General features: G+C 51.9%; 47 protein-coding genes and 4 pseudogenes. 35 read left to right on the top strand and 16 right to left on the bottom strand.

All coding sequences use genetic code 11. The features are described 5' to 3' along the window. Positions 1-104 precede the first annotated feature (104 nt). The 16 genes from ACX9GT_RS03250 (at position 105) to ACX9GT_RS03175 (ending at position 17,878) form a co-directional block, all read left to right on the top strand. Positions 105-632, top strand: coding sequence for a fimbrial protein (locus ACX9GT_RS03250; RefSeq protein ID WP_473189789.1), 528 nt, complete (start codon positions 105-107; stop codon positions 630-632). Positions 633-754: 122 nt separating this feature from the next. Next, positions 755-1,459 carry a helix-turn-helix transcriptional regulator gene (locus ACX9GT_RS03245; protein WP_473189788.1) on the top strand — a complete coding sequence of 235 codons (705 nt, stop codon included), beginning with the start codon at positions 755-757 and terminating at the stop codon, positions 1,457-1,459. Between the two features lie 308 nt (positions 1,460-1,767). Beyond that, on the top strand, positions 1,768-2,439 hold the full coding sequence (locus ACX9GT_RS03240; RefSeq protein WP_473189787.1) for a fimbrial biogenesis chaperone: 672 nt from the start codon (positions 1,768-1,770) through the stop codon (positions 2,437-2,439). A gap of 60 nt (positions 2,440-2,499) precedes the next feature. Next, positions 2,500-5,055, top strand: a complete 2,556-nt coding sequence (locus ACX9GT_RS03235; protein WP_473191495.1) for a fimbria/pilus outer membrane usher protein — start codon at positions 2,500-2,502, stop codon at positions 5,053-5,055. A 10-nt stretch (positions 5,056-5,065) separates the two neighbouring features. Continuing rightward, positions 5,066-6,016, top strand: a complete 951-nt coding sequence (locus ACX9GT_RS03230; RefSeq protein ID WP_473189786.1) for a fimbrial protein — start codon at positions 5,066-5,068, stop codon at positions 6,014-6,016. Between the two features lie 164 nt (positions 6,017-6,180). Further along, entirely contained in the window at positions 6,181-6,693 is a 513-nt protein-coding gene (locus tag ACX9GT_RS03225; RefSeq protein ID WP_473189785.1) for a fimbrial protein, read from the top strand. Positions 6,694-6,777: 84 nt separating this feature from the next. Beyond that, positions 6,778-7,290: a fimbrial protein gene (locus ACX9GT_RS03220; RefSeq protein ID WP_473189784.1), complete on the top strand. Its 513-nt coding sequence runs from the start codon at positions 6,778-6,780 to the stop codon at positions 7,288-7,290. A 423-nt stretch (positions 7,291-7,713) separates the two neighbouring features. Continuing rightward, a complete protein-coding gene (locus ACX9GT_RS03215; RefSeq protein ID WP_473189783.1) occupies positions 7,714-8,667 on the top strand; it encodes a fimbrial protein in 954 nt (317 codons plus the stop codon). 218 nt (positions 8,668-8,885) lie between these two features. Beyond that, complete coding sequence (locus ACX9GT_RS03210) at positions 8,886-9,398, top strand: fimbrial protein (RefSeq protein ID WP_473189782.1); 513 nt, start codon at positions 8,886-8,888, stop codon at positions 9,396-9,398. A gap of 188 nt (positions 9,399-9,586) precedes the next feature. After that, on the top strand, positions 9,587-10,000 hold the full coding sequence (locus tag ACX9GT_RS03205; protein WP_473189781.1) for a fimbrial protein: 414 nt from the start codon (positions 9,587-9,589) through the stop codon (positions 9,998-10,000). 318 nt (positions 10,001-10,318) lie between these two features. Continuing rightward, positions 10,319-10,990 (top strand): fimbrial biogenesis chaperone, encoded by a 672-nt coding sequence (locus ACX9GT_RS03200; RefSeq protein WP_473189780.1) that lies wholly within the window; start codon positions 10,319-10,321, stop codon positions 10,988-10,990. A 165-nt stretch (positions 10,991-11,155) separates the two neighbouring features. Further along, complete coding sequence (locus ACX9GT_RS03195) at positions 11,156-13,660, top strand: fimbria/pilus outer membrane usher protein (protein WP_473189779.1); 2,505 nt, start codon at positions 11,156-11,158, stop codon at positions 13,658-13,660. Between the two features lie 309 nt (positions 13,661-13,969). Further along, the gene (locus tag ACX9GT_RS03190) at positions 13,970-14,497 is read left to right on the top strand and encodes a fimbrial protein (RefSeq protein WP_473189778.1); all 528 of its coding nucleotides are present in this window, start codon (positions 13,970-13,972) and stop codon (positions 14,495-14,497) included. A gap of 597 nt (positions 14,498-15,094) precedes the next feature. Beyond that, positions 15,095-15,814, top strand: a complete 720-nt coding sequence (locus ACX9GT_RS03185) for a winged helix-turn-helix domain-containing protein (RefSeq protein WP_473189777.1) — start codon at positions 15,095-15,097, stop codon at positions 15,812-15,814. 21 nt (positions 15,815-15,835) lie between these two features. Continuing rightward, positions 15,836-17,179 carry an ATP-binding protein gene (locus tag ACX9GT_RS03180; RefSeq protein WP_473189776.1) on the top strand — a complete coding sequence of 448 codons (1,344 nt, stop codon included), beginning with the start codon at positions 15,836-15,838 and terminating at the stop codon, positions 17,177-17,179. A gap of 147 nt (positions 17,180-17,326) precedes the next feature. Continuing rightward, positions 17,327-17,878 carry a tyrosine-type DNA invertase gene (locus ACX9GT_RS03175; RefSeq protein WP_473189775.1) on the top strand — a complete coding sequence of 184 codons (552 nt, stop codon included), beginning with the start codon at positions 17,327-17,329 and terminating at the stop codon, positions 17,876-17,878. A 229-nt stretch (positions 17,879-18,107) separates the two neighbouring features. On the opposite strand, the gene ACX9GT_RS03170 is transcribed toward ACX9GT_RS03175, so the two are convergent. Continuing rightward, complete coding sequence (locus ACX9GT_RS03170; RefSeq protein WP_473189774.1) at positions 18,108-18,635, bottom strand: LysR substrate-binding domain-containing protein; 528 nt, start codon at positions 18,633-18,635, stop codon at positions 18,108-18,110. A 1,400-nt stretch (positions 18,636-20,035) separates the two neighbouring features. On the opposite strand from ACX9GT_RS03170, the gene ACX9GT_RS03165 reads away from it, so the two are divergent. Further along, entirely contained in the window at positions 20,036-21,562 is a 1,527-nt protein-coding gene (locus ACX9GT_RS03165) for an MFS transporter (RefSeq protein WP_473189773.1), read from the top strand. A gap of 137 nt (positions 21,563-21,699) precedes the next feature. After that, complete coding sequence (locus tag ACX9GT_RS03160; protein ID WP_473189772.1) at positions 21,700-22,320, top strand: DUF2913 family protein; 621 nt, start codon at positions 21,700-21,702, stop codon at positions 22,318-22,320. Between the two features lie 49 nt (positions 22,321-22,369). Here ACX9GT_RS03160 and ACX9GT_RS03155 read toward each other — a convergent pair whose 3' ends face one another. Further along, a complete protein-coding gene (locus ACX9GT_RS03155; protein WP_473189771.1) occupies positions 22,370-23,800 on the bottom strand; it encodes an EmmdR/YeeO family multidrug/toxin efflux MATE transporter in 1,431 nt (476 codons plus the stop codon). Positions 23,801-24,029: 229 nt separating this feature from the next. Next, on the bottom strand, positions 24,030-25,118 hold the full coding sequence (locus ACX9GT_RS03150) for a type I restriction endonuclease (protein WP_473189770.1): 1,089 nt from the start codon (positions 25,116-25,118) through the stop codon (positions 24,030-24,032). 224 nt (positions 25,119-25,342) lie between these two features. Between ACX9GT_RS03150 and ACX9GT_RS03145 the strand changes: the two are divergent. The 5 genes and pseudogenes from ACX9GT_RS03145 to yfcF form a co-directional block, all read left to right on the top strand. Next, a pseudogene (locus ACX9GT_RS03145) lies at positions 25,343-25,561 on the top strand (IS4-like element ISAs18 family transposase); the annotation flags it as partial. Between the two features lie 55 nt (positions 25,562-25,616). Beyond that, a protein-coding gene (locus ACX9GT_RS03140; RefSeq protein WP_473188083.1) for an IS5 family transposase occupies positions 25,617-26,458 on the top strand; the annotation gives its coding sequence in 2 pieces (ribosomal slippage) (positions 25,617-25,959 and positions 25,959-26,458; 843 coding nt in all). 3 nt (positions 26,459-26,461) lie between these two features. Then, positions 26,462-27,400 (top strand): annotated as a pseudogene (locus ACX9GT_RS03135) (IS4 family transposase); the annotation flags it as partial. Between the two features lie 313 nt (positions 27,401-27,713). After that, positions 27,714-28,367 carry a Qnr family pentapeptide repeat protein gene (locus ACX9GT_RS03130; RefSeq protein WP_473191494.1) on the top strand — a complete coding sequence of 218 codons (654 nt, stop codon included), beginning with the start codon at positions 27,714-27,716 and terminating at the stop codon, positions 28,365-28,367. Between the two features lie 114 nt (positions 28,368-28,481). Then, positions 28,482-29,117, top strand: coding sequence for a glutathione transferase (yfcF, locus tag ACX9GT_RS03125; RefSeq protein WP_473189769.1), 636 nt, complete (start codon positions 28,482-28,484; stop codon positions 29,115-29,117). Between the two features lie 107 nt (positions 29,118-29,224). Here yfcF and ACX9GT_RS03120 read toward each other — a convergent pair whose 3' ends face one another. The 4 genes from ACX9GT_RS03120 to ACX9GT_RS03105 all read right to left on the bottom strand — a co-directional run bounded on the left by ACX9GT_RS03120 (position 29,225) and on the right by ACX9GT_RS03105 (position 34,096). Then, positions 29,225-29,752 carry a GNAT family N-acetyltransferase gene (locus ACX9GT_RS03120; protein ID WP_473189768.1) on the bottom strand — a complete coding sequence of 176 codons (528 nt, stop codon included), beginning with the start codon at positions 29,750-29,752 and terminating at the stop codon, positions 29,225-29,227. A 308-nt stretch (positions 29,753-30,060) separates the two neighbouring features. Then, positions 30,061-31,305, bottom strand: a complete 1,245-nt coding sequence (locus ACX9GT_RS03115) for an aromatic amino acid transport family protein (RefSeq protein WP_473189767.1) — start codon at positions 31,303-31,305, stop codon at positions 30,061-30,063. 58 nt (positions 31,306-31,363) lie between these two features. After that, on the bottom strand, positions 31,364-32,818 hold the full coding sequence (locus ACX9GT_RS03110; protein ID WP_473189766.1) for an NAD-dependent succinate-semialdehyde dehydrogenase: 1,455 nt from the start codon (positions 32,816-32,818) through the stop codon (positions 31,364-31,366). A gap of 12 nt (positions 32,819-32,830) precedes the next feature. Then, positions 32,831-34,096, bottom strand: coding sequence for a 4-aminobutyrate--2-oxoglutarate transaminase (locus ACX9GT_RS03105; RefSeq protein WP_473189765.1), 1,266 nt, complete (start codon positions 34,094-34,096; stop codon positions 32,831-32,833). A 121-nt stretch (positions 34,097-34,217) separates the two neighbouring features. Here ACX9GT_RS03105 and pdxR point away from each other — a divergent pair, with 121 nt between their 5' ends. Further along, complete coding sequence (gene pdxR, locus ACX9GT_RS03100) at positions 34,218-35,693, top strand: MocR-like pyridoxine biosynthesis transcription factor PdxR (RefSeq protein WP_473189764.1); 1,476 nt, start codon at positions 34,218-34,220, stop codon at positions 35,691-35,693. A gap of 53 nt (positions 35,694-35,746) precedes the next feature. Here the strand turns inward: pdxR and darG are convergent, their stop codons facing one another. The 5 genes and pseudogenes from darG to ACX9GT_RS03075 all read right to left on the bottom strand — a co-directional run bounded on the left by darG (position 35,747) and on the right by ACX9GT_RS03075 (position 41,026). Next, on the bottom strand, positions 35,747-36,814 hold the full coding sequence (gene darG, locus ACX9GT_RS03095; protein WP_473189763.1) for a type II toxin-antitoxin system antitoxin DNA ADP-ribosyl glycohydrolase DarG: 1,068 nt from the start codon (positions 36,812-36,814) through the stop codon (positions 35,747-35,749). Further along, positions 36,811-37,467 (bottom strand): annotated as a pseudogene (gene darT / locus ACX9GT_RS03090) (type II toxin-antitoxin system toxin DNA ADP-ribosyl transferase DarT). The gene darG and the pseudogene darT overlap by 4 nt, the downstream one beginning before the upstream one ends. Before the next feature lie 44 nt (positions 37,468-37,511). Next, positions 37,512-37,731, bottom strand: a pseudogene (locus ACX9GT_RS03085) (plasmid stabilization protein). Between the two features lie 60 nt (positions 37,732-37,791). Next, positions 37,792-39,135 (bottom strand): APC family permease, encoded by a 1,344-nt coding sequence (locus ACX9GT_RS03080; protein WP_473189762.1) that lies wholly within the window; start codon positions 39,133-39,135, stop codon positions 37,792-37,794. A gap of 181 nt (positions 39,136-39,316) precedes the next feature. Next, complete coding sequence (locus tag ACX9GT_RS03075) at positions 39,317-41,026, bottom strand: amidohydrolase (RefSeq protein ID WP_473189761.1); 1,710 nt, start codon at positions 41,024-41,026, stop codon at positions 39,317-39,319. A 235-nt stretch (positions 41,027-41,261) separates the two neighbouring features. Between ACX9GT_RS03075 and ACX9GT_RS03070 the strand changes: the two genes are divergently transcribed. Then, the gene (locus tag ACX9GT_RS03070; RefSeq protein WP_473189760.1) at positions 41,262-43,283 is read left to right on the top strand and encodes an oxidoreductase; all 2,022 of its coding nucleotides are present in this window, start codon (positions 41,262-41,264) and stop codon (positions 43,281-43,283) included. A gap of 36 nt (positions 43,284-43,319) precedes the next feature. On the opposite strand, the gene rlmG is transcribed toward ACX9GT_RS03070, so the two are convergent. Beyond that, on the bottom strand, positions 43,320-44,459 hold the full coding sequence (gene rlmG, locus ACX9GT_RS03065) for a 23S rRNA (guanine(1835)-N(2))-methyltransferase RlmG (RefSeq protein WP_473189759.1): 1,140 nt from the start codon (positions 44,457-44,459) through the stop codon (positions 43,320-43,322). Positions 44,460-44,609: 150 nt separating this feature from the next. Between rlmG and ACX9GT_RS03060 the strand changes: the two genes are divergently transcribed. From ACX9GT_RS03060 to sstT, 5 genes are all read left to right on the top strand, one after another. After that, on the top strand, positions 44,610-45,116 hold the full coding sequence (locus ACX9GT_RS03060; protein WP_473189758.1) for a M48 metallopeptidase family protein: 507 nt from the start codon (positions 44,610-44,612) through the stop codon (positions 45,114-45,116). Between the two features lie 77 nt (positions 45,117-45,193). After that, positions 45,194-46,174, top strand: coding sequence for a Gfo/Idh/MocA family protein (locus ACX9GT_RS03055; RefSeq protein ID WP_473189757.1), 981 nt, complete (start codon positions 45,194-45,196; stop codon positions 46,172-46,174). A 1-nt stretch (position 46,175) separates the two neighbouring features. Then, positions 46,176-46,907, top strand: a complete 732-nt coding sequence (locus tag ACX9GT_RS03050; RefSeq protein WP_473189756.1) for a glutamine amidotransferase — start codon at positions 46,176-46,178, stop codon at positions 46,905-46,907. Between the two features lie 254 nt (positions 46,908-47,161). After that, a complete protein-coding gene (locus ACX9GT_RS03045; protein ID WP_473189755.1) occupies positions 47,162-48,136 on the top strand; it encodes a TerC family protein in 975 nt (324 codons plus the stop codon). Positions 48,137-48,414: 278 nt separating this feature from the next. Next, complete coding sequence (gene sstT / locus ACX9GT_RS03040; RefSeq protein WP_473189754.1) at positions 48,415-49,653, top strand: serine/threonine transporter SstT; 1,239 nt, start codon at positions 48,415-48,417, stop codon at positions 49,651-49,653. Here sstT and ACX9GT_RS03035 read toward each other — a convergent pair whose 3' ends face one another. The 3 genes from ACX9GT_RS03035 to uxaC form a co-directional block, all read right to left on the bottom strand. Continuing rightward, positions 49,654-50,211: a YgjV family protein gene (locus ACX9GT_RS03035; RefSeq protein ID WP_459400142.1), complete on the bottom strand. Its 558-nt coding sequence runs from the start codon at positions 50,209-50,211 to the stop codon at positions 49,654-49,656. 74 nt (positions 50,212-50,285) lie between these two features. Next, positions 50,286-51,776 carry a UxaA family hydrolase gene (locus tag ACX9GT_RS03030; RefSeq protein WP_473189753.1) on the bottom strand — a complete coding sequence of 497 codons (1,491 nt, stop codon included), beginning with the start codon at positions 51,774-51,776 and terminating at the stop codon, positions 50,286-50,288. Positions 51,777-51,784: 8 nt separating this feature from the next. Further along, positions 51,785-53,197, bottom strand: a complete 1,413-nt coding sequence (gene uxaC / locus ACX9GT_RS03025) for a glucuronate isomerase (protein WP_473189752.1) — start codon at positions 53,195-53,197, stop codon at positions 51,785-51,787. 408 nt (positions 53,198-53,605) lie between these two features. Here uxaC and ACX9GT_RS03020 point away from each other — a divergent pair, with 408 nt between their 5' ends. The 5 genes from ACX9GT_RS03020 (at position 53,606) to mzrA (ending at position 57,609) form a co-directional block, all read left to right on the top strand. Next, positions 53,606-54,904 carry an MFS transporter gene (locus ACX9GT_RS03020; RefSeq protein ID WP_473189751.1) on the top strand — a complete coding sequence of 433 codons (1,299 nt, stop codon included), beginning with the start codon at positions 53,606-53,608 and terminating at the stop codon, positions 54,902-54,904. 117 nt (positions 54,905-55,021) lie between these two features. Then, complete coding sequence (gene exuR / locus ACX9GT_RS03015; RefSeq protein ID WP_473189750.1) at positions 55,022-55,798, top strand: transcriptional regulator ExuR; 777 nt, start codon at positions 55,022-55,024, stop codon at positions 55,796-55,798. A 205-nt stretch (positions 55,799-56,003) separates the two neighbouring features. After that, on the top strand, positions 56,004-56,429 hold the full coding sequence (locus ACX9GT_RS03010; RefSeq protein WP_473189749.1) for a hypothetical protein: 426 nt from the start codon (positions 56,004-56,006) through the stop codon (positions 56,427-56,429). A gap of 128 nt (positions 56,430-56,557) precedes the next feature. After that, positions 56,558-57,238: a DedA family protein gene (locus tag ACX9GT_RS03005; RefSeq protein ID WP_473189748.1), complete on the top strand. Its 681-nt coding sequence runs from the start codon at positions 56,558-56,560 to the stop codon at positions 57,236-57,238. Continuing rightward, positions 57,238-57,609 carry an EnvZ/OmpR regulon moderator MzrA gene (mzrA, locus tag ACX9GT_RS03000; protein ID WP_473191493.1) on the top strand — a complete coding sequence of 124 codons (372 nt, stop codon included), beginning with the start codon at positions 57,238-57,240 and terminating at the stop codon, positions 57,607-57,609. Before ACX9GT_RS03005 ends, mzrA begins: the two co-directional genes overlap by 1 nt. Positions 57,610-57,671: the final 62 nt, after the last annotated feature.

Here is a 57,671-nt window from a genome sequence, read left to right as displayed (position 1 = left end):
AGTCTTTTTGATCAAGATGCTAATCAAGGGATAAATAGAATGCAATCGCATCATCGGGTGCCATTGCACGACATTATGATGTGTTAGTTAAAAGGACTGTTTTCATGAACCGAAAAATTATCGCTACAGCATTCTTGGCTTCCGTTATGTCTGCCCCTGCCGTATTGGCAGCAAACGGTACCATTAACTTTGTTGGGGAAGTTCTTCCTGAAGCATGTGTGGTAGATACCAATTCTCAAAACCTGACTGTAACGCTGGGCAAAGTATTCTCTTCAGCCTTTACCGGTACAGGTTCTACCGCAGCACCAACAAAATTCCAACTGATCCTGAAAGATTGCCCAGTAACCGCCAACAAAGCTGTCGTTAAATTCGACGGTATCAGTGTTGCAGGCGATAACAGCATGCTCGCTTTAACCAAAGGCGCAAACACCGCTCAAGGTGTGGCAATCCAGTTGTCTGATGCCACTCAGCAGGTTGTTAATCTGTTCGAAAGCTCACAGCCTTACACATTAGTGACCGGCTTGGGTACAACAAACAAACTGGACTTCGTTGCTCGCTATAGAGCGATCGCAGACGACGTGACGCCAGGCGCAGCTAACGCGACCTCTCAGTTTACGATCGTCTACCAGTAAGTTTAGTTAGCCGTTTACGGTAATACATATTAACCAAGGCCGTAATTAATGAGCGGCCTTTTTTAATATGAATAAATTTCATAAGAGGACCTGTGCTAAAAAACAAGACGAAAGGGGCATGTGTGGAAAAAAGCGCTGTATTTCAAATCGCATTAATTGATGATTGTACAATGTCAAAGGTGGGCTTTGAGTCTTTGTTATCCTACATACCGATGACCTGTAATCTTCATCGCGCCAATAATTTAACCGAGTTAAAAGGCGTTCTGATTAAAGAAGATATACAGATTGTTGTGATAGAACCTTTCAGTGCAGACAAAGCATTATTTCAGGTTATTGATTTTATTCATTGGGTAAAAAACACCCTACCTGAAGTGAAAATTGTAGTATTAACACGGATTCAGGATAAAACAACGCTACGTTCTCTCCACCATATCGATGTTCATGCGCTTATCTCTAAAAACGAACGCCTTGGTGAAATATCGAACCTGATTATTCAGGTGATGGAGAACAACAATGTCTGTAGTCAACACATTAGCAGGCTATTAAATAGCAGAGCAAAACCAGCACACCCATTTTTGACGGAGGCCGAGCTTACTGTTTTGAACTATTTCTTACGTGGTATTACACAGAAAAAAATCGCTGACCTCACGAATAGAAGTGCAAAAACCATCAGTTGTCACAAACGTAATGCCATGCGAAAGCTGGGGGTCAAGGGGAATACCGGCTTGGTTGCCTTTGCCAAAACAGCATCAGGCAATAGCCTGCTTAACTATCAGGGCAGTGAAATGTACGTGAAAGATTTTGAATACTGCGGGCCTGCTGCATGATAGTAAAAAGATGAATAGAAAGGGTTGAAGGATATCGCTCAGGCTCGTGATGCAATAAAACGCTCCTTTGGCTCACGGTGAGCCTACATTTTTACAATTAGAAATGGAATGTACAAAACATAACATCAGCATAACCAAAGTTATTATCACGGCAGATTAAAAATGGGCAATATAACGCCCAATGGGGTAATTCCCTCAGAGGCGTTATTTCACATAACAATAAACCTCAGATTGTAGGATCTGCACGGAATAATAAAGCTGCTGTTAGTTTTCTACTTTTTCGCTCACAGAATATAGGAAATTCTATTATGAAATTATGGCATAAAGCATTGCTCGGCGGGTTACTGCTGAGCGCACTGAGCGCATCAGCAGGCGTCATCGTTGGCGGTACCCGAGTGATCTATGACGGCGGTAAAAAAGAGACCGCTCTCAGCGTGAAGAACCCCGATAAAGTGCCTTATCTCATCCAATCCTGGGTTGATACCCAGGAAGGTGGGCAAACCAAAGCACCTTTTATTATTACCCCACCACTGTTCAGGCTGAATGCAGAGCAGAATAACGTGCTGCGCATTGTTCGCGCCGGGGGCAACCTGCCAGAAGATAAAGAATCCCTGTTCTGGCTGAATATCAAGTCTATTCCTTCCGCAGAGAGAGTGGATAACACCCTGCAGATCGCGGTCAAGACCCGCATCAAGCTGATTTATCGCCCGGCTGGCGTAAAAGGCACGTTGGATGACGCGGCGCAAAACCTCAAATGGCAACGCAGCGGCAATACATTACAGGCAACCAACAGCTCCCCTTACTACCTGAGCTTCTACTCCATCTCCATCGGCGGTAAAGAACTGCCCGAAGTGACCATGGTGGCCCCGCACACCACGGCGAGCTATACGCTGCCCGCAGGCGTGGCAGGCAATACGGTCAGTTGGAAGATCATCAATGACTACGGCGGCACCAGCGATGCCTTCCAGTCTCCTCTGTAACACAGGTAACCAGAAAACATCAGGGTTTCACCCGTGAACAGGAATCTGAGCATGATCTATATGCCAAGCAATTACCGCACTAAAAAGAAGATGCAGCATTTCAAGCTATTGCCGTTGGCTTGCCTGATTGGCTTGATGGTGGCCGATCTACGCGTAGCCCAGGCACGTGAATATTTTAATCCGGAACTGCTGCAAATCGATAACCCGGCACAAGCGGGGGCCGACCTGTCGGTATTTGAAGAAGGCGATAGTCAAGCTCCTGGGACTTATCGTGTAGACGTCTTATTAAATGGCCAGGTAGTCAACTCACGTGAAGTGGAGTTTGTCCAGCATCGCGACAAGACAGGAAAGACCAGCCTGCAACCCTGCCTGAGCACCAGCGATCTGGCCGCTCTCGGGGTCAATACCGCCGCATTCAGCGCCTTGAAAGCGGACAACAAGTGCGTTGATTTGCCAACGGCGATCCCCAACGCCTATACCGAATTCCAGTTTAGCAACCAGCAGTTGAACCTGAGCATTCCGCAAGCCGCGCTGAAAAACGAGGCCCGTGGCTATGTGGCACCGGAAAAATGGCAGCAGGGGATCCCGGCGCTGTTGGCCAACTACAGCTTCAGCGGCTCCAACTCTCGTGCCAGCGATCATACGGCAGCCAGCAACAGTTATTACCTGAACCTGCGCAGCGGCCTGAACGTCGGCCCTTGGCGCCTGCGTAACTATTCTGTCTGGAACCGGGAAAGTGGCAGCGATCAAGGCAATAGCCACTGGCAGTCGATCAATACCTATCTGCAGCGCGATATCCTCTTTTTGAAGAGCCAGTTGACGCTGGGAGATACCAACTCCTCCAGCGAAATCTTTGACAGCGTACCGCTACGCGGTGGTCAGTTGATGTCGGATGAAGAGATGCTGCCGGAAAGCCTGCGCGGCTATTCACCGGTGGTACGTGGCATCGCCAGAACCAACGCACAGGTCACCATTCGCCAGAATGGCTACGTGATTTATCAGAGCTATGTGTCTGCCGGGGCGTTTGTCATCAACGATCTCTACCCCACCGCGGGCAGTGGCGATCTGAACGTGACTATTACCGAAGCCGACGGCAGTGAACAGCGCCTGGTGGTGCCTTTCGCCTCGGTTCCGGTGTTACAACGCGAAGGACAACTGAAATACAGCCTCGCCGGTGGTCGTTACCGCCCGGCAGATAATAATGTGGACGAAGCCACCTTTGCTCAAGGCAGCATCATTTACGGTTTGCCTTGGGGGATGACAGCCTACAGCGGCGTACAGTTAGCCACCCACTATGAAGCACTCGCGCTAGGGCTCGGCAAGAATATGGGGCCGATCGGTGCGTTGTCTGCCGATGTCACCCAAGCCCATGCCACATTGGCTGAAGCTGACGAGAACAGCAGCAGCGGCCAGTCACTGCGCCTGCGTTACGGCAAGAGCTTTGCCGATAGCGGAACCAACGTCAGCCTGGCAGGGTATCGCTACTCCACCAAAGGGTTCTACACGTTGCAGGAAACGCTGGATACCTACACCCGGTCAACCAGGTTGCAGTCAGATTACCTGCAACATAAACGCAGCCGAGTGGAGTTGACGGTTAACCAGAATCTGGGGCAACAGGCAGGTTCTCTGTCGCTGAGCCTGGTGGATGAAGGTTACTGGAATGGGCAGAAAACCCGCTCCACCAGCGTGGGCTATAACAATAGCTGGCGCAGCATCAGCTATGGCATCAACTACAGCTACAACAAGAATGCCATCGGTAGCAACGGCAACGATCATCTGCTGGCATTGAACGTGAATATCCCGCTGTCCGGTTGGCTCAATAACTCCTGGGCCAGTTACAGCATGAACAGCAGTAACCAGGGGCGAGTCAGCCACAACCTGGGGCTTAGCGGCACCGCGCTGGAGCGAAACAATCTGAACTGGTCCGTGGCGCAGGGCTACAGCAGCCAACAAAACGGCAGTAATGGCAACCTGTCAACCAGCTATCAGGGCGGCAGCGGCCAGGTCAACGCGGGCTACAGCTATGGCAGCCAGCAGCAGCGGCTCAACTACGGGGTTCAGGGCGGTATTCTGGTGCATGAAAACGGCGTCACCTTGTCACAATCGCTGGGTGAAACGGTGGCATTAGTGAAAGCGCCGGGTGCCAAAGGGGTCAGCGTGGCCAACAATATCGGGGTGAAAACCGACTGGCGTGGCTATGCCGTGGTGCCTTACATCACACCGTACCGTAATAACGCGCTCGGGCTGGATACCGCGACTCTGCCCGACGATGTCGAGCTGGAACTGACCTCAAAAACGGTGACGCCAACGCGCGGTGCGGTGGTGGTGGCCGATTATCAAACCCGTATCGGCCAGCGAGTCATGATGACGCTGCTGCGTGCCAACGGCCAGCCAGTGCCGTTTGGCGCCACGGTGACCGACCTTGCCAGCGCAGGTGAAAGCGGCAGCATCGTCGGCGATGGTGGTGAAGTCTACTTAACCGGTATGGCCGAAAAAGGAACGCTGCAGGTGCAGTGGGGAAAAACCCACGAACAACAGTGCCAGGTAAGCTATCGCCTGTCACCACGCGGTGAGAAGGCAACGGGTCTGCAGATAATTAACGGCCAGTGTCAATAAGGATGAAACTGTGAAATTACTTTCGATAGGAAAAACCGTCTTTGTGCTGGCAACCCTGATGGTTTCCAGCCTGGCGCAGGCGGCTTGTCGCTTTGGCGAGGCGGGCTCCGCCCAAACCGGCACGCTCAATTTTGGGAGTGTCATTGTACAGCGTGACTCCCCCGTCGGCACGGTATTGGCCACCGCAACAACAGGGGCCGTTGGCGAAGGCGCGACGTTATTTGGCTGTGATACTGCATGGACATCCAACCTGGCCCTGACAAGATTTACCACGCTCTCCAGCATCAGCGATGTCTACCAAACCAACCTGAGCGGCGTGGGGATAAAAATCACCACGGGAGGAGGCCGGGTATTCCCCAGCACGGTGGATTGGGTGGCGAATACCTTTCCCACGGTTGCAGCACCGGGGATCACCGCTTATCTGGTGAAAACCAGCGTAGGCGGGGTTCAAGGGGGGAGTATTACCCCAGGTAACGCCGCGAAGTTTGTCGCGGTGGGAAACACGCAATATTACACTGACTTCAATATCGGCACTTCCACCATCGTCCCGGTGGCCTGTTCTGTACAGACACCCAGCATCACCGTGCCCTTGGGGGACGTACAGGCCACCCTGTTTACCGGCGTGAACAGCACCCTGGCAACCAAGAGTTTTAACCTGGGCCTGAATTGCGATGCCGGTGCCAAAGTTAATGTCTCGATGTCCGGCACCCAGAATACCGATACAGCCAATACCAGCGTCTTGGCACTCAGTGGCGCAGGCAATGCCGACGTAGCTAAAGGCGTGGGAGCCCAGATCCTCTATAACGGTACGCCAATGACCATTGGTCAAAATCTGCTGTTGAAAACCTCAACAGGCGGTGTTGAAGCCTTCGGCTTCCAGGCTCGCTATTTCCAGACTCTGGCCACGGTGATACCGGGTAAAGCCAATGCTACCGCTACGCTGAATATTACCTATCAATAATAAACGGGCAATAGGGGCCCCATCCAGTGGCCTGAAATAACCATAATCTCAGATTGCCATTTAAAGCGGGAATATTGAGCCATTAAATATATAGTTCTTTTTATTTAGAGAATGATAATGGCTGCCTACAGAAAAACAGACATATTTTATTCATCGAGGTTTAAATGGAAAAGATCAGGACGATAATTTCTGTTGGTCTGTTACTGCAAGGTTTTCTATTTAACGCTAACGCTGCGGATATTAACGTCAGCGGCCAGGTCGTTGCCTCTCCTTGCATTATAGATGTCGGCACAGTTAATCAATCGGTTGATTTCGGCAAATTGCAGTTGCGTGATTTGTCCGCAACTGGCAGCACCAGTGATTGGATACCCATCACCCTAAAGTTGACCGCTTGCCCGGTATCAACCAGCAAAGTGATCGCCAATTTCAGCGGTACTGCCAGTGGTGATGACAATACGCTTTATGCCAATACGGGTACGGCAAGGAATATCGCTATTCATCTGGCTGATGTCACGCGCGCACAGAAGTTGGGAACGGGGAGCAGCTTGACCGTTGCGGTGGATTCCGCATCAAGAACCGCCACAGTTCCCCTTGCTAGCCGATTGTTGAGCGTTAACGGTATGAGTGAAGGTGGAACCATTGCAGGTGTAGTGCAGGTTAATTTTACTTACCAGTAAATAGCCTGCTGTATGGCTATAAAAAATATAAAGCGTTTTCTCACTGAGAAATACACCATCAAATATCAATATTGGGATTATAGAATGAAAAAGTCATTTAAATTGGCATACTGCGGTTTAGCGTTATTAGTTGCACACAGCATGGCCGTTAACGCAGCTGATATCAGTACCATCAACATTACGGGGAATGTTGTTGCCTCTCCTTGCGTGATTGACGCCAGCAACGCCACTGTCAATATTGACCTAGGGGATATTCAGGCCTCCACTCTGCTAACGTCGGGATTGGGTAGCCCTTGGAAAGCCTTTAATATCGTCCTGAAAAGCTGCCCGGTTTCAACCACCAAGGTAAACGTGGTATTTAGCGGCACGCCAGATACCGGGGATGCCACCCGCTATAAAAGCACCGGTACGGCAACCAACCTCTCTGTTGAGTTAACCGACAGCACTGGCGTCAACTTTGGTAATACCAAAGGGACCACCATCAACGTGGCAGCCAATACCGCCACCTTCGCACTGAGGACTCGTGCTTATTCAAAAGGCACGGTGATGCCAGGCACCATTAATGCCACCGTGGTTGCCTCGTTTACCTATAATTAATGCATTTCCCGTAATTTAAGGGGCTAGATTCGGTTTTACCGCGCTTTATATCTCTCTCTTCAAATTTCATAAGGGGTTGGTTATCCTTCCCCCTTATTTACTGTGTATTTTCATGCACGAAGATCACCCAATCCCCCCCTTCAAGCTCGGCAATCACATTCGGCTGGATTGCTGAATAACGCTGTTGCGTGCAAGCGCTAAACCTTAAGGCTGAGCGCAGTATTGCCAACGCTAGCGCCCAGTTCCAATGATCTATCACTAAGCCCCTCGACGCAGAATAAGTTCGCACAAAGTGTCTGGTATTTAAATCTATACTTACAGATACCCATGCGGCCAGTACCAGATGAACCTGACTTCGCCGTCATGCCGTCAACAGACGGTGGTTTTGCACATAACTAACAGACTTGGTCTGTAAGGAAGAAAATGGTGAAATTGCTTTCGCTAGGAAAAATCACATTTGCGTTGGCAGCATTGATGGTTTCCGGTCTGGCACAAGCGGCTTGTCGCTTTGGCGAGGCGGGTTCCGCCCAAACCGGCACGCTCAATTTTGGGAGTGTCATTGTACAGCGTGACTCCCCCGTCGGCACGGTATTGACCACGGCAACAACAGGGGCCGTTGGCGGAGGTGCAACGTTATTTGGCTGTGATGTTGCATGGACATCCAACCTGGCCCTGACAAGATTTACCACGCTCTCTAGCATCAGCGATGTCTACCAAACCAACCTGAGCGGCGTGGGATTAAAAATCACCACGGGAGGAGGCCGGGTATTCCCCAGCACGGTGGATTGGGCGGCGAATACCTTTCCCACGGTTGCAGCACCGGGGATCACCGCTTATCTGGTAAAAACCAGTGCCACCGGGGTTCAAGGGGGGAGTATTACCCCAGGTAACGCTGCGAAGTTTGTCGCGGTGGGAAACACGCAATATTACACTGACTTCAATATCGGCACTTCCACCATCGTCCCGGTGGCCTGTTCTTTACAGACGCCCAACGTCACCGTGCCATTGGGGGACGTGCAAGCGACCCTGTTTACCGGCGTGGGTAGCACCCTGGCAACCAAGAGTTTCAACCTGGGCCTGAATTGCGATGCCAATACCCGAGTCAATGTCTCGATGACGGGCACCCAGAATGCCGATACGGCCAATACCAGCGTCTTGGCACTCAGTGGTGCTGGCAATACCGACGTTGCCAAAGGCGTGGGAACCCAGATCCTCTATAACAGCACGCCAATAACCATTGGTGCCAATCTGCTGTTGAAAACCTCAACCGGTGGTGTTGAAACCTTCGGCTTCCAGGCTCGCTATTATCAGACCTTGGCCACGGTGATGCCCGGCAAGGCCAATACTACCGCCACGCTGAACATCAACTATCAATAAGTAGGCGAGACGAACGGTATTTACACTTTGTCATAGCTTGTACAAAAAACAACACGGGTATAACCAAAGTCCCCATCAAGGGGCCACAAATCATCGTAATCTAAGCCTGTCATTTAGAACTGGAATATTGCCCCGGATTAAATGTCTAGACAGCTATTTTGAGGGAAAGAAACGGGCTGCCGATAAGAAACAGTCATGGTTTATTCATAGAGGTTTGAATGGGAAAGGTCATAACGATAATTTCGGCCGGGTTATTATGGCCAGGCTTTCTATTTAGCGCTAATGCTTCGGACATTAACATTAGCGGTCAAGTGGTCGCCTCACCTTGTATTATCGATATCGCTACGGCAAATCAAACGGTTGATTTTGGTAAATTACAGCAGCGTGATTTGTCAGTGGCCGGTAGCGCAAGTGAGTGGATACCTCTAGATCTCAAACTGACCGCCTGCCCGATATCAACCAGCAAAGTGATTGCCAACTTTAGCGGTACGGCCAGCAGCGATGACAATACGCTTTATGCCAACTCGGGTACGGCAAGGAATATTGCCATTCATCTGGCTGATGCCACCCGTACACAGAAACTGGGAGCGGGGAGCAGTCTGGCCGTTCTGGTGGACGCAGAATCAAGAACAGCAACAGTACCACTGGCCAGCCGATTATTGAGCGTTAACGGCATGAATGAAGGTGGAACTATTTCAGGTGCAGTGCAAATTAATTTCACCTACCAATAATCCTCTGCGTACCTATAAAAAATATAAAGCGTTTTCCCGTTAAGAAATACAAGGTCAAATATCAAATCTGGAGGGGTAAAATGAAAAAATCAATGAAATTGGGATATTGCGGTTTAACCTTATTCGCCTCATACAGCATGGCTGTTCATTCGGCTGATATCAGTACGATTAATATCACGGGAAATGTCGTGGCATCCCCTTGTGTGGTGGATAGCAGCAACTCCATCATCAACATTGACCTGGGGGAAATTCAGGCTTCTTCTCTGACAGCAGCAGGAGCCGCCGGTGATTGGAAGCCTTTCAGCATTACGCTGACCAGTTGCCCGATCTCAACCACCAAGGTCACCGTTGCCTTTAGCGGTACGCCAGACAGTACCGATGCAACCCGCTATAAGAACCTGGGTACAGCGACCAACCTGAATGTCGAGTTGGCAGGCGCTGCCAGTGGTAATAATCTCGGCAATGGGCAAACAACCTATACCACGGTGAATGGCACATCAAACAATGCAGTGTTCAACCTGAAAACCCGGGCTTATGCCACAGGGACCGTGATGCCAGGTTCAATCAATGCCTCTGTCGTTGCCTCATTTACCTACAACTAATGCTATTCACGCAATGAGAGAGTCTAAAGTCTATTTCACCGTACTTTAGGCTGCCTTGGTACAGATGCCGTAGCGATACAATCAAAAAAACGATTGGTAATAGCCACACAAAACTAACAACAAAAAAAGCCCACACAATGTTCATTGCGTTCATATACTTTCTAAAGGCGTACAAGAATCGCTTTAGAGCGTATGTCGCCCATAAGTAATAAACCGTAATGTCATGTTTTGCCGACGTACACACTCACTTTGCAAACCTTTGGCGATAAATCTACGGGTTTAGTGATTTTCTGATCGCAGATTGCGGGAGATTCCACGATGAAATTATGGCATAAGGCGCTACTCGGCGGATTGTTACTGGCCTCATTGAGCGCCTCAGCAGGCGTGATCGTCGGTGGCACTCGAGTGATCTATGACGGCGGCAAGAAAGAAGCCGCGCTCAGCGTGAAAAACCCAGATAAAACGGCCTATCTTATCCAATCCTGGGTTGATACCCAGGAAGGCGGGCAGGCCAAAGCCCCTTTCGTGATCACTCCACCGCTGTTCAGGCTGAATGCCGGGCAAGATAACGTACTGCGCATCGTCCGCGCCGGGGGCAACCTGCCGGAAGATAAAGAATCCCTGTTCTGGCTGAATATCAAGTCCATTCCTTCTGCGGAGAAGGTGGAGAACACCCTGCAGATCGCGGTCAAGACCCGCATCAAGCTGATTTATCGCCCGGCGGGCGTAAAAGGCTCCCTTAATGACGCGGCGAAAAGCCTCAAATGGCAGCGCAGCGGTAATACATTACAGGCGACCAACAACTCCCCTTATTACCTGAGCTTCTTTTCCATCTCCATCGGCGGTAAAGAACTGCCCGAAGTGACCATGGTGGCACCGAATGCCACAGTGAGCTATACGCTGCCCGCAGGCATGACGGGTAATGCGGTCAGTTGGAAGATCATCAATGACTATGGCGGCACCAGCGATGCCTTCCAGTTTTCCTTATAACGCTGGCGACCATAATGAGCGTTAGCCACGATTAACGTGCGCACTCATGCGGCCGTGTTAAATCAATCCAGGGCTAAACCTGTGAATTGCAATCTACAAGTGGGCTATATCTCTGACACATACACACCTGAAAAAAACAGGCTCCACTGCCGCCTGATTCCCTGGATGTGTCTGCTTGGCTTGCTGGTGCTCGACCTGCACGTGGCCCAGGCGCGTGAATATTTTAACCCGGAACTGCTGCAAATCGATAACCCGGCACAGGCAGGGGCCGACCTGTCGGTGTTTGAAGAGGGGGGTACCCAGGCTCCTGGTTTATACCGGATCGACTTGCTGCTGAATAACCAGGCCATGGATTCGCGCGAGATGGAGTTTGTCCAGCGTCAGGATGATGCAGGTAATAGCAGCCTGCAACCCTGCCTGAGTACCCGCGATCTGGCCACACTCGGGGTGAACGTCGCGGCGTTCAATGCCTTGACGGAAAACAACCGCTGTGTCGATCTGCCGATCGCGATCCCTGGTGCCTATACCGAGTTCTATTTCAACAACCAGCAGTTGAACCTGAGCATTCCACAGGCGGCACTAAAGAGCGAAGCCCGTGGCTACGTGGCACCCGATCAATGGCAGCAAGGCGTTACAGCCCTGTTAGCCAACTACAGTTTCAACGGCTCCAACACCCGTGCCGGTGAAAATTCGGCGGCCAGCAACAGCTACTACCTGAATCTGCGCAGCGGCCTGAACGCTGGCCCTTGGCGCCTGCGCAACTATTCCGTCTGGAACCGGGAAAGCGGCAACGACGATCGCCAGCAGCAAAGTCACTGGCAATCCATCAATACCTACCTGCAACGCGATATCACTTTTTTGAAGAGCCAGCTGACGCTGGGAGATACCAACTCCTCCAGCGAAATTTTCGACAGCGTGCCGCTGCGCGGTGGCCAGTTAATGTCGGATGAAGAGATGCTGCCGGAAAGCCTGCGCGGCTATTCACCGGTGGTGCGCGGCATTGCCAGAACCAACGCCCAGGTCACCATTCGCCAGAATGGCTACGTGATTTATCAGAGCTACGTCCCTGCCGGGGCGTTTGTTATCAACGATCTCTACCCCACCGGGGGCAGTGGCGATCTGAACGTCACCATTACCGAAGCCGATGGCAGTGAACAGCATCTGGTGATGCCTTTCGCCTCGGTACCGGTGCTACAACGTGAAGGGCAACTGAAATACAGCCTCGCTGGCGGGCGCTACCGCCCGGCCGATGATCGGGTTGAAAGCGCATCTTTTGTTCAGGCAACCGCGATCTATGGGCTGCCCTGGGGGATCACCTTATACGGCGGTGGGCAAACAGCCACCCACTACAACGCATACACGCTGGGGCTCGGCAAGAATATGGGGCCGATCGGTGCGTTGTCTGCTGATGTCACCCAGGCTCAAGCTACACCAGCAGACAGGCAGCGCAGTAGCGGCCAGTCACTGCGCCTGCGTTACGGCAAGAGCTTTGCCGATACCGGGACCAACGTCAGCCTGGCGAGTTATCGTTACTTCTCCAAAGGGTTTTATACGCTGCAGGAAACGCTGGATACCTACTCTCAGGCAACCGCGCAATCAATCGACGCCCCGCAGCACAGGCGCGGCCGAGTAGAGTTGACGGTTAACCAGAGTCTGGGGCAACAGGCAGGCTCTCTGTCACTGAGCCTGGTGGATGAAAGGGATTGGGACGGGCAGAGAACCCAAACCTTCGGCCTAGGCTATAACAACAGCTGGCACGCCATCAGCTACGGCATCAACTACAGCCAAAGCAAGAACCCCCTTAACAACCGGAGTACCGAACATTTACTGGCCTTGAACATCAGCATTCCGCTGCGCGGCTGGCTCAATAATTCCTGGGCGACCTACAACATGAACAGCAGCAATCAAGGGCGGGTCAGCCACAGCGTGGGGCTCAACGGCACAGCCTTGGAACAAAACAATCTGAGCTGGTCCGTAACACAGGGCTACAGCAGCCAACAAGACGGCAGCAACGGCAACCTGTCGACCAGCTACCGGGGCAACAGTGGCCAAGTCAATGCGGGTTACAGCTACGGGAGTCAGCAGCAACGGCTAAACTACGGTGTCCAAGGCGGTATTTTGGTTCACGCGAATGGCGTCACCTTGTCACAACCACTGGGCGAAACGGTAGCGCTGGTGAAAGCGCCGGGCGCTAAAGGGGTTGGCGTGACCAACAATATCGGAGTGAAAACCGACTGGCGTGGCTATGCCGTGGTGCCTTACGTCACTCCTTACCGCAATAATGCGCTCGGGCTGGATACTGCCACCCTGCCTGACGATGTCGAACTGGAATTGACCTCAAAAACGGTCATCCCAACGCGCGGTGCGGTGGTGGTGGCTGATTATCAACCTCGTATCGGCCAGCGGGTCATGATGACGCTGCTGCGGGCTAACGGAGAGCCGGTGCCATTTGGTGCCACCGTCACCGAAGCGACCAGTACCGAGGTGCATAGCAGCATCGTCGGCGACGGTGGCCAAGTCTATCTAACAGGAATGGAGGCACAAGGCTCTCTGCTGGTGCAATGGGGCAAAGAGAGTACACAACAATGCCAAGTCAGCTATCAGTTACCGTCACAATCACGTACAGAGCAAATCGCTGGCCTGATCATGGTCACTGGCAATTGCCTGTAGAGAGAAAATACCAATGGTATGCCCGCCTAATATGAATTGCAGATTCGCTCATAACCGGGACATTTACACTTGGTAATAGGTTGTACAAATAACAACACAGGGATAACCAAAGTCTCCATCAAGCATTTCGGAATAAACGTAAGCTAAGCCCATCATTTAGAGCCTGGGGTTCACCGGCATCAAATGAAACCACCACATGCGGTGACACAGAAGATAATTCGATGATGGTGCACCCCGGCACAATATCATTGGATTTCATGACATGAAGTGGCATTCAACAATGCCAAAAAACGGATTGAATAGAGATTTATGAAAAAGAACATCATTAGCGCTGCGTTGTTTTCTTTGGTTGTTGCCACCCCTGCGGTATTTGCTGCTGACGGTACCATTAATTTTATGGGCGAAATTACCGATGTGGCTTGTACGGTTGATACCGACTCACAGAACCTGACGGTCACACTGGGTAAAGTCGCCTCCAACACTTTCAGCGGCATCGGCAGTACGGCGGCCCCTACTCAGTTCCAACTGGTACTGAAAGATTGCCCGGTAGCGGCAACGACCGCAGTGGTGAAATTTGATGGCACCAGCGTTGCCGGTGACAACAGCGTACTGGCACTGACCCCTGGCGTAGATAGTGCTGAAGGTGTCGCCATCGAACTGTCCGATGCCAGCCAGCAGGTGGTTAATCTGTTTGAAAACTCCCAGCCTTACACCCTGGAAACCGGGGTAGGTTCGGTCACCAATCTGGATTTTACTGCTCGTTACAAAGCCATCTCCGACACCATTACTGCCGGTATTGCCAACGCCAGTGCCCAGTTCACGATCGTCTATCAGTAAGCCTTTCTGCATTCCGGCCATTGAATACTCAATGGCCGGAGCATGGCGCTTGTGACCTGCCTCATAAACGACGCTGGCGCCTGATGGTTATCTGCCATTGCTTATCGTCTTTCTCACTTTTCACCCGGTGAAATAACGTTTATTTGTTACCTACTCACCACGGCTTAAACCAGGTAAACAATTCCGATATCTCTCTCATAAACCCAGCGCCCTAACGCCATGGTTGCCCCTTTTCCCCAACGGCGCAAGCAGCATAGACTCTCATAACTTAATGATTTTAATCACAGTTAAAAATTCAATTAGCGAAACACCCTTCTGTGCAGCAATACCTCAAACCTGCATAGCAGCACCATAAGGCTAAAGAGTGATAACGGCTCTGGATGCACAGCATCAAGCGCTAAATGTCTAATTAAGCATTTCAACTGTCGCAAAAACCGAACTGCGTACATAATTAAACAGCAGGGTGGGCTCTTTTAAATAAGTGAATTCATTGTTTTATAGTACATGCAGGCAATGACACTTTTTAAATGATAAAAATTGTCGTTTTGGCGCAAACCAACAGACTTTTATTATCTCACTAATTTAATGAGAGTTTTTATGAATGAAAGAAAAACTATCGTTCTGGTTGAGGATGACAAACCTTTGGCAACATTGATTTCCGATTTTTTAAGGAATCATATGTTCGACGTTACCGTGATCGGTAATGGTGAATCTGCCGTAACCCATATCTTGCAGCATCATCCTGACCTGGTATTGCTGGATATCATGTTGCCCGGCAAAAGTGGTATGGATGTCTGTAAGGAACTCGGGGGGCTCTATCATGGGCCGATTATTATGTTAACGGCTCTGGGGGAAAGTCTCGATCAGATCTTGGGGTTAGAACTTGGGGCTGATGATTACATTATTAAACCCGTTGAACCTAGAGTGCTGCTGGCCAGGATCAGAGCCCAACTGCGTCGTGTTAATAAACCCATGACGCTAGAAAATAAAGAGCCGGTTAATCCAGCGCTGCATCTCGGGCAGTTGGTCATTATGCCAAGTTCCCGAACCGTTTTTCTGTATCAGCAGGAAATCCCTATGACGACAGCAGAATTTGATCTACTGCTGCTGTTGGCTAAAGACGCAGGCAAAGTTCTCACGCGCGATCAGCTGTTAATGGCACTGAAAGGCATTGATTTCGATGGGCTGGATCGCACAATAGATATTCACATCTCCCGATTACGCAGGAAGCTTGACGATAACACCGAAAACCCTAAAAAGATCAAAACTATCAGAGGAAAAGGGTATCTTCTGAATCGCGATGGTTGGAATGAATAGCACAGTCAGGGTGCCTAAAAGATGAAAATAAACAACTGGCCTAGAGTCATCATGTTTTTCAGGTTTTATCTCTTCTGCCTGCTATTTGGCTTCGTTATCTATACCATTATAGACTTTGTAAAAATACGTACCATGGAAGTCTTAACGGCCCGGGCGCACTATGAACTTATTCAGGAAACCATTAATTTGTTAGAAAAAAAATACCTTTTACATCAAGAGGGGTATTTAGAGAGTAAATTTAATGAACTGAATGAATACTCAATTTACTCTGTCAGTGTCGTGGGTGTGGTTAAACTCCAAAATAAACTCTCAGAGGATAAATATGCCAGATTACTTAAAGGCGAGATAGTCATCATTAATGAGAGTACTGCGCTTAAAAGAATCGGAGGAACGAATAAAGTTCTCTCTCTCAATGCAAGCCAGTTTGGTATTGGCAGCAGAGTATCAGAAGATCGGACTATAAGATATCGCGTATATATCAATGGAATGCTATGGCTTGCCTTATTAATTGCACTATTTTGTTATTGTTGGCTCAATCCCATTTGGTGTGACGTAAAGAAAATACGTCAAAAAGCCCTGCTTCTGAGTGCGGGAGATCTGAATGCCAGGGTAGAGGGTACATCATCGGTTATCTTCAAACCCATTGCCGCCGCGCTGGATGAGATGGCGGATAAAATTCAGGATGCAACCCTGATGCGTAGAGCCATGACGACTACCATGGCTCACGAGCTTCGTACCCCGATCGCCAGGATAAGGTTTCACCTCCATAACTATCTCGAAGAGAAAGAAGCTGATAATAAAGCAATGATAATGAATAATATCTACGAGGAAATTAATTGCGTAGAGTCATTAATTGATACTGCACTAAGCTATGCCAGTATTGCGAACTATAATAAAATATTCTCCCCGCAAAAACAGTATATCTCTACCTGGTTTGATGAACAGATTAATACAGCCACTAAGGGGAGTGAAAATATTCGGTTTATAAAAAATTATGACAGCAATCTTGGCTGGGTTTATATGGACATGAACTTAATGGAACGTGTATTGAGCAATTTGCTCGGCAATGCCAAAAAGTACACGGAGAGCATAGTTCAGGTGAGCGTAACACGTACTGAAGAAACCCTCACGTTTTCTGTCGAGGATAATGGCAAAGGGGTCCCTCCTGAGGATGTAGAGAAAGTCTTTAAACCGTTCTACAGGGGAAAAGGCAACAAGGAATTAGGGATTAGAGGTTTTGGTTTAGGGCTATCAATCGTATATAAAATCGTTGCCTTGCATCGTGGCACGGTCTACGTGAAAACCTCAGAACTTGGTGGCGCCTGTTTTGTCGTTGAGATACCTTGTGATTATCAACACCAATAACAGCCTTACATTTAGAAATATGTGCTACAAAAGACAACATAGAATAACTAAAATGCAACCAATGAGTAACCAAATTCACCACCTAAGAGCACATAAAATCAGTAGGATGCATGTATCAATCAGTGGCAGGCAGCAACAGGAAAAGTAGTGAGAACAAGAAAGTACTTAAACAAAAACGAGGTAGATCGTTTACTGGTCAGTGTTGCGCGCGGGAATAATTACTATCGGGATCAGTGTATGATTTTGATGTGCTATATCCATGGTTTTCGGGTCAGTGAGCTGACAGCTCTGAAACTCTCCGATATTGATTTAGTGAACAGAACAGTTCACGTCAGCAGGCTGAAAAATGGCTTTTCAGTTCAGCATCCGTTGCACGATGTTGAAATTACATTGCTCAACGCTTGGCTTGGGCAACGCTCGAGTTATTTAAACGCCGACAGTGGGTGGCTTTTTCTTTCGCGCCACGGAACACGGATCTCACGCCAACGATTTTATAAAGCGGTTAAAAGCTATGGGGAAAAAGCAGGAATCAGCGTGGTTGTTACCCCGCATATGCTGCGCCACTCTTGCGGTTATGCATTAGCTGAGCAAGGTATGGATACACGTCTGATTCAAGACTATCTTGGGCATAGAAATATTCGTCATACGGTGCTCTATACGGCCAGCAATGCGGCCAGGTTCAAGTCGATTGTTTTCTAAACGATACACAAGGACGTGCAGTATCTATTAGGATGACAAGAAATAACCACGAACTTCAGGCGAAGCTTAACGGGAACAACTTGTCTTTATGTATAAACAAAAACCTATAAAATCGGGTAATACCTTGCCTGAACCGTAGGGAAGGCGACGCTCTGGCGGGATTTTTCAACCTCACTTGAAATATAGTAGGCATCTCAATCTCAGACCGCAGCACCACCTAGGTGCAAACTCAATCCCAATTATAATTTTGAGATTCCCGATGAAACTCATCCATTAAATTTCTCGCCGCTAACGTTAAAGGCCGCTCTGAAGTGTAAATTAAGAAGAATTCCGCATTCGGCATCGACTCTTTCACTGGAATAGTACAAAGGTTTTGCGCGAGAAAATGCGTACGAACCATCGCTTTGGTCGCAATAGTCAGGTAATCAGCACTCATAACCATTTGTAAAGCGGCGGTACCCGTACCCCGCATTATGGCTTTTTTCTGATACGCTTTTGAACCAAATAATAATAACTCCAATTGGTCGTAATGCCCCATCGTTGTCACAGGAAAAAACCAATCCGCCTCCTGTAATTCGGCTAACGACGTGCAATTCGCCAAGGGATGCCCTTTGCGAACATATATAGCATATGAAGTATTAAATAGAGGTTCCTGTACCAGCCCACTCAGGTATTCAGAAGGAATGTTGGCACCGATGATAAAGTCAAGTTTGCCTATACGCAGGGATGGCAGCAGTTCGGAGATCTGCCCTTCCATGTTGGTAATGCCTGATTTTGGATGTTTTTTTAAATCTTTTCAAAGCCCCTGGGAATATAGTTAAAATAGGCAACGATGATAGCCCTATCACAATCGGCCCTGATATCAAGTGATTAAGGTGCTCAATCTCATCCAACACACGATCTAATTCATTATATCTTACTGATAGTTAATCGTGGATTAAGTAGGTTAATAACCCCCAACTCCTCCGGCAGACAGAATATCCCCCTCATTATTTACTTTTATTAATTAATAAAACATCCTTAACACTTCCGCTCAGCATTGAATACATTCCAATTGTTCTTCAATAAGAAGTTTAATTTAATAGGAGAGAAAATCGCCAAGTCACCTTAAAAAAGTGAGGGTATCAGAATGCTATGTGCAATAAAAAAATAGCCTAACATGCCAACGGCAAGCAATATAGGATTTTTCTCTGTTCCAGGGTAGATGTTTTTTTCTATACACAATGTGGTTTTGTTATACGATCATTATAAATGAATCTACTCGAGAACGTTAGGTACATCGAATCTCTTCATCAGTATCAACCTAATAGCCAGATTTACTAAAGCGCTTCAATGCCTTGATAAAAAACGCTTTTTCTTCCATAAAATACCACTATGCATGAGTTAAAATATCATTTTAACATACAAATTTATCTTAGTTTAATTTCAGGAAAATTTTGGGATGAGGATGTCACAACGACAGCAGCGTTTTAGCTTAAGCCACTTTTCCGTCTTAGAGGAGGTTTTACCATGCCGAAATTCGGCTTATTAATAGAGAAAGAGGCTAGAAGGGAGAATATAGCAGGCGCTACGACAAATGACGTGATTAGCTACCACTCATCATCTGATGATCAACGTCAAATTGTCGTGACCGTATCCTACTTTATGGCGAGGATAGAGTAAGCGCCTACAAACTTAGCTGATGAAGCCTTGGGTGGCTTAAATCAGAAAGGTGATACAATTGAGCCAATCCGCTTGCATAAATCAGAGTAGGCTTCGTCCAGCTTGTCGAAAAATTTAGAGATAGTCAGTATGATTTTCATGATCTTTTCCTCAGTTGTGGTGTTTTTTAGTGTGACCCATGTCACACAAATGAATCTACTCTTTTCAAAACAGCATTTCAATATTTTTGTGATATAAATCACAAAAAATACGATTTTACAGGTTCGGCTAACTGACCACTCCCTTCGTTCAACAGCGCAAAAATCACTGCAATAATTTGATTTTTATCTTTTTTTATTTAAAAACCCCACTAAAAACACCCTGAAATCTCCCCCTGTAGCTTTTCTGTGCAAAACGCCGTTGTGTGATCCCCGTCTCGTTTCCCACCCCACAACAGTAATATAAAGAAACAACGTGTCAGATAAATTGAAACGATGTTTTATATATGGCGGATACATGGAAAAGCAGATAACAGTCAGGCATACGGTCGCATACGGTAGTGCGAACTTACTCGGAAGTGGCGCGCTGGCGATCAGCGGTGCCTGGTTGATGTACTTCTATACGACCTTTTGCGGCCTTTCTGTCGTAGAAGCCGCAGCCATCTTCTCTCTGGCCAGTATTCTTGATGCCGTCAGCAACCCGATCATGGGTTACATCACGGATAACTTTTACAACACGCGGCTTGGCCGGCTGTTTGGCCGCCGTCGATTCTTTATCCTCATCGGGATCCCTCTGGTGCTGTTCTACCCGATGTTGTGGATGAGCGGTTTCGGGTTTTGGTATTACCTGCTCACCTACGCCCTGTTTGAATTGATCTACACCTCAATCATGGTGCCGTACGAAACCTTAGCGACAGAAATGACCACGGATTTTGCCAAACGCTCCAAGCTGACCGGCTCAAAAGCGATCTTTGGTAAAATCGCTAACTTTATGGCGGCCTTTATTCCTGGCCAGTTCATCGCTATCTACGGTAAAGATTCTCCAACCCCATTCCTTTATACCGGCATCGCCTACGGCGCTATCATGTGTCTTGCCATGATTTCCCTGTATATTTCCTCGTGGGAACGCCCGGCCAGCGAAGTGGTAAAAGAAACCACCAGCAGCCTGGGGCAGGCACTGAAGAAGCTCTGTATTGATATGATCTCCACCTTCCGCTTACGCATTTTCCGCAAACATTTAGGGATGTATCTGTTCGGCTTCGGCGCGGAATGGCTGTTTGCTTCTTCATTTACCTATTTCATCATCTTCGGCTTACGCCAAAGCGCGGTGTTGGTTTCACAACTCAACAGTTTCAGCTCGGTGATGCAGTTGATCTCAACCGCCTTCTTTATTGGCATCTGCGTAAAAATGGGCTTTGCCCGGCCGTTCCGCATCGCTTTGCAGGTAGTGATTGTCAGCGTTATTGCTTACGCAGCGCTCTACTTTACCGGTTGGTCAGATACCGCCACCGTGATCGTCTTATTTGCTATCACCGCTGTTTTTGGCCTGAGCACCGGCGGGATCTACTACATCCCTTGGACCGTTTATACCTTCCTGGCGGATGTGGATGAGGTGCTGACCGGACGTCGTCGTGAAGGGCTGTACGCAGGTGCCATGACATTCGCCGGGAAAATGGTGCGCTCTGTCATCGTCTTCGCCATGGGCTGGACGCTCAGCAAGTTTGGCTTTGTCTCAGGCCAGCCAGTACAACCGGAAACCGCAGTACAGGCGATCGTCGGCGTGTTTGCCATTGGTGTGATAGCGCTGGCAATGGTGGCCATTTTCTACACCACGCAAATGAAGCTGGATAGAAAGAGCCATATGATCCTGTTAGAAGAAATTGCGCGGATCAAAGCAGGAGGAGCCATGGCGGATATTTCTCCGGCCCACCGGGCCATTATCGAAGAACTGACCGGTTGGAAATACGAGCAATGCTGGGGCAATAACCCGTTAGGGCAAAAAGCGCCGCTAGAAAAACTGACCGAGTTAACGTCGCAGGATTAATCACATGTTCGGGAAGCGGTGTTTCGCTTCCCGAAATACATTCCCCCCGTTAAGACCCGGTAAGCGACCAAGAGGTTGGGGGGAATTCACCAGAAAGTTATGTTCAACATGATAGTTTTTCTTTCACGGCATTGGTGATGACTGATATTGATAATAAAAACCGGGAATTAGCCCACTTTGCGTTTTGTGCCCAAGTTGCCATGAAACTGGCTGAACAAGATGGCAAGGTGACTTCTTTTTTAGACGGCCACTTGTTTTTGCTACGCTGGCTCATCACGGCACAAAAACAAAAGCGTTTTGCCAAACAAGTCGCGCCAGAGATAGCCTGGCTGATCGTACGCGGGCGTCAATTAGGTATGCAAAGCAGGCTCTATGAGCGGGTACAGTATTTATATTTTTCCTGGGTAGATCCTATCGAGCAGCAGCCAGATTTGCATCGGCTGACCTATATTATTGAAGCCTTGAAAAATGCAGGCTGGCGTTACTACGTTCTGACGCCTGAAGAATGGAAAACGGAAAAAGTCCCTCCCCGCGTGAATGGCATCAATGCGCTGATGATCGAGATGAACCATCTTAATAGCGTCTTTTGCAAAGAGGGTTCACAGCTGGAACCGGTGGAAATCAGAGTGTTGGGTGATTTACAGGTGTTTGGCATATTACTGCTGGAACAAAAGTTCCACGTTTTTCAGGTTCTCGGCGAAACCGCCTATGCACGCCTGTTTGTCAGCATCGACGAGAAGATCCCAGAGGTAGCCTAGATATCTTTGATGCAGGTGTTATTCACCTGCATCAGAAGGGATTGATGACTCAGCCGGGGTTCTTCTTGATACGCGGATACTTCCACAGCCAGCGCCCGCTGGCCATGCGCCAATAGAAGAACGCCCCGCGCACCGCCCAGTCACTGAACATCCCCAACCACACCCCAACCACACCCATGCCAAGCAGCACGCCCAAGGTATAACCGGCAACCACACGGCAGCCCCACATGCCCAACATTGAAACCCACATGGTGAAGCGAGCGTCGCGGGCACCTTTCAGCCCGGCAGGTAATACCCAGGAGGCCGCCCAGATCGGCATAAACGCCGCGTTCAGCCAGATGAGAATTTTCACCACCTCTTTCACGTCCTCTTCCTGGGTGTAGAAAGAGGCAAATAGCCCGGCGAACGGCGCGGTTCCCCAGGCCAGGATCGTCAACCCGATGGTTGCCAGCCAGAATACGTAGCGCAGTTGCTTCTCGGCCTGAGCAATCTGCCCCTTGCCCAAACGCTTACCGACAATAATGGTCGAGGCCGATCCTAAAGCGCTCCCCGGCAGGTTAATCAGCGCGGCAATAGAAAAAGCAATAAAGTTACCGGCGATCACGTTGGTGCCCATACCGGCAACAAACATCTGCGTCAGCAATTTCCCGCAGTTGAACAACACCGACTCGATACTGGCAGGAAGCCCAATCCCCAACACATCGCGCAGGATATTGCTGTTAAGCGGAGTGAAGTAACTCTTCAACGTAATGTGCAGCGCCGGATTAAGGCCAATCATCAGCACATAAATAATGCCGATCGCGCCAATATAGCGGGAAATGGTCAACCCCAGGCCAGCACCGACGAAACCCAGCCCATCCCAACTAAACAGGCCATAAATCAACGCACTGCTGATCAGAATATTGAGGATATTCATGCCGACATTGATCAGCAGAGGGATCTTGGTATTCCCCGCCCCACGCAGCGCCCCGCTGCCAATCAACGCAATCGCCGCCGCCGGATAACTCCACACCGTAGTTTGCAGATAGGAAAGTGCCAGCGCTTTAACCTCAGGCGTGGCTGCCCCGGCAATCACATTGATAATATGTTCACCGGCCAGGTGGATCGCCACCGCCAGCAATAACGCCAGCGCGGTCATCAACACCAGCGACTGACGCGTCGCTGCCCTTGCCCGTTTGCGATCCCGCGTGCCTAGGCTAAAGGCCACCACCACCGTGGTCCCCAGATCGACCGCGGCGAAAAAGGCCATAATCACCATGTTGAAGCTGTCTGCCAGGCCAACCCCGGCCATCGCCTCCTTACCGAGCCAACTCACCAGGAAAGTGCTCAGCACCCCCATCAGCAATACGCAGGTATTTTCTAAAAAGATAGGCAGCGCCAACGGGGTAATCTCGCGCCAGAAGAGCACCCGATAGCTTTTTCGTTTGGCATACCAACGCGTGTTGGTCACGCTCTGGCGCAGTGCCGCAGGTAAGTTCAAAATTGGCCTGAAGAGTGGAAGTGAAACGACGTTTCAATAATGATTTATGAGAGCTTGTTCTGCAAGGTATTTCTTTCATGTTCCGGCTGGGATGGTAACAGCCTGTTATCAGGCTCCATAGATAGGTATATTCCTGATAATCAATGTAAATTGAGAGCTCAACCAAGCTAGCTGTGTAAAATATTATTTTTACTAATGGTTTGGCCAGGAAAACCTGGCCAAATTTCTATCAATTGTAACTTTCTGCGGTAGATATAATATGCTCAGAATGAGAATAAATATCATCCAGTGCTTCTATCGGGTAGCGGGTTTCTTTCTTGTCGGCATCAAACAGGCCAATATACATTTGGCTCCGATTAAAGTGTAATCTGCAAATGGGTTTCCTATTATTATCATCAAGCAATATTCCGAAATAGCTTTTAGTATCTCGATGAGAAATTCTGCTGGGTTCAACTACGGTCCGAATGATAGATTTAATAATATGAAATCCCTCAATCTCATCTTCAGTAGTAACAATACTTTCAGGCTCAGTGATTGGCGCTGCTATCAAATCAGCACTATCTTCTTTCGGCTCATTGACTACCGTGGATTGAGGATGAGAAGCACCGCTAATCGCAGACTTTAGACGTTCATTGACTTGATCATTTAACCATTGACTGGCGGCTTTCTTCGTTAAGGTTGCAAACAGTTCACGTACTTTTTGTGTCAGCATGCCATCATAAACTCTGGAGGCAAAAAACTTAACAAAGTCCTCTTCTGGATTGGTAAACTGCGTGGAGAATATTTTCTTTATTTGGCTGACATACTTTAACTCTCCAGCGGCATTAACTATTGATTCTACATCAAACGCTGATTTAGTTAACTTAACGATTTCAGGAACCACGTTTTCATCAATATCCAGCAAATCTAATTCTAAAAACGGCTTTTCATCCATTTTATTTGGAGCATCAAGATCGGTGAAAAACTTATAGATCTGCCCATTGGTTAAAATAGATATTCTCGCGTTAGTAACATGGAAGTATCTAAATAACTGTGATGCATGATTGACGTTCAACGGTTCACCAATTTTCTTACACTCAACTAATATTTGTATCTCACTATTTTTTAAAATAGCATAATCTATTTTCTCTCCTTTCTTGGTGCCGACATCACAAATAAATTCAGGTGTCACTTCGGTTGGATCAAAAACATCATAACCAAGCACTCTATTGATGAAAGGCATAACAAAAGCACTTTTTGTCGCCTCTTCCGTCTGAATAACCACAGCCTGCTGTTTAATCTTGGCCGAAAGGCTGTATAGTTCGTCTAAAAGTGCCATAAAATACCCCATGTCAAATGGTTATAGTTTTCTACCCACCCAATTTATATAAAAAAAACCTGTCTTGCTATTTTTTTCACCAGAATCAGACTGCGATCACTTAATTTCACAACTGGGGAAACCGGGTAATAATCTTAGCTATCCCCTCATATGAGTGAGGCATGGTACGGCTTCTGAGGTATGATCTCCGTTATTGACCCGCTAATAACGAGCAGACAATCTCCATGCTTAACCACGAAATAATCCTTAACCACATTGATGACATATTCGGGCAGGACATGCATGCCAAGCGTGTATTGTCGCTCGCCAATGCAACCCACGGGGTGATTGAGTCGGGCTCATTGGCCATCCATGCAATTGGCAATGGGCTCTCTTTGGCAAGCGGCCTTGAGCGAAAGCACGCCGTCAAGCAGGTTGATAGACTGCTCACCAACACTAGGCTGTGTCCCTCAATTAAAAATGGTATACTGATCACCTAATTTTCAAACAGTTATCGCTATGGCTCGCTACGATCTTCCTGATGCTGCATGGGCACTCATCCTGCCATTATTACCTCCAGAACGCTCTCAGCGCCCTGGGCATCCCTATAGTGAACACCGTAAAGTCATCAATGGCATGTTTTGGGTGCTGTGCTCTGGGGCTCCCTGGCGTGATTTACCCGAACGCTATGGGTCATGGAAAACCGTCTACAACCGTTTCAACCGGTGGGCAAAAAAAGGCATCATTAACTCTATATTCAATAAGTTACTGTCCATTCTTGATGAGCATAAGCTGCTCGACTGGTCGGCTATCTCTCTGGATGGTAGCAATATTCGTGCAATGCGTTGTGCTGCCGGTGCCCAAAAAAACATCCCGATATCGCCAGTGATCATGGCCTGGGTCGCTCACGAGGCGGTTATGGCACCAAAATCCATCTGGCAACAGACGGAAACGGGCTCCCTTTAAATATCGTGCTGAGTGCGGGTCAAGCTCATGAAAGTCAGTTTGCGCTACGGTTATTAGATGGCATCGGCGTTCTAAGAAAAAATGGTTTTATGAAGCGTCGAGGCAAGGCCGTTCTCGCTGATAAAGCCTATTCAAACAAGGCATTACGTAGTGACTTAAAGCGGAGTGGTATCAAGGTCGTTATTCCGCATAAGTCGAATGAGAAGGCCAGTACAGATGGACGAACCCGATTTGATAAAGAGATTTATCGTAGGCGCAATGTTGTAGAAAGAAGCTTTGGTTTGCTGAAAGAAAACCGCCGCATAGCGACACGTTATGAAAAGACGGCGAGGAACTACCTGTCGATGGTTCAACTGGGCTGTATTCGGCTGTTTTTACGACGAATATGTAATTGAGGGACACAGCCTAAACTAAACGTCTGGAGCCTGTTTGATGACTGGGTTCCCTATGTGGTGGCTGAACGTACTGACATCGTCGTCTCCATGGATTGGACTGAGTTTGATACTGATGACCACAGCACCCTGGTTATCAGCTTGCAAACCAACCATGGACGCAACACGCCGCTCCTGTGGAAAACCCACCAGAAATCCTTGCTCAAAGGGCAACGCAACGCTCATGAAAAGGCGCTGTTAACCAAGCTCAGGAAGACCTTGCCGCAAGGGGTTTTTGTCACCGTCGTGGCGGACCGTGGCTTCGGTTATATGGCGTTGTTTGAACGTCTTGAACAAGAGTTGGGTTTTGCCTATATCATTCGTTTTAAAAGCAATATTCTCGTTGGCTACCCAGGTATGGCTCAGGTGCCGGCGACTGAATGGCTTACCCCGACCGGGCGAACTCGCACGCTCAAAGAGGTGGAGCTTACCGGGCAACGACAGCGGGTCGAGCGGGTCTATTGCTGTCACAAGAGCGGTATGAAAGAGCCGTGGTTTCTGGCGAGTAATCGCGTCGATTTGAGCGCTGCCAAGGCCTTGAGTCTGTATGGTCAGCGCTGGGGTATCGAGAGCAGTTTTCGGGACATCAAGGACTACAGATTTGGCATGGGAATGGGTCAGGTTCGTGTCAAAAATCCGGCACGACGCGACCGATTATTTCTGTTCAGTGCGCTGGCGATAGTCCTGTTGACGCTGCTGGGCAAGGCGGGTGACAGCGTGGGTCTGGAACGAACGATCAAGGTCAATACCAGCAAAAGCCGAACGTATTCATTTTTCCGACAGGGTGTCATCTACTATCAGTTGCTGCCTAAAATGAAAGAAGCCTACGCGACGTTGTTGATGGAGAAGTTTACTTATTACCTGAGGCAGCATCGGTTATATACCCGCACACTTGGAATTATTTGAGTCTCTAAAAATGAGGGGATCATTGCAGCATCGGTTATATACCCGCACACTTGGAATTATTTGAGTCTCTAAAAATGAGGGGATCATTAAGGGTAATAATATAGAAAGAAAATACTGTGAAAATAAGTAGTGAAGTATCTTGATAGTTGATTTTGTAATAATAAACATTCATCACTAACTAAAATAGAATAATTCAAATTGATATTATTATTTAATATAAAAGGTAATCCGCTTTGAACTGCTTTATAGGGATTTCTATTCCCTTTTATCTCGGGTACTCTCCTAAAAACTGTATAAAGAAACAGGTGATATGATGCAACCCATAGTCCTGCAATCCACACGGATCGAACGCGATCGGTTTCGCGGTGGAACCATTACCAACGGCAAGTTCCTCAACTGTGATTTTTCGGGTGTCGATCTGACTGATACCCAGTTTATCGGCTGCCTGTTCTATGACGAAACCACCCAACTCGGCTGTTCCTTCAATCGTGCAGTGCTGAAAGATGCCAGCTTCAAAAGCTGCGATCTGTCCTTGGCGGATTTCAGGAATACCAGCGCATTGGGCTTGGAGATCCGCGAGTGCAAAGTGCAAGGGGCCGATTTTCGCGGGGCCAGCTTTATGAATATGATTTCGCAGCGCAGCTATTTTTGCAGCGCTTTCATCATCAAAAGCAACCTGAGCTATGCCAACTTCTCCAAGGTGGTGCTAGAAAAATGTGAGCTGTGGGAAAACCGCTGGAACGGTACCAACGTGCTCGGTGCCAGCTTTATCGGCTCCGATCTTTCCGGCGGTGAATTCAACCATTTCGACTGGCGGGCCGCCACGTTCAGTCACTGCAATCTCACCGGTTCAGAGTTGGGTGAACTAGATCTCCGCCTGGTTGATCTGGAAGGGGTGCAACTTGATAGCCAGCAGATTGTTGGTCTGATCGATCAACTGGGCATTGTGTTAGTCAGTGATTCGTAGTCAGTCCATTAATTAGCCTAATGCCGTATTACTTTTTATCATCAGCGCTGTGCCTTGATTTGATATTCCTTTTCACCAATGATTGCGGTTCCTCTTCAATCATCAGGATCACCTATGAATCCATCGGCCGCTGTACTTTACACAGATGCAAACTTTTTCAGCCCTTATGCCATGTCGGTATTTATCACCCTGATCGAAAAGGGGATTCCTTTTACTATCAAGCCGGTGGATTTATCGCAGGGCGAAAACCAGAGCCAAGCCTACGGCGCGCTGTCGCTGACCCACCGCGTACCCACGCTGGTGATAGATAATTTTCATCTTTCCGAATCCTCCGCCATTGATGAATATCTGGAAGAGATCCACCCTGCCCATCCGGTCTACCCGCGCGATGTTAAACAGCGCGCCAAGGCGCGTGAGATACAGGCCTGGTTGCGCAGCGATCTGCTGCCACTGCGCGCAGAACGCCCGACAGAGGTCATTTTCAGCCAGGGTAAATTCGCCCCGCTGAGCGCCGCCGCCCAGCAGGCAGCGCAGAAGCTGATTACAGCGGTGGAAAAGCTGCTGAGTCACGGCCAGGATCATCTATTTGGCGAGTGGTGCATCGCGGATACCGATCTGGCCCTGATGCTCAACCGGCTGGTGATGCACGGTGACGACGTGCCGGAGAAGCTGCGCCATTACGCGCACCAACAGTGGCAACGCCCTTCGGTGCAGGCCTGGCTGGCGCTGCCGGAAAAAGTGCGGGGTTAAGTTTGTCAGTTAAGGCTGGAGCATAGTATCGGTACATCTCTAAACTGGCCCAGAGCAATTACCGCTCACTGGGTCAGATGGGTGTACTCTTAGTTTAAAATAGTTATCTATTTAGACAATACATAATAGTTCTCTCTATCAAGAAATTCATATTTTTCAAACCCAATCGCCACCAGGGAATTTATCCTTTCCTTAGCCATAGGAATAGCTTTTGTAACTATTTTTTTAACTCTAAATTTATCAAAAAATTCCTCATAACACAAAGCGAATATTTCTGTTAGATATATTTCCCTTTCATATTCCGATAATATATCCAACCTCAAAACCCCTGTACTCACTTTATCATCGCCAAACATTTCTATTGTACCGACTGAAAGGCCTGTTTTCTTATTCACAGTTGAATACCTTATAAACTCCTCACGCTCATAACAACCCAGCCAGCCTGTTATTGCATTTTTCATTTCGTCTATCGTATTAAAATTGAAATTTCCTACGCACCTATCCGAATTGAAAAACGGCCGAGAATTTATATCCGAATAGCATTTCAACAGACTTTCCGCATCATCCTCTGCAATAAGACGTATGATGAAACTTGATGTTTCATACCTTTGGTATTCTTTGTATGGATTACTCATTTTTTAACTCCTTTTTATTGTTAAATTTATGATACGAAATTTAACACTTGAGTCTTTAATAATTAAAAAGCCAATAGCGCAATTCAGAAATGGCAATGATATACGTTGAAAACGGCTCTATAGCTCATTATTGTCAAGTCGAACGATTCTTGCCTATTTTAGGCTACATGTTCAGCGATCGGAAGTGCTCCCCCTCTCAAGATGTGAACAAGAGACAATCCGCAGGGAGCGTTACCTTTATTTTCGCTTAGCTGACCGCACTGTGGCCACAAACACCATCGTTCTCACTCTGAGAAACATAAAAAGCGTCACCACCCGGCAGGCAGGTAACCCAATAGCGAGGCAATGGCATACACCGCGCCGCCCATGTACAGCAGCACAATGCTCACTTGCAGAATAGGATGGGTGATCCAGTTACACTGCCAGAGCGGCACCTGATCGCCGGATTTACGCGCTCCCCGCAGGATCAGCATCGGCATGATCGACAGGATCACACCGCTGAATACCCCGGCGAAATACAGAGCATTAACGAAGGAAACCAGGCCGCTGTAAGCCAAGGCAAACGGCGGTAACACCACCAGCAACAGCACGTTGAACCGGCGGAAAGGTTGTTCATCATCCCCCAAGCGGAACTTATCGAAGATATTGGTCAGAAAACTGCCACCCAATCCCCAGTAAGAGGTCAGCATCGCGCACAGCGCAAAGATATTGGCCGAGAAGAAGGCCCATTGCCCCAGCGCCTGGCCCCAGGAAATGGTGGCAACATCGGAAATATTATTCAGCCCGCTGAGAGCAATCACCGACATCGGCACCACCGCCAGCAACACGAAGGTGATCGCCATCCCGACGATAATCGCTTTTGGCAGTTGCGCTGGCTTATCCGAAAAACCGCGCGCCATCTCGGGCACGATATATTGCGCGGAAAAACAGAACACCACTACGCTGAACACCGGCACCATAAAGCGCCAGTCACCATCCAGCAGATTGCGCATCTGAGTGGTTTCTTTCAGCAGCGTCGCGGCCACCAAAGTGGCAATCATCACCACCATGCCGATACTGATAAATTTCTCACCGCGGCCGATGGCTTTCAGGCCCAGATACAGCACCAGCGCGGCCGGGATAAAGAACAGCAGGCTACCGAGGGCGGGGGAAATACCGAGCAGGGATTGCAGCAGTTTGCCACTGCCGGTCATGTAAGCGGTGAGTGCGCCAACGCTGTTGACACAGACCGAAGCGAACATCAACCAGGAGCCAAAGCCGCCAACATAGCGCCGGGCCAACCCGCTCAGTTGCAGATGCGCCTGGGTGCGCAGAGTCGATTCGGCCACATAAAGCATGGTAATGGTGGTGAGGCAACCAACCAGTACCAGCCAGAATAACAGAGGTAAATAGCCCGCCTTGCTGGAGGCGTAGGCGATGGAGAGTACGCCAGCACCGATGTTGGTACCAACGATCATGGCGACTCCTTCGAGGAAGCTCAGTGATTTGGCGGGTGCAGATGCCCGCTCCCCGGCGGCAGCCGCCGGAGCAATAACGATGTTTTCGGAAGGCATAGTTCATCCTTTGAGTCCCGGCGGCGCTGGCCACCGGGAAATGTTGAAGTCCAGGGGGTTAACAGCTCACATCGATACACAGGTATTTCAGCTCCAGATATTCTTCAATCCCGTAACGCGATCCTTCACGTCCGAGTCCTGACTGTTTCACGCCGCCAAACGGCGCCACTTCATTGGAAATCAGCCCGGTGTTAATGCCCACCATGCCGTATTCCAAGGCCTCCGGCACCCGCCACTGACGTGCCGCATTCTGGGTGAACAGATAGGCTGCCAAGCCGAATTCAGTATCGTTGGCCATAGCGATGGCTTCTGCTTCATCATGAAAGCGGAACAATGGCGCCACCGGGCCGAAGGTTTCTTCTTTGGCGAAACGCATTTGCTGCGTCACGCCGGTTACCACCGTTGGCTGGAAGAAGGTGCGGCCCAGCGCGTGCGGCTGCCCGCCGGTGGCAATTTGTGCCCCTTTGATCAGCGCATCATCAATGTGGCTCTGCACTTTTTCCACCGCGCCCTGGTCGATCAGCGGCCCCTGAGTGGTGCCTTCCTGCGTGCCATCGCCCACTTTCAGCTGTTCCACTGCGGCCACCAGCTTATCCACCAGACGATCGTAGATACCGTCCTGCACGTAGATCCGGTTGGCGCATACGCAGGTCTGGCCGCTGTTGCGGAATTTTGACGCCATAATGCCCGCCACTGCGGCATCCAGATTGGCATCATCGAAAACGATCACCGGCGCGTTACCGCCCAGTTCCAGCGAAAGCTTTTTAATCGTCGGGGCACACTGCGCCATCAGAATCCGGCCCACTTCGGTGGAACCGGTAAAGCTCAGCTTGCGTACCACCGGGCTGTCGCACAGCACTTTGCCGACCTGTGCAGGTTCACCGGTCACCACCTGCAACACGCCCGCCGGAATACCGGCATCCTGCGCCAGCTTGGCCAGCGCCAGTGCAGTCAGCGGCGTCTGTTCAGCCGGTTTGACGATCATGGTGCAACCCGCCGCCAGCGCCGGGGCGGCCTTGCGGGTGATCATCGCCGCCGGGAAGTTCCACGGGGTAATCGCCGCGCAGACACCGATCGGCTGCTTCACCACCACCAAACGTTGCGACGCCAGCGGAGCCTGCAATACCGCGCCGTCAACGCGCTTGGCCTCTTCGGCAAACCAGGTAATAAACGAGGCGGCGTAAGCCACCTCACCGCACGCTTCGGCCAACGATTTGCCTTGCTCGGCGGTCATCAGCTGCGCCAAATCTTCCTGCGCCGCCATCACTTTATCGGCCCAGGCCAGCAGCAGCGCCGAACGCTGTTTGGCCGTCAGCTGTTTCCAGCCGATTTGTGCCTGCTGCGCGGCCGCAATCGCCTGCTGAGTTTCTTCCGCGCTGACCAGTGGAACAGAGGTCAGTTCTGCACCGGTGGCCGGATTGATCACCGCTTCACGCTTGCCGCTGCGTGCATCGCACCATTCACCGTTAATCAAGCACTGGCTGCGCAGCAGTTCGGGGTTTTGTAATTTCATCGTTCTTGCTCCTTATTGGGCCAGCACGCGGGAAAGGATCGCCAGCGCCTGGTTAAACTGGGCATCAGGAATGGTCAACGGATACAGGAAACGGATCACGTTGCCGTTCACGCCACAACTGAGCAGCAGCAGCCCTTCTTCCTGAGCTTTTTGCTGCACCTGCCGGGTAAATTCCGGCGACGGCTTGCCGGTGGCCGGATCGTTAAACTCCACTGCCACCATCGAACCCTTAGCACGAATATCGGCAATGGCCGGGCAATGTTTACGTGCCTGCTGCAACACTTCCACCAGGTGTTGGCCCAAACGCTGCGAGCGCTGGCACAGTTGTTCTTCTTCGATCACCTCCAACACCGCCAACGCCGCAGCCACCGCCAACGGGTTACCGGCATAGGTGCCGCCCAACCCGCCCGGTGCCGGAGCGTCCATCACCTCGGCACGGCCCGCCACCGCCGACAGCGGCATGCCACCCGCCAGGCTTTTTGCCATGGTGATCAGATCGGGCTTCACCGCGTAATGATCCATGGCGAACAGCTTGCCGGTGCGGGCAAAACCGGTCTGCACTTCATCCGCAATCAGCAAAATGCCGTGCTGATCGCACAGCGTGCGCAGCGCCTGCATAAATTCCGGCGGCGCGATATTGAAACCGCCCTCGCCCTGCACCGGTTCCAGCACAATTGCCGCCACCTGTTTAGGGTCGATATCGGCTTTAAAAATGCGCTCCAGGCTGTTCATCGCGTCTTCGGTACTGACGCCATACAACGCATTCGGATACTGGCCGTGGAACACCGAGCCAGGGAACGGGCCAAAGCCCAGTTTGTACGGGGCCACTTTGCCGGTCAGGGCCATGGTCATGTAAGTACGGCCATGGAAGCCGCCGCCGAAAGTGATCAAGCCTGGGCGGCCGGTATAAGCGCGGGCAATTTTCACCGCGTTTTCCACCGCTTCCGCCCCGGTGGTAAAGAAGGCGGTTTTGCAGGTTCCTTCGATCGGCGCAATCTGGTTGATACGCTCCGCCAGCGCGATATAGCTTTCATACGGGACAATCTGGTAAGCGGTATGGGTGAAGGCTTTGAGCTGTTTTTCAATCGCGGCGATCACTTTCGGATGCCGATGGCCGGTATTGAGCACCGCAATGCCCGCAGCGAAATCGATAACCTCATTACCTTCTACATCCCACAACGTGGCATTCTCCGCGCGCTCTGCGTAATAACCACACATCACACCAATCCCACGCGGGGTGGCGGCCAAGCGGCGTTGATTCAGTTCTGCGTTTTTCATCTGGTTCTCTCCGGGCTGTGCCTGTTGTCAATTTTGTTCACAACTACGAAACAATGGTGTTTATTTACACAGGATGTGGCCCTATAATCTAGTGCCAGTTACGTTTAATTGAGGGATCCAATTGCGCTCATTGAGTGGTGACCTGTTACTGCAACGCCTCGGCGACCAGCCCGATGATAAGCTGCATAAGCGGCTGTATAATGCGATCCGCACCAGCATTCTGGACGGCAGCCTGCCCCCTTCCAGCCGCTTACCTGCGTCGCGCGACTTGGCTCAGGAGCTCAGTTTGTCGCGCAACACGGTGTTAACCGTTTACGAACAACTGTTGGCCGAAGGATATGTGCTTTCGCGTCAAGGAAGTGGAACCTTCGTCGCAGAAACGGTGCCCGACAGCTATCTCTCCACCGCCAGCCAGCCGATTGGTGATGATGGTGAACAACGGCGCGTTGAGCTGTCGAAACGTGGGGCCACTTTGCTGCAACACGCCAGCGCCAGCCCGAAACAATGGGGTGCCTTTATTCCCGGCGTGCCCGATGTTAATGCCTTCCCGCATCAGATTTTCAGCAAGATCCAGGCGCGCATCAGCCGCCGCCCCACGCCGCAGCGCTTGACCTACAGCAATCAGGGCGGCAGCCCAGAGCTGCAACATGCGCTGGTGGACTATCTGCGCGTGGCACGCTCGGTGCGCTGCTCGCCGGAACAGATTTTGATTACCGAAGGTATTCATCAGGCGATCGATCTGGTGACCCGCATGTTGTGCAATCCAGGGGATGATGCCTGGATCGAGGAGCCGGGCTACTGGGGGATCCGCAATATTCTGCGCATGAACGACGTCAATATTTGCCCGTGCGAAGTGGATGAAGCAGGAATGGTGCCGCCGGAGCAAACCACCGCTGCGCCACGGCTGATTTTCGTCACCCCTTCGCATCAATATCCACTGGGTTCGGTGATGAGTTTGGCACGGCGGCAACGGCTACTGGCGCTGGCGCGTCATGCCGGTAGTTGGATTGTGGAAGATGATTATGACAGCGAGTTCCGCTTCTCTGGCCAGCCGATCCCGGCGTTGCAGGGGTTAGAGGCCGATGCGCCGGTGATTTATATCGGCACTTTCAGCAAAACGCTGTATCCGGCCCTGCGGTTGGGCTATATGGTGCTGCCAAAACCGCTGGTGAAGGAATTCAAAATCGCCCATGCCGAGCTGTATCGCGGTGGTCATCTGTTGATCCAGGCAGCGCTGGCGCAGTTTATTCAGGAAGGCCATTACACCGCCCACATCCGCCGTATGCGTTTGCTGTATGCCAAACGCCGCGCGTTTCTTACCGCGCTGATTGAACAACATCTGGGTAAACAGGCCTTGAGTGAGTTCAACAGCAATGCCGGGTTGCACCTGATCCTCAATCTGCCCAATCGGGCCGACGATGTAGCCATTGCCGCCGCTGCCAGCACGCGCGGGGTCTTGGTGCGCGCATTGTCGCGTTATTACATGCAGCCCAGCACCCGGCGCGGCCTGCTGATGGGGTTTGCCTGTGTGCCGGAAGAGCAGATGGCAGCAGCGTTCAGCGTGCTGTTGGAATGTATTTATGCGCAGGGAGATTGAATAGGGTCTTAGCGCCACACAGAAACGTTACAAAAGGCGCTCTCCTTAAATCCTCAGCAATGGAACGCCATGGCGCGGTTAATAGCGAATTGCAGATTATTATCATCAAACAACTTAATCTTGCGGCTGGCCCAGCGTTCACCCGCAGGCCACTGGAGCAACCCCTCTTTAACAGAATCCAGCGTGGGCTGGCACTCTCCTCGGGTTAGCAGCCAGTCAACGGTTGCCAACAATTCCAAACCGAACGGGGATTCAAAGCCGTCAATCAACTGGCTAACCTGCTCCAGGGCCGGTAACCACTCTTTGGCTTCGCTGTTCAGCCAGAGGTTGATATGCTCTTTCTCCCGATCGTTAAACCAGATCACGTCCAGTGGTTGGCTGTCCGGGATGCGTTTCTCGGCTTTCAGATAGGTACCGTCCAGCGCATTAAGCAGATGGTTCAGGTTTGGCGCATAGGGGCCGTAATAATGAGCCTCAAACCGCAGTTTTAGCACATCTTCCTGCTGGTGCTGTTCAATGGCGCGTTGTAAAAACCATGCCAGCTTCTGGATTTCCAGCAGGCTGCACTCCATCCCCAGCACCCAGTAGCGGCGCACCAGTTCAGCGATCATGGCTCTGGCTGGGGTGAGCTTTTTTACGCCGGTGCTTTTGGCGACGTTCTGGTATTTTTCGGTGGGTTCGTAAATCAGGATTTCAACGTCCTGAAGATCGCCCAGCACAAGTTCAATACGCGCCCGGACATCCGGCCAGTTCAGGCCGCCGTTGCCCGCGCCCAGCGGTGGAATAGCAATGGACTGCACTTGTTCTTCGATCAAAAAACGGCGTAAGTCCTGCAAACCGCCTTCAATCCACTCCATACGGGAGTCGGCACGCCAGTGCTGTTTGGTGGGAAAGTTGACAATCCAGCGCGGCCCCATCAGTTCGCCGGTTTCGGTAATAAACATTTTGCCGGTCATCACCTGCTTTTGTTTGCAGGCGAGGGCATAGGCTCTCATATTGTCGGGAAAGCGCTCTTTGAACATCAGCGCGATGCCTTTACCCATGACACCCACGGTATTAACCGTATTCACCAGCGCTTCCACGGGCGCATCCAGTAAGTTGCCTTGTGTAAATGTGATCATGAGAAGTACCACCCGGCCCGTGCGTGAACGGGCATTGTCAGATTGCGTTGTGACAGCCACTGCTCTAATTGTAACCTTACGTCATCGTTGTAACAAACCATCCCACCCAGCAGGGTGACTGGGCAGTGCTTCCAGACCAACGCCTCGGCCTGATAGCGTTCAAACTTGGCCGGATCGTCCGGATCACGACGGAAATCTCTTGCCTGTAATATCGGCCAATCGATCTGGCTCAGGTTGTCCAGATCGGTGTAATAGTTGACCCAATGATAATAGGCGTGGCTGTCGGTAAACACGAAGGGAACGTTTTATGCCGCCACAGCGCGCAAACTGCTGACTAGAATGACGATTTCTTCATTGGGGCGTTGCTTAATGCCACCGCGTCCGCTGTGGATATTCATCAGCATCGGCGAGAAAGGCGTAAAGTAAAACGGCACATAGTCATGCAGTGTCCCCCCCGCTCCGGCAAGCACCGGATGCCCGGCGCGTTTGCCGATAAGCTCCGGGTTACCGATATTGATCCAGTTTTCCGCCTGCACCGTGCTATTGCCGCAGTGCAGGCCGTTGTCCAATATCCACGGGATATTATCCCGGTGGACAATACGCCAGATCAGAGCTTTTTCCGGGTTGAGGTTAGCACTGTAGTCGTAGGCCACGGTCAGGCTCCAAGGAATATACGTTGAGCTTGTCAAACTCGAGTTTAAAGGTCATCCAGAGTCACGCTCACCGTATCCAGATCCTTCATGCGCTCATCGGCGATAGCATTCAGTTCAGCATCTTCGGCAAGCTCAAGATAATAAGGCGGGCGCGGGCTCGTTGCGGCTGAGAATGGCGACAGCATGACCTTCACCTTCAGCCATCGGGTTACGCTTGAAGTCAGTAATGCTTGCTGCCATTGTGGTCAATATTTGGTATGTCACTTTTACCTCCAAGTGCAATCAGTGCTATCAATGGCCCATTCAGCGTTGAGTAAAAACGGATTAATCCATCAGGTGGGCAATATCATCATGGGTAACCGAAGGCGGATCCTGGCGCATCCCTTTGGTCAGCCACAGAAGATACAGAAAACCGGCAAACAGCCAGATAAAACCGACCTTCAACGCTTCTGGATCCAGGTTAAACCACAACCAGACGCACATGGCAAAACCAATCAGCGGCAGTAGGCCGTATTTGAACATCGCACCTGGCCCACGACGTTTTTCGTTAATCAGAAAATGTTTGATGACGCTGAGGTTCACGAAGGTGAACGCCCCCAAAGCGCCGAAGCTGATCATCGAAACCACCATGCTCAAGTCCATCCACAGCGCCAGCAGGGAGATGATGGCGACAAACACGATCGCGCGCCACGGCGTGTGGAAACGGGCATGGAGATGGAAAAACACTCTGCGCGGCAGCACCCCTTCGCGCCCCATGGCGTAGAAGATACGGGATACGCCGGTTTGCGCCGTCATTGACGAGGCGTAAACCCCGGTGAGATAGGTCGCCATAAAGAAGTTATACATCCACTTCCCACCTACGTGCTCCGAGATAATCAGGCTGGACGTATCCTGATAAGGGATCAGCGCCTGCCAATCAGGGTAGGCCAGATGGGCGGCATAAGAGACGGCGACAAAAATTGCCCCGGCACTGATCACCGTGATCAGAATGGCACGCGGCAGGGTGCGTTTGGCGTCGGCGGCTTCCTCGGCCATGGTGGCGATGGCATCAAACCCCAGAAACGCCAGGCACAGCACCGCCGCACCGGCAATCAGGCCAGAAAAGTTACCGGCATCCACCAGCAGTGGCTTCATCAGCGCCGCCGGGCTGAGATCGGCCCCGCTGAATGACAGCACAATAAACAGCACGATAAACACCATCTGCAAGGCAATCAGCGAGAAATTAACGGAGTTCAGCAGACGCACCCCGAGAATATTCAACAGGCTGACGCTGACGATGGAAGCCAGAATAAACACGTAAGCAGGGATCGACGGAAATGCCTCGTGCAAGAAAATACCTAAAACCAGATAGTTAAGCATCGGCAGGAACAGATAATCGAGGATCTGCGCCCAACCAACCAGGAAACCGGTTTTACCGCCAAAGCTGCGCTGTACGTAAGAGAAGGCTGAACCGGCCAACGGCATGGCGTTGGTCATCCGGCAATAGCTCAGGGCGGTAAACAGAATGGTGACGATGGTCACCAGATAAGCGACGGGCAAATGGCCCTGACTCAAAACGGTCACCTGACCATAGGTGGTAAATACGCCCAGCGGCACCATATAGGCGAGACCAAACGCGACCAAGGCAGGGGTTTTAAGAACTCGTTGCAACTGAACATTTTGCGGCATTACCGTATCATCTCCTGACACAAAACTGCATCGTTAATCAGCGTTTTAGGGCTGTGTAAAAATTGAGGAAACGAATACTGGCACAAGACAAGGCGCCGGGGAAGTTAACAATCAGCTTTCTATTTTTTAATCGGGCGGGAATGGCTGGAATTACCGTTCCCGCCCGCGATACGTCTGGTTTTTATGCCTGGTAAACGACCAGGCCACCCACCAGCGTCCGTTCAATGCGGGTTTGGTACAACTTCTCTGCGAGCTGCTCAAACAGGTTTTGCTGTAGCACGATCGCATCGGCAAATTTGCCCACCTCCAGCGAACCGATGTATTGCTCCTTGGCAATCATATAGGCCGCATCAATGGTCGCTGCGCGCAACGTTTCGATCAGCGTTAAGTCGCGGTCGTTGTCCAAACGCGGCCCGGCAGGGTTACCTTCGCTGTCCCAGGCGCGGCGGGTCATACCGACCTGCAAGTTATACCACTCGTCCAACCGATCGATCGGCCAGTCGCTGCCGTACGCCACGCGCGCACCGGCATCCAGAAAACGTGCTGCCGGTTCCAAATGAGGGAAACGTTCTTCACCCAGCATTTCCCGCTCTTCGTCAATCAACACGCCCGGTAAACCGGCCCATTGGAATGACAGCACCGCCGTGGCACCCAATTCGGCAAAACGTGCGTACTGATGAGCCGCCACCAGTTCGTTGTGCGCCAAACCAGGGCGAATGTCCTTACCTGGGCAGGCGGCACGCATCAGCTCAACTGCATCCAACACCTGCTCGATCGCCCCATCGCCCACCGTATGGGTATGCGGATGCAGGCCAGCGCGGCCACATTCCACCACCAGCGCGTTCAACACTGGCGTAGTGAAGTAGAGATCGCCATAGCGTTCACTTTGCGCTTCACCGTGATGTTCACGATACGGCTGCAACAGCGCGGCGGTCATGGTCGGCGGCTGCAAAACGCCGTCAACAAACAGTTTCAGATGATCAACCGCAATACCGGCCTGCGGCGTCCACTCTTTATCACCCCACTGTTTGGCGAAGGCGAGCACGTCCTGCACCGCACGGGCGGCATCTTCCTGCCCCTGCACGCTATCTGGCGTCACTTCTTTGGCACCGAGGACACGCAGCGTCAGATCACCGCGATCGCGCAGTGCGGCAAAAGCCGCAAGCTGTTCTGCGAATACGCGGGTATCCATCACGGTGGTGACACCTTGTGAATGCAGCACCTGCTGCACGTGGGCCGCGATCTGCACGTTCTGCTCAGCGGTGCCGGAAGGAATGCTGTCGAAGGCGCGCATCGCAGGTGCATCTTCCAAAACCCCCGTCAATTGGCCATTGGCATCGCGGGCAATTTTGCCATCCGGCGGCACCGGGGTATTTTCATCAATCCCCAGCATCTCCAGCGCGCGACTGTTGGCGGCCAAGGTGTGACAATCGTTGGAGAACAGCGCCACCGGGCGGCGGGTATTCAGGGTATCCAACACGGCGCGGCTCATATCCGCCCCGACCGGAATCATCGCCTGACGCTGCCAGGCGCGCACCGTCAGCCATTCGTTATCATCGTGCGCCGGGTATTTGTCCAGGTGCGCCTGGATATGCTGCAACGTTTGTTCCACCGTCAGCGCCGCATAGTGCAAGCTACAGCCTTTGAGCTGTTTACCGCCCCAGAACGGATGCATATGGCTGTCGATCAAGCCCGGCATCATCATTTTACCGTGCAGATCGATACGCTCGGTTGCCGGTGTTGCAAGCGCCAGCACTTGCTCGTCATCCCCGACCGCCAGCACGTATCCCTGCCCGATCGCCAACGCGCTGCAAACCCGGTTTGCCGCATCCGCCGTAAAGATAATGCCGTTGTAATAAATTACGTCGGCAGCTTTTGCCACTGGTGTCATATCAAAGCTCTCAAAATCACACAAAACGATCCTAAGTATAGATCTGAGTCAGGCGAAAACTGAAATCCTTGGCCCGGCAGCGGCGGCTATTCGCAATTCACAATTAACAGCTAAGATTCATGATATTAATCACATTCAGCGCATCCTTAGTTCCCAACGCCGCCGACAACGGCTAGATTTACCTCATCCGACCACTTGATAACCACCTATAACTATAACGATATTGGAGACTGCAATGAGCGCCTACCCCCACCTGCTCGCGCCGCTGGATCTCGGCTTCACTACCCTGAAGAACCGGGTGCTGATGGGATCGATGCACACCGGCCTGGAAGAATTGCCGAATGGCCCGGAGCGCCTGGCGGCATTTTATGCCGAGCGGGCCGCCGCGGGTGTCGCACTGATCGTCACCGGCGGCATCGCCCCCAATGAAAAAGGGGTAGTACAGCGCGGTGCGGCAATCTTGAATCAGCCGCAACAGGTCGCGCATCACCGGAAGATTACCGAGGCGGTCCATCAGGCAGGCGGCAAAATCGCGCTACAAATTCTGCACGCCGGGCGTTACAGCTACCAGCCACAGCCGGTAGCCCCTTCTGCTCTGCAAGCTCCGATCAGCCCATTCAGCCCAGCGGCGCTGACTGCCGAAGAAATTGAACAGACCATTGCCGACTTCGCCGCTTGTGCCGCGCTGGCGCAACAGGCGGGTTATGACGGCGTCGAGGTGATGGGTTCCGAAGGTTACCTGATTAATCAGTTTCTGGTGGCGCGCACCAATCAGCGTAGCGATCAATGGGGTGGCAGCTTCAGTAATCGTATGCGTTTCGCAGTAGAGATTGTTCGCGCCGTGCGCCAAGCGGCGGGCGCGGAATTTATTCTGATCTACCGCCTTTCCATGCTCGATCTGGTGGAAGATGGCTCGAGCTGGCAGGAGATCGAACAGCTCGCCGTGGCGATCGAACAGGCGGGTGCCACGCTGATCAATACCGGCATCGGTTGGCATGAAGCGCGCATCCCGACCATTGCCACCATGGTGCCACGCGCCGGGTTCAGTTGGGTGACGCGCAAACTGATGGGCAAAGTGGCGATCCCGCTGATCACCACCAACCGCATCAACGATCCTGTGGTAGCCGAACAGGTGTTGGCGGAAGGCTGCGCCGATATGGTGTCGATGGCTCGCCCGTTCCTGGCCGATGCCGCTTTTGTCCAAAAGGCCGCCGAAGGCCGCGCCGACGAGATAAACACCTGCATCGGCTGCAATCAGGCCTGTCTGGATCAGGTTTTTGAAGGCAAACTCACCTCTTGCCTGGTCAACCCGCGCGCCTGCCGCGAAACCGAAATGCCGCTGATCATGGCAGAGAAACCCAAACGGCTGGCCGTGGTGGGTGCTGGCCCCGCCGGGCTGGCGTTCGCCACTACCGCCGCCAGCCGTGGGCATCTGGTGACGCTGTTTGACGCTGCTGATGAGATCGGTGGGCAGTTCAATATCGCCAAACAGATCCCCGGCAAAGAAGAGTTCCACGAAACCCTGCGCTACTTCCGCCGTCAGTTAACGCTGCTAGAGGTGACGCTGAAATTGGGGCAAAAGGTGCAAGCGCAGGACTTGGCCGATTTCGATGAAGTGATCCTCGCCTGCGGCATTGTGCCACGCCTGCCGGATATTCCCGGCATTGATAACGCTAACGTGCTGAGTTATCTCGATGTTTTACGTGATAAGAAACCCGTCGGCCAGCGGGTCGCGATCATCGGCGCGGGCGGGATCGGTTTCGATACCGCCGAATACCTCAGCCAGCAGGAACTCTCCAGCAGCCTGGATCAGCAGGCGTTTAACCGCGAATGGGGGATTGATTCACAGCTCAGCCAGCGGGGGGGATTGAGCGCTCAGGGGCCGATCGTGCCGCCGATGCCACGCCAGATCTACCTGTTACAGCGCAAAACCAGCAAAGTGGGTGAAGGGTTGGGCAAAACCACTGGCTGGATCCATCGCACCAGCCTGTTGCTGCGCGGTGTGAAGATGCTTAACAGCGTCAGCTATCAGCGTATTGATGAGCAAGGATTGCATATCGTGCGGGCCAAGCAGAAAAGCTGCCTGCCGGTAGATACCATTGTGATCTGCGCCGGGCAGGAACCGCGCCGTGAATTACAGCAGCCGCTGTTGGCGATGGGGAAAACCGTGCATCTGATCGGCGGTGCCGATGTGGCCGTTGAGTTGGATGCGCGCCGCGCTATCGATCAGGGAACCCGCTTGGCAATGGTGCTGTAAAAGAGTGGGCGCAGTAAAAAGCTGCGCCCCTACTGATTAACGCCGTGCGCCAGATTTGACCGCTTTGAGGATCACAAATTTCTGGTTCGACGCCAAGGTGGTGCAGTTGCCAAACAGGCGCTTCAGTTTGTGGTAGTAATCCAGATGGCGGTTGCCGACGATGCGCAGTTCACCCCCCACTTGCAGGCAGCGCTTGGCATCGCAGAACATCTGCCAGGCGGTGTGATCGGTGATCGCATGCTGCTGATGGAATGGCGGATTGCACAATACCGCCTGCAAACTTTCACGCTCAATGCCCGCCAGCGAGTTGTTCACTTCAAACTGGCAGCGATCCATCTCCTGCGGCAGGTTGTGCGCCACGTTCAGTTCGCTGGACGCCACCGCCATGTAAGATTCATCGACAAAGGTCATCTGCGCTTCTGGATTCTGTACCAGCGCTTTCATGCCGATAATGCCGTTGCCACAGCCAAGATCGACGATATGGCCGTGCAGATCCTGCGGTAAATATTCCAGGAACAGACGCGCGCCGATATCCAGGCCGCCGCGTGAAAACACGTTGGCATGGTTGTGGATCAGCCAATCGGTGCCGTCGAGCTGCCAATCGGTGGTTTCCGGGGCGGCCGGTGGTACGATGTCGGTCACTTGGCAGTAAATCAGGCGCGCCTTTTTCCAGGCCAGGCTGGTGCGGGTCGGGCCAAGCACTCGCTCGAACACCTGCATGGTCGAGGTATGCACGTCACGCGCTTTGGCGCCAGCAATAATCAGCGTATCGGCAGACACCACGTTGCGCAGCGCCCGCAGTTGCTGTTCCAGCAAGGCCAGCGCTTTCGGTACCCGAATCAGCACCACTGCCGGGTTGGCTGGCAGATCCGCCAGGCTGTCCAGCAGCGTAACCTGTTCAACATCCAGCTCATTCAGCACAAGATTATGGCGCGTCGCTAGTTGATTCATGTAGGAATCGCTGATGCTGTAAGGCTTATGAGCATGCAGGGCGCAGGCCAGCGTGCCGAAATGATCGTTGAAAATCAGCACTGGGCGCTCGCCCACGGCTATATTTTCAAGCTGTTGCAGCAGATATTCGTCCGCCGCTTCCCACGCCTGCAATTGGGTGGATTCTTCTTGTTGGGGATAACGCTCCAGCTCAAGTTGCTGTGTTCCCAGATCGAGTTGGCTCATTGCCCCTCCTGACTGATAAAATTTGAGCTGTTTATCCCTTAAAAACGCGCCTCAGTAAAATGTTTTTTGGGATTAATTGCCGTTTGCGGGATTTGCACGAAAAAACGTCATACAATAAACGCCCCGTTTTGCCACTGAATCCTGAAAAACATGCCTGAGTTGACCTACCTGCAAGGCTATCCCGATCATCTGCAAGCGCAGGTGCAGCAGCTTATCCAGCAGCAGCGGCTGGGCAAAGCGTTATTAGAGCGCTACCCGCAGGTGCATGACTGCACCACCGACAAGTCGCTGTATCAGTTTACTGTCGATCTGAAAAACCAGTATCTGCGCAATGCCCAACCGCTAAGCAAAGTGGCCTACGACAGCAAAATCCAGGTAATGAAACATGCGCTGGGTATGCATACCGCCATTTCTCGCGTGCAGGGCGGCAAGCTGAAAGCCAAAGCGGAGATCCGCGTGGCGACGGTCTTCAAAAATGCACCGGAACCTTTTCTGCGCATGATCGTGGTGCATGAGTTGGCGCACCTGAAAGAGAAAGACCATAACAAAGCGTTTTATAGCCTGTGTTGCCATATGGAACCGCGCTATCACCAGTTGGAATTTGACACCCGGCTGTATCTGACGCATCTGTCGCTGTTCGGTGAACTCTACGGCTAACGCAATCATTCGCCTTCCGTTTATGGCGTGATAATCTGGTTCTCTCAGCCACCTGTTTGCGGGAACCGGAGTTACCTATGATTCGTTTTGCTGTCATTGGCACCAACTGGATTACGGAACGCTTTATTGATGCGGCTCATGAGAGCGGCAAAATGAAACTGACCGCTATCTACTCGCGCAACCTCGAACAGGCGCGGGCATTTGGCGCCAACTACCCCGTCGAGCACTTTTTCGATTCTCTCGACGCGCTGGCCCAGTCCGATGTGATCGACGCAGTATATATCGCCAGCCCTAACTCGCTGCATTACCCACAATCGCTGCTGTTCCTCCGCCATAAAAAACATGTGATCTGCGAGAAACCGCTGGCATCTAATCTGCAACAAGTGGAAAAGCTGGTGGCCTGCGCGCGTGAAAACCAGGTAGTGCTGTTTGAGGCGTTTAAAAGCGCCCATTTGCCGAATTTCCTGGTGCTGCAACAAGCATTGACGAACATCGGCAGGCTGCGTAAAGCGCTCTTCAACTTTTGCCAATACTCCTCCCGCTACCCACGCTATCTGGCCGGTGAAAACCCAAATACCTTTAATCCGCAGTTCTCCAACGGTTCGATCATGGATATTGGCTACTACTGCGTTGCCAACGCGGTAGCGCTGTTCGGTGCGCCGAGATCGGTAATGGCCAGTGCCTCACTGCTGGATACCGGCGTGGATGCGCACGGCACCGTGTGCCTGAACTACGGTGACTTCGACGTAACCATTACGCATTCCAAGGTGAGCAACTCGGATATCCCAAGCGAGATCCAGGGTGAAGACGGCACGCTGATGATCGAGAAGATCTCCGAATATCAGAAAGTGGTGCTGACGCCGCGCGGAGCCAACCCGCAGGATCTGACCCAGCCGCAGCACATCAACACCATGCTGTATGAGGCAGAAGCCTTTGCCGCATTGGTGGAAAAACAGCAGATCGAGCACTCAGGCTTGGAAAACTCATTGATCGTCGCCCGCCTGCTGACCGAAATCCGCCGTCAGACCGGGGTGGTATTCCCTGCCGATGGAGAATGAAATGAAACCGCTGCTGTTAATGCAAACCGGTGATGCGCCGGAAGCCGTTCGGCATGAATTAGCCAACTTTGACCAGATGTTCATTAAGCAGGGGAATATCGCCGCCGATCGCGTGCAGATCGTGCATCTTCCTGCCGGTGACCCCTTGTTGCCGCCAGAAAACTACTGCGGCGTGGTGATCACCGGTTCACCGGCGATGGTGACAGAACAACTGCCGTGGAGCGAGCAAGCGGCAGCCTGGTTGCGCCAGGCGATGCAGATCAGGCTGCCGATTTTTGGCGTATGTTACGGCCATCAGCTTCTGGCCCATGCGCTAGGGGGAGAAGTAGGCTATCACCCGCAGGGGATGGAAGTCGGCACGCTGGAGATCGAATTGCTGCCCGCAGCCAGCAATGATAAGCGCCTCGCAATACTGCCGCCGCGATTCAAAGCAAATCTGATCCATGCACAGTCGGTTCTGACGCCGCCGCCCGGTGCCGAAGTGCTGGCACGCTCGCAGCAGGATCCTTATCAGATCCTGCGTTACGGCGACAACGCCTTGACCACTCAATTCCACCCGGAATTTAACGGTGCGGCCATGCAGCGCTATCTGAGTTGGCTCAGCGAGTTGGATCCAGAAAATCAGGAAAGCTACCGGGTTAAACAACAACAGGTTAGTAATACCCCGTTCAGCCAGATGCTGTTGCAAGGCTTTGTCATCAGCCTCGGTGCGCAGCGCTCAAACGCTGGGTAACGGTTTTAAACGTTGACCGCCCGCACGTTTTGCATTATTTTTTGCCACGCAAAGGGGAGTAACTTCATTGCCGGTCAATCGTCATTACGATGCGCAAGCATCCGGTTACCGGGCAACCTGATGTCTAAGGTGTCATTACCTTCATCAACGTTGTAAGTGAGACCTTGCCGGAAGGCGAGGTTTGCTTGCAGCGTTCACAGAGCGGCTAGCGTCTTCCGACGTTGGCCGTTTTTGTTTTCTGAAGGATATCCCTGATGTTGAATACCGTTGGCACTCCCTGGCTCTGGGCCAGTTTTACCGCCATCATAGTCGTGATGCTGGTCATCGATTTACTGCTGCAAGGCCGCAAAGGCGCACAAACCATGACGTTGAAGCAGGCTGCCTGCTGGTCTTTGGTGTGGGTGAGTTTGGCGTTGCTGTTTAACGCCGGTTTCTGGTACTACCTGAACGAAACCGCCGGACGCGCCGTGGCGGATACGCAGGCTCTGGCCTTCCTGACCGGTTACCTGATTGAGAAAGCGCTGGCGATCGACAACGTCTTCGTCTGGCTGATGCTGTTCAGCTATTTCGCCATCCCGACCCATTTACAACGCCGCGTGCTGATCTTCGGTATTCTTGGCGCTATCGTCCTGCGTACTATCATGATCTTCGCGGGCAGTTGGTTGATCGCGCAGTTCACCTGGTTGCTGTACCTGTTCGGTGCTTTCCTGCTGTTTACCGGCATCAAGATGGCGTTGGCGAAGGAAGATGGTGCGGCGATCGGCGACAAACCGCTGGTGAAGTGGCTGCGTAGCCACCTGCGCATGACCGATAACCTGGAAGGCGAGCGTTTCTTCGTGCGCCGCAACGGTGTGCTGTTTGTCACACCGCTGCTACTGGTGCTGATCCTGGTGGAACTGAGCGACGTGATTTTCGCCGTCGACAGTATCCCTGCGATCTTCGCCGTGACCACCGATCCGTTTATCGTGCTGACCTCCAACCTGTTTGCCATCATGGGGTTGCGTGCCATGTACTTCCTGCTGGCTAGCGTAGCGGAGCGCTTCTCGATGCTGAAATATGGCCTGTCGGTGATCCTGGTATTTATCGGTATCAAAATGCTGATCGTCGATTTCTACCATATCCCGATCGCCATTTCCCTGGGTACGGTTGCCGGTATTCTGCTGCTGACGCTGCTGATCAACGCCTGGGTTAACCACCGTAACGATGTGAAAGCGAGAAACACGCCATAATCTGTTATCCGGGGCGCTAGTCGCCCCGCGATTGTTTGGCAATTCACCTTTAAGCCCAAATGTTATTGCGATCACACAAATGTAATCAGGATGTTATAAACGATTACTCCGCGCACGTAATTTCAGCATCACCTCTTTTCAACCCCCCTAATTTACTGAATACTGATCGGGCAAACACACTTAGTTACAGATACCAATAACATTTGCTCGGCGGCGTTCCTGCCGAGGCATAATCGTCTGTACGCCACATTTCAGGGGAGCGGAAACGCAACAGCATCATGAATAAATTATTAGTACGCATCACTCAGGGCAGCCTGGTTAAACAAATATTGATCGGCCTGGTGGCCGGTATCGCGGTAGCGCTGGTTTCTCCTGCCGCTGCCAGCGCCGTTGGCCTGCTCGGGGCGCTGTTCGTCGGCGCACTGAAGGCCGTTGCGCCAGTACTGGTACTGGTGCTGGTGATGGCTTCCATCGCCAACCACAAACAGGGGCAGAAAACCAATATCCGCCCGATTCTGTTTCTCTACCTGCTGGGCACCTTTGCGGCAGCGCTGACTGCCGTTGTCATCAGCTTTATCTTCCCTTCAACGCTGGCTCTGGCGGTGGGAAATACCGATATCAACCCGCCAGGTGGCATCGTTGAAGTGCTGAAAAACCTGCTGATGAGCGTGGTCGCTAACCCGTTCAATGCCCTGATTAATGCCAACTACATCGGCATTCTGACCTGGGCGGTTGGCCTTGGATTGGCGCTGCGCCATGCCTCTGACACCACCAAAACGCTGATCACCGACATGTCACACGCCATCACTCTGGTGGTACGTGCGGTGATCCGCTGTGCGCCACTGGGGATTTTTGGCCTGGTGGCTTCTACGCTGGCCGAAACCGGCTTTAGCGCGCTGTGGGGCTACGCCCAACTGCTGGTGGTGCTGATCGGCTGTATGCTGCTGGTGGCGCTGGTGCTTAACCCGCTGATCGTCTACTGGAAGATCCGCCGCAATCCGTACCCGCTGGTGTTCACCTGCCTGCGTGAAAGCGGCGTGACCGCCTTCTTTACCCGCAGCTCCGCCGCCAACATTCCGGTTAACATGGAACTCAGCAAGAAGCTGAATCTGAACGAAGATACCTATTCGGTTTCTATCCCGCTGGGTGCCACCATCAACATGGCCGGTGCCGCGATCACCATCACCGTGCTGACGTTGGCCGCGGTGCATACGCTGGGTATCCCGGTGGATGTGCCAACCGCTCTGCTGTTGAGCGTAGTGGCTGCCATCTGTGCCTGCGGTGCTTCCGGCGTGGCCGGTGGTTCACTGCTGCTGATCCCGCTGGCATGTAACATGTTTGGCATTCCGAACGATGTCGCAATGCAAGTAGTGGCGGTAGGCTTTATCATCGGCGTCTTGCAAGACTCGGCAGAAACCGCGCTGAACTCATCCACCGACGTGCTGTTCACCGCAGCCGCCTGTCAGGCGGAAGATCAGCGGCTGGCAAGCAGCGATCCGCTGAAGATGCGCCGATAGTTAACGATCGTCAGCCAGGCGCCCATCGGGCGCCTTTTTTTCTACCGCGAAAGGATCGATACCGCGTAACTGCAAGCGGCGGAAACGGATAATGTTAAAGCCGTTCATCAGCAAAAAACTGCCCTCAATCAGCGAACCGCCAATCGAGCCCAACCAGATATTGTGGGTAAACCAACAGGCGGTTGAGCACCACATCACACAGCGAGTTGTCAGGCCACGGCTGCGGAACAGTGCCCAGGTGCTGGCTGTCGTGCCCAAGATAGGCAATAACTCCACCCAGTGTTTGAAATGAGACAGGCCGACGATCGGCGTCAGGATGATGAAAAACCACATCATCCATAAGCTGCGGGTACGCATGGAGATCAGGTTACGACAGGCGCCTAACAGCGCGCTGCTGCCAGCGGCACTGGCCCCCATCAGGAAGAAATGGACACCAATAATCAGGCTGTAAGCCGAGAGTTGCAGTTTGAAGCGCTGATCGTTGCGATTGAAGAAGCTGGTGATACCGACCAAAAAAGCCAGTACGCCAACGGACTGGGCAAACCAATAAAACGTCATTAGGGGATCCTGGGGCGGAAATAACAAGCGCTGGAATTGAAACGCCGTTTTATGCTACTCCCGCCCGCCAGGCTTTACAATGTTACTCCGCTTTTAAAGATCGCCAGTTCGCGGAAGTCATTAACTTCGTTACGCGCCGGTTTGCCATCGGCAATGCCGACGATCAGTTCGACAAACTGCTCCAGCATGTGATCCATCGACACGCCGTGGATCAACTGCCCGGCATCGAAATCGATCCAGTGCGGTTTTTTCGCCGCCAACTCCGAATTGGTTGCCAGTTTCACCGTCGGCACAAACCCACCGTATGGCGTGCCTCGCCCGGTGCTGAACAGCACCATATGGCAACCGGCACCGGCCAAGGCGCTGGTGGCCACGGCGTCGTTACCCGGCGCACTCAGCAGGTTTAACCCCGGCTGGCGCAGGCGCTCGCCATATTTCAGCACGTCCACCACCTGGCTCTGCCCGGCTTTTTGAGTACAGCCGAGTGATTTTTCTTCCAGAGTGGTAATACCGCCCGCCTTGTTACCCGGCGATGGGTTTTCGTAGATCGGCTGATCGTGAGCGATGAAATATTGTTTGAAATCGTTAACCATGCTAACAGTTTTTTCAAACGTGCTTTCGTCGCGGCAGCGGCTCATCAGAATACGTTCGGCACCAAACATTTCCGGCACTTCCGTCAGCACCGTAGTGCCGCCGTTGGCGATCACATAATCCGAGAAACAGCCCAGCAATGGGTTGGCGGTAATGCCAGACAGGCCATCCGATCCGCCGCACTCCAGGCCAAACTTCAGTTCGCTGAGCTTGCCCGGCTGACGGCGATCGTCACGCATCATCTGGTACAGCTGATGCATATGCTCCAGCCCGGCCTCGACTTCATCATCCTGCTGCTGGCAGACCATAAAGTGCACACGCTGCTCATCAAATTCCCCGAGCGTGGTACGGAATGCATCCACCTGGTTGTTCTCGCACCCTAAACCGATCACCAGCACCGCACCGGCATTCGGGTGACGCACCATATTTTGCAGCATGGTACGGGTGTTTTCATGATCCTGGCCGAGCTGCGAACAGCCAAACGGGTGGCTGAACAGATGCACACCGTCGATCCCCTGCGCCTCATGGGTTTCTTTCAAAAAGCGCTGTTGGATCTGGCGGGCAATGCCGTTGACACAGCCCACGGTCGGGATGATCCACAGCTCGTTGCGGATCCCCACGTCACCATTGTTGCGCCGGTAGATCTGCACTTCGCGATCCGCCGCCTGCGCCGGTAAGATCTGGAATTCCGGCTGATACTGGTAGCTGTCGAGATCGCTCAGGTTGGTTCTGGCATTCTGCGAGTGAATATGTTCGCCTGGCGCAATGGCCACCAGCGCATGACCAATCGGTAAACCGTATTTGACGATCATCTCACCAACGGCAATCGGCTCAAGCGCAAACTTGTGCCCGCGCGCCACGTCTTGCGCCAGCGTAATCACGCGTTCGCCCAGCGTTTGCGCTTCACCGGCAGCCAAATCACGCAACGCCACCGCTACATTATCTTTCGGATGAATTTTTATGATGCTTTGCATAAACCAACCTATGCCAATTCGATAGCAAAATACTGCTTGGCATTATCGAAACAGATGTTTTTCACCATTTCGCCTAGCAATACGATATCCGCCGGAGCCTCGCCGTCTTCCACCCAACGGCCAATCATCTGGCACAAGATACGACGGAAGTATTCGTGGCGCGTGTAAGACAGGAAGCTGCGGCTGTCGGTCAGCATGCCGACAAAGCGGCTGAGCAGCCCAAGCTGGGCCAACTGCGTCATCTGGCGCTGCATACCGTCTTTCTGATCGTTAAACCACCAGCCGGAACCGAACTGCATCTTGCCCGCCATGCCTTCGCCCTGGAAGTTACCGACCATGGTGCCAAGCACTTCGTTATCACGCGGGTTGAGGCAGTACAGGATAGTTTTTGGCAGGCTGCCTTGTTTTGCCTGCGCATCCAGCAAGCGCGACAGCGGTTCGGCCAGCGGCTGATCGTTAATCGAGTCAAAGCCGATATCCGGGCCAATGGTGGTAAACATCCGGCTGTTGTTATTGCGTAGCGCACCAATGTGATACTGCTGTACCCATTCACGGCGCTGGTATTCGCTAGCCAGGAACAGCAACACGGCGGTCTTGAACTGTGCGCTCTGCTGTGGGGTAGGAGTTTTGCCACTCAGCCGTTGCGCCAGAATGGCGTCCAGCGTGGCTTCATCGGCTTCACCGTAAACCACCACGTCCAGCGCGTGATCGGAAACCTTGCAACCGTGCGCAGCAAAGTGATCCATGCGCTTTTTCAGCGCATCGCGCAGATCGCTGAAACGCGCGATCGACGTATCCGCAGCGGCTTCCAGCTGTTGCAGGTAGTCGTTGAATCCGGGTGCTTCAATATTGAAGGCTTTATCTGGCCGCCAGCTTGGCAACACTTTGATGTCGAAGCTGCCGTCGGCGGCGATGGCTTTATGGTGGCGCAGATCATCGATCGGATCGTCGGTAGTCCCGACCATCTTCACTTTCATCTGCTTCATGATGCCACGTGCGCTGAACGAATCTTGCGCCAGCAGTTGATTACCGCGCTGCCAGATTTCGTCTGCCGTGCTCGGTGACAACAGTTTGCCGGTAATCCCAAACGGGCGGCGCAGTTCCAGGTGGGTCCAGTGATACAGCGGGTTACCAATGGTATGCGGCACCGTAGCGGCCCAGGCATCAAACTTTTCACGGTCAGAGGCATCGCCGGTACACAGACGCTCGGGCACCCCATTGGTGCGCATGGCTCGCCATTTATAGTGATCGCCCTTCAGCCAAATATCATACAGGTTCTGAAAACGGGTGTTTTCGGCAATCTGCTGCGGTGGCAGATGGCAGTGATAGTCGAAAATTGGCTGATCCGCAGCGTAGTCATGATAAAGGCGGCGGGCAAATTCACTGTCTAACAAAAAATCATCGCTCAAAAACGTGGCCATATCGGGTTCCTCACCTGGTTTTCTGGCTAACCTTGCGGTTAATTTTTGGAAGTTATCACACCAATTTTATTCAGCGTCCAGCAATATTTCACCCTGCTCTCGGTTAACTCACCACCTAAAGCCGTTTAAAACACATTTCAGGGCAAAACATCACCAAAACGGCGTAACAATTTGCAACTTATTATTGCCTAATTGACCCGCAGCTTTTGTGATGTCACTCAACTTTTAAATCTGTATGACAAGTTATCGTCTCGCCACCTTGCACCCTTTTTCAGCAGTTCACTATGGCAATGTGCAGGGGGGACGCCGGTAATAGGAAGACTGGCAAATATAAATGAAAGGGAATCACCACATGAAACGCCACGGATTTGCCGGTGGCAGACATTTCAAGATTGGGAGAGGTTTTGAATGCGTAAAATTAAAGGGTTACGCTGGTACATGATCGGTCTGGTGACCATCGGTACCGTGCTCGGTTATCTGACCCGCAACGCAATGGCTGTCGCGGCACCCACGCTGGAAGGCACGCTGCATATCACTACGCAGCAATATTCCTATATCGTTGCCGCTTATTCTGCCTGTTATACCGTCATGCAACCCGTCGCAGGCTACATACTGGACGTGCTCGGCACCAAGATCGGTTATGCGATGTTTGCCATTCTGTGGGCCTTATTCTGTATGGGTACCGCTCTGGCCAATAGCTGGGGCGGTCTGGCCATGGCCCGTGGGGCGGTAGGGATGGCCGAAGCCGCCATGATCCCCGCCGGGCTGAAAGCCACCAGCGAATGGTTTCCCGCCAAAGAGCGTTCGATCGCCGTGGGGTATTTCAACGTCGGTTCCTCCATCGGCGGCATGCTCGCTCCGCCTTTAGTGGTGTGGGCCATCGTCGCCCACAGCTGGGAGCTGGCGTTCGTCATCGTCGGGATACTGAGCCTGATCTGGGCCATCTGCTGGCTGATTTTTTATAAACACCCAAAAGACCAGAAAAAACTCAGCAGTGAAGAGCGCACCTATATTCTGGAGGGACAAGAAGCGCAGCACCAGACCAGCAATGCCAAAAAGATGTCTGCCTGGCAGATCGTGCGCAACCGGCAGTTCTGGGGCATCGCACTGCCACGCTTTCTGGCTGAACCGGCCTGGGGCACCTTCAACGCCTGGATCCCGCTGTTCATGTTCAAAGCTTACGGCTTTAACCTGAAAGAAATTGCCATGTTTGCCTGGATGCCGATGCTGTTCGCCGATCTCGGCTGCATCGTGGGTGGCTACTTGCCACCGTTCTTCCAGAAACATTTCAAAGTGAACCTGATCGTGTCGCGCAAGCTGGTGGTCACCATGGGCGCGCTACTGATGATTGGCCCAGGGATGATCGGCTTATTCACCAGCCCTTACGCCGCCATTGCCCTGCTGTGCGTCGGCGGTTTTGCGCACCAGTCGCTGTCTGGCGCATTGATTACCCTGTCCTCAGACGTGTTTGGCCGTAACGAAGTCGCTACCGCCAACGGCCTGACCGGTATGGCTGCATGGACGGCAAGTACCCTGTTTGCCTTAGTCGTGGGCGCACTGGCCGACACGCTGGGTTTCAGCCCGCTGTTCGCTGCTCTGTCGGTGTTCGATATTCTGGGTGCGATTGTCATCTGGACCGTGCTGCAAAACCGCACCGCCGCGGAACCCCCGCAAGAGCCCTTGCAAACGGCAAGCGCCAGCAGTTAACCCACGCCGCCCGGCCCCTGTGCCGGGTTTTCCACCTTTGAGCTACTGGCAGCCGTAGTGGATAAGTGGTATAACAACTGCTATGGCATCCAGCCTTCCTACCACAGAGTACTCACTATGGAATTCACTGAAACCAGACGCCTTTATCAGCAATTGGCCGCCAAGCTCAAACATCGCATTGAGAGCGGGGTCTATCCGGTGGGTGATAAGCTGCCAGCAGAGCGCTATATCGCTGAAGAAATGAACGTTAGCCGCACCGTGGTGCGCGAAGCGATTATCATGCTGGAGGTCGAAGGCTATGTCGAAGTACGGAAGGGTTCTGGGATCCATGTGATCTCCAACCAGCAGAAAAACCTGGTGATACCGGGCGATAGTCTCGAATTTGCCACCGCCGGACCTTTTGAACTGCTGCAAGCCCGCCAGTTGATCGAAAGCAATATCGCCGAATTCGCCGCCACCCAGGTGACCAAGCAGGATATCGTTAACCTGATGGAGATCCAGGAGCAGGCTCGCAAGGAAGATCGCTTCCGTGACTCAGAGTGGGATCTCAAATTCCACGTTCAGGTGGCGTTAGCGACCCAGAACACCGCGATGGCGACGATTGTCGAGAAAATGTGGGCGCAGAGGGTAAACAACCCGTATTGGATCAAACTGCACGAGCATATTGACGATCGTTCGATCGCCAGTTGGTGTGACGATCACGATGAGATCCTCAAGGCCCTGATCCGCAAAGATCCTCATGCCGCCAAGCTGGCCATGTGGCAGCACCTGGAAAACACCAAACAGATGCTGTTCAACGCCACCACCGACGACTTCGAATACAACGCCGACCGTTACTTGTTTTCAGAAAATCCGGTGGTGCATCTGGAAAGCGTTGCCGCTGGCAACAAATAGCGTTTCGCCGTCAAATAACCTCGGCTTGTGTCAGGTAATGTAAAATCGGCTGAATCGATGCCGTCACTGGCGCTGGCCAGCTAACATTTCGCCTGCGGCAACGCAGATTTCCCTGTTGCCAATCATGCTATTTTGGTAGAGTTAGACCACTTTTTTACCTATTGGCTTGGGGGCGGAACGCAAATACATGCGCTGGTTGTTTGCCATGCTTATTGCTCTTTTTTGCTGGACCAGTTCGGTTTCCGGTCAAAAGCTATGTGCAGTACAAACCAAAGCCGCGGCGTTAAACTCTCTGGTATCTCCTGAACAGCCGATACTCTCCTCTGACGACCCGGTTTACCGCCCACATGCGGAACTTCGTCGTAAAGCCCCTGGCAAATTGCTGCTGTTACTGCCGCGGGTACAGTCCTTTCCCAGTTCGTTGCTTTCCCCCGCACAGCAGGTTCCAACCTATACTTTAGCGACGGACCCAGCCAGTAATACCCAGCCTCAGCGGCAGGCAGATTCACCCGCACCTAACCGGCTTGTGCAAATCAACTGGACTCTGCACTCCTCCCAGCAGCAAAGCAGGATCGGTGGCTGGAAAGACAGCAATATTCTTTACCGTGGCTCATTGACTTATCACTCATGACCCGGTGTCGCACCCATTAGAACTAACGAATAAAGCAACACCGTTTCATCACTATCAGCAATCAGGGCTTCCGCTCATCGCCGCCCTACCGCTGAATAAAACAAACAATGACGTTTTAGGAACACCGGATGGATATCATTAAGCAATTGTTGGATGCCTTATGGCAGCAAGACTTCGAGACGCTGGCCAACCCTTCGCTGGTCTGGACGCTCTATGTCCTGCTGTTTATGATTTTATTTCTGGAAAACGGCCTGTTGCCTGCGGCCTTTCTGCCGGGTGACAGTCTGTTGATCCTGGTTGGCGTGCTGGTCGCAAAAGGCGCCATGAATTTCCCGGTGACGATCCTGATCCTGACCACCGCCGCCAGCCTGGGATGCTGGCTAAGTTATATACAGGGCCGATGGTTGGGGAATACGCGAACGGTGCAGAGCTGGCTTTCGCACTTGCCTGCCCACTACCACCAGCGAGCACACCAACTGTTCCACCGCCACGGATTATCGGCCCTGTTGGTTGGGCGTTTCCTGGCCTTCGTACGTACTCTGCTGCCCACCATCGCCGGTCTGTCTGGCCTGAGCAATGCTCGCTTTCAGTTCTTCAACTGGATCAGCGGTCTGCTGTGGGTGTTGATCCTGGTTTCTGTCGGCTTCGCTTTGGGGAATACCCCGATGTTCCGCAAGTATGAAGATCAGTTGATGTTCGGCCTGATGCTGCTGCCACTGGTATTGCTGGTCGTCGGGCTGATCGGTTCACTGGTCGTGCTATGGCGTAAGAAACGCTCAGGCAATCACGATCAGGGAAAAGGCGTGTGATCACCCAACGCCCACGCTGGCAATACGCGCTGGTTATGGCACTGGCACTGCTGGCCTTGGCCACGGTGCTGGTGCCTTATATGGTACGTACAGAAAGCGAACTGCGTATTCATGCCCCTCATCAGGGGCTGTCGCTGCCCGATGGCTTTTATGTCTACCAGCGCCTGGATGAGCGCGGCATTCGCATCAAAAGTATTACGCCTGAAGGTGATGGTTTGGTGATCCGCCTGGATTCCCCAGAACAGCAACGGCTGGCACGCGAAGCCTTACAAACTATTCTGCCCCCCGGCTACACCATCGCCCTGAGCGAATCCCCGGCACCGAGCCATTGGGTTCGCAAATTTGCCCGCGCGCCATTCAATCTGGGATAATTCCTTTCTATTAACAGGATTATCCCGTTTGCTTAATCCGCTATCACCTGCTGATCCTCAAT

It is taken from the genome of Serratia sp. YWN4 (assembly GCF_055790845.1).
This window is presented reverse-complemented; position numbering and strand designations above follow the sequence as displayed.

Coding starts and splice junctions, on each gene's coding strand:
- ACX9GT_RS03250 (WP_473189789.1), top strand. CDS start 105: ATGAACCGAAAAATTATCGCTACAGCATTCTTGGCTTCCGTTATGTCT.
- ACX9GT_RS03240 (WP_473189787.1), top strand. CDS start 1,768: ATGAAATTATGGCATAAAGCATTGCTCGGCGGGTTACTGCTGAGCGCA.
- ACX9GT_RS03235 (WP_473191495.1), top strand. CDS start 2,500: ATGCCAAGCAATTACCGCACTAAAAAGAAGATGCAGCATTTCAAGCTA.
- ACX9GT_RS03225 (WP_473189785.1), top strand. CDS start 6,181: ATGGAAAAGATCAGGACGATAATTTCTGTTGGTCTGTTACTGCAAGGT.
- ACX9GT_RS03220 (WP_473189784.1), top strand. CDS start 6,778: ATGAAAAAGTCATTTAAATTGGCATACTGCGGTTTAGCGTTATTAGTT.
- ACX9GT_RS03215 (WP_473189783.1), top strand. CDS start 7,714: ATGGTGAAATTGCTTTCGCTAGGAAAAATCACATTTGCGTTGGCAGCA.
- ACX9GT_RS03210 (WP_473189782.1), top strand. CDS start 8,886: ATGGGAAAGGTCATAACGATAATTTCGGCCGGGTTATTATGGCCAGGC.
- ACX9GT_RS03200 (WP_473189780.1), top strand. CDS start 10,319: ATGAAATTATGGCATAAGGCGCTACTCGGCGGATTGTTACTGGCCTCA.
- ACX9GT_RS03195 (WP_473189779.1), top strand. CDS start 11,156: ATGTGTCTGCTTGGCTTGCTGGTGCTCGACCTGCACGTGGCCCAGGCG.
- ACX9GT_RS03190 (WP_473189778.1), top strand. CDS start 13,970: ATGAAAAAGAACATCATTAGCGCTGCGTTGTTTTCTTTGGTTGTTGCC.
- ACX9GT_RS03185 (WP_473189777.1), top strand. CDS start 15,095: ATGAATGAAAGAAAAACTATCGTTCTGGTTGAGGATGACAAACCTTTG.
- ACX9GT_RS03180 (WP_473189776.1), top strand. CDS start 15,836: ATGAAAATAAACAACTGGCCTAGAGTCATCATGTTTTTCAGGTTTTAT.
- ACX9GT_RS03170 (WP_473189774.1), bottom strand. CDS start 18,635: ATGGAAGGGCAGATCTCCGAACTGCTGCCATCCCTGCGTATAGGCAAA.
- ACX9GT_RS03165 (WP_473189773.1), top strand. CDS start 20,036: ATGGAAAAGCAGATAACAGTCAGGCATACGGTCGCATACGGTAGTGCG.
- ACX9GT_RS03160 (WP_473189772.1), top strand. CDS start 21,700: ATGACTGATATTGATAATAAAAACCGGGAATTAGCCCACTTTGCGTTT.
- ACX9GT_RS03150 (WP_473189770.1), bottom strand. CDS start 25,118: ATGGCACTTTTAGACGAACTATACAGCCTTTCGGCCAAGATTAAACAG.
- ACX9GT_RS03130 (WP_473191494.1), top strand. CDS start 27,714: ATGCAACCCATAGTCCTGCAATCCACACGGATCGAACGCGATCGGTTT.
- yfcF (WP_473189769.1), top strand. CDS start 28,482: ATGAATCCATCGGCCGCTGTACTTTACACAGATGCAAACTTTTTCAGC.
- ACX9GT_RS03120 (WP_473189768.1), bottom strand. CDS start 29,752: ATGAGTAATCCATACAAAGAATACCAAAGGTATGAAACATCAAGTTTC.
- ACX9GT_RS03115 (WP_473189767.1), bottom strand. CDS start 31,305: ATGCCTTCCGAAAACATCGTTATTGCTCCGGCGGCTGCCGCCGGGGAG.
- ACX9GT_RS03110 (WP_473189766.1), bottom strand. CDS start 32,818: ATGAAATTACAAAACCCCGAACTGCTGCGCAGCCAGTGCTTGATTAAC.
- ACX9GT_RS03105 (WP_473189765.1), bottom strand. CDS start 34,096: ATGAAAAACGCAGAACTGAATCAACGCCGCTTGGCCGCCACCCCGCGT.
- darG (WP_473189763.1), bottom strand. CDS start 36,814: ATGATCACATTTACACAAGGCAACTTACTGGATGCGCCCGTGGAAGCG.
- ACX9GT_RS03080 (WP_473189762.1), bottom strand. CDS start 39,135: ATGCCGCAAAATGTTCAGTTGCAACGAGTTCTTAAAACCCCTGCCTTG.
- ACX9GT_RS03075 (WP_473189761.1), bottom strand. CDS start 41,026: ATGACACCAGTGGCAAAAGCTGCCGACGTAATTTATTACAACGGCATT.
- ACX9GT_RS03070 (WP_473189760.1), top strand. CDS start 41,262: ATGAGCGCCTACCCCCACCTGCTCGCGCCGCTGGATCTCGGCTTCACT.
- rlmG (WP_473189759.1), bottom strand. CDS start 44,459: ATGAGCCAACTCGATCTGGGAACACAGCAACTTGAGCTGGAGCGTTAT.
- ACX9GT_RS03060 (WP_473189758.1), top strand. CDS start 44,610: ATGCCTGAGTTGACCTACCTGCAAGGCTATCCCGATCATCTGCAAGCG.
- ACX9GT_RS03055 (WP_473189757.1), top strand. CDS start 45,194: ATGATTCGTTTTGCTGTCATTGGCACCAACTGGATTACGGAACGCTTT.
- ACX9GT_RS03050 (WP_473189756.1), top strand. CDS start 46,176: ATGAAACCGCTGCTGTTAATGCAAACCGGTGATGCGCCGGAAGCCGTT.
- ACX9GT_RS03045 (WP_473189755.1), top strand. CDS start 47,162: ATGTTGAATACCGTTGGCACTCCCTGGCTCTGGGCCAGTTTTACCGCC.
- sstT (WP_473189754.1), top strand. CDS start 48,415: ATGAATAAATTATTAGTACGCATCACTCAGGGCAGCCTGGTTAAACAA.
- ACX9GT_RS03035 (WP_459400142.1), bottom strand. CDS start 50,211: ATGACGTTTTATTGGTTTGCCCAGTCCGTTGGCGTACTGGCTTTTTTG.
- ACX9GT_RS03030 (WP_473189753.1), bottom strand. CDS start 51,776: ATGCAAAGCATCATAAAAATTCATCCGAAAGATAATGTAGCGGTGGCG.
- uxaC (WP_473189752.1), bottom strand. CDS start 53,197: ATGGCCACGTTTTTGAGCGATGATTTTTTGTTAGACAGTGAATTTGCC.
- ACX9GT_RS03020 (WP_473189751.1), top strand. CDS start 53,606: ATGCGTAAAATTAAAGGGTTACGCTGGTACATGATCGGTCTGGTGACC.
- exuR (WP_473189750.1), top strand. CDS start 55,022: ATGGAATTCACTGAAACCAGACGCCTTTATCAGCAATTGGCCGCCAAG.
- ACX9GT_RS03010 (WP_473189749.1), top strand. CDS start 56,004: ATGCTTATTGCTCTTTTTTGCTGGACCAGTTCGGTTTCCGGTCAAAAG.
- ACX9GT_RS03005 (WP_473189748.1), top strand. CDS start 56,558: ATGGATATCATTAAGCAATTGTTGGATGCCTTATGGCAGCAAGACTTC.